We start from the raw sequence: 42,010 nt of genomic DNA, 5'->3' as shown, positions 1-42,010 counted from the left end.
AATAATCTTCTTGTTCATGATTATATCGCAACCTGCTTGCAGCAGATTGCTGAAAAACCGAATAATATTGACGCGTTGCTGCCATGGAATATTAAGCATAGCTAGGTGTCGTTGCCCAGACGCTTACACTCTATCCAGAGATCAGAGTACTTCAATGCAAGAACTTTTCGTATTTAGTCTCTATATGCTTTATGGCTTAATTTTTATTGCTATTGGCTTTACTATCTTTTTCCGTGATTTGCGATTTAGCCATCTCTCTATTGCCTCTGCGCTTCCAACGTTAGCTATCTTTGGTTTTATCCATGGACTTCATGAGTGGTCTGAATTGTATCTGCACGTGTATCAAGAAGAGTTGATGATGCACCAGACAGTAAAGATATTAAAAGTGGTAAAACTTTGGACTTCCTTTATTGCTTTGGGCTATTTTGCTCTACAAATGCTCGCGATGACCAAATGGCGTTTTCGGTCGCAGCTTTTTTTGATTACCCAAGTTGTTACAGCGCTATTTTTTGTTGGTGTCGTTTATCGTTATTTCTCCCAAGACCTCTATATCTTTGTAAGAGAAACTACATTTCAAATACGATGGCTATTTGGTTCTGGTGCGGGAATGTTAGCTGGCGCCGCCCTTATGAATTATTCCAAGAAGCTGAAGCAGGAAGAGCGTAAAGCTGCAGGAGCTGTAGGGTACTTAGGCATTTCTATCATAATTTATGGATTGTTCGCTGGGCTATTTTATATAGAAGATATAATAGTCGGTCCTATGATTCGTACTTTGTTAGCTCTGGTGATGTTGATCTACCTAAGAAAGACACTTGAACTGTTTGATGCTGAAAGACAGCAGCAAATCGAACGTTCACTTCATCAGGTGCTGCATAATGATAAATTGAGAGATATTGGTGAGTTGGCCTCGGGTATTGCTCACGAAATAAAAACGCCGTTAAGTAGCGCTTTGATGCGGTGTGATTTGCTTGAAAAACAAATAGCAAGAAGTGAATACGATCGGGATAACGCGCAAAGGCAGCTTGAACACATTCGTAAAGGCCTGTTGAAAGCGGCTCATATTAGCCAAGAGTTACTTCAATTCTCGCATAAACGTATGCCTGTTAAACAGAGGCTTTCAGTTGCTGAATTGATTAAGGAATCGCTTGAATTAATGGCCCATCGATTAAATGATTTCCAAGTAGAAATTGATATCCCGACAGATTTATATTTTTATGCGGACAAAGAACAACTAGAAGATGTGGTGATCAATATTGTCAATAACGCTATTGATGCCTCGATTGATAAGAAAGTTATTTTTATTCATGCTGAACAGAGAGGATTACGGATTAAGTTATCCATTACTGACTTTGGAACTGGGATTGATGAAAGTATTAAGGATAAAGTGTTATTACCTTTCTTTACTACGAAAGATAAAAGCACTGGCACGGGGCTTGGGTTAACACTTAGTCAAAAAGTTTTAGAACAGAATCAAGGTAAGCTAAGCCTTAACAATACAAAAAGTGGATTGTGTGTGGAAATTGAACTAGCAATGGAGAGCTAATGAGCCTTAAATTACTGCTGGCTGAAGATGACTTAGATTTACGAGAAGTTATCACTGAAGCTTTAACACTTGATGGCTTTGAAGTCACCGCATGTGAGAGTGCAGAGCAAGCCATTAGCTGTGCTATGCGACACAGTTACGATATTGCATTATTGGATTTTGTGATGGGCGGGATAAGTGGCATTGATGCTATCGCAGTACTAAAACAAACCGATCCTAATATTGGAATCGTGATCGTGACGGCTTTTGGGACGATTGACACTGCGGTAGACGCGATGAAAAAAGGGGCAGATGAATTTTTAACTAAGCCTTTTAACTTACAAACGCTCTCTGTTACGTTGAAAAAAGTACATGCAGAAAAATCATTAAAGTCTCCCCCAGTCGATAAAGACAGCGACTTAGTCTTTAGTGCATTATCAAACCCGATTCGACGTAATGTTATATATCAATTGAATATCCATCAAAGACTCAAGTTTATGGATTTGTGTCGTTTAGTGGGTATTAAGGATCATACCAAGTTTAATTTTCATCTACGTCAGTTAATAAAAAGTGGTTTAGTTTCTAAAAATGATGAAAAAACCTACTTCTTAACTAAGGTGGGAATAGACATTGAATCACGTATTTTAATGTAGCAACTCAATATAAATATCGAACAGAGAAGTGGGTGATAACACCCACTTATTTATTGTCGTTATCTAGCCCCATTGATAAGCGGATGCACAAACTTCGGTGAGTCTGAATAGAGGTTTAGATAACGTTCTAATTGCATTGAATAGAAACCCTCTAACTCCTCGTCTTCCTCTTCATGGCAGTCGGTACACATCTCTTTCGGATCAGACTCTTCGTGAGGCAAATGACACTCGACACATTCCATCTGCTCACTATCCTGATGTTTGATATTATGCTGGCGACCGTCTAGGTTGGCCAATGTATCGTGACACTCAACACAGCTCCGATACTCAAACTCCAGATCCTCTGATGGCTCTTCACCTTCGTGACATTGACCTGCACAAGTTTCATCCAGCAAGTGGAAGTTAGCTATGTTTTCTTCGTCTGGGTTAGGTAAGTCTTCAGCCCAACTTATTGAACAACTGAAAGTGAGCAAGCCAAACAGCATATATTTAATGATGTTCATAAACGTGTTTCCTTAATCATTCTATTGTGTGGCTGAATTGGGAAATTAAGCCACCACCATTTGACCAGCGTATAAAATAAACATTCGAAGCGACATGACACCCACAAGGGTAAATACTGGCAAAATCACCACGAATGCTTTTGTCTGTCGGGTATTATCAGAGCAAACTGTTTTGAGTAAGAGTGGCAATACGATACCGATACCGATAACGCCAATCCAAAAAACATAGGCCCAGAAACTGCCAAATACCGCCAGATTAATGGCTTCTTGTTCAGCAAGCACACCGAAACTCATCCCGATGATCAACATCATTAATAAGATCACTTCTGCGATAATCACCGGTTTCTCAATACGATGGCTCAAGGAGAATCCAAATGTTTTTGTATTCGCAGAAAAGAGGGTATAAGCCATCAAAATAGATGCAGCAATACCGGATGAAATGCCTGATGCTAAGAACAATAACGGCAGTATTGGCTGGTTTAACATAGGGTAAGAAACCAGAGCAGAAAGTAGGAAACCGGTATAGACACCTAGCAGTATTGACAAGATAACTAAAACGATATCAAGATATTTGTCTAACCTCTCCAGTTGAGCAAATATGGATAGCACAGCTCTGTTGTTTGCTATACGAGGTGTAAGTTTATTTAAAAGGCTGAGAATTTCCGTTTTAAATATCACCATGATCCATGCAAATACTGCCATTTGGTAGAGAATAAAGAGCGTAACCCCACGGCCCATTACCGAAAGTGGATTAGAGAATTGATAAACAATGACTTTCCAAAAATCGAGGGGCTTGGTTAAGTCCACAATCAGAATTAGCAACCCTAAAATCACCATTGATGCAGCCAAAATAACCGAGCTGATCACCAAAGGATTTTTTGAGAGTGCTGATTTATCTTGCTCAAAATGTTTGATAGCTAACGCTAGGCACATCGCACCCGATGAAATCCCAAGAACAAAGAGGTAGATTGCGATAGGCCAGTGCCATACTAGCGTGTCGAAGTGAAAGGCATTATTCAATGATTCCATCATGATAGGACCTCGTTGAATTTATCGGGAATACGGAGCATTTTAGGTTTCGTACCTAAATACTTTTTATAGCGGTAGACGGCTTTATTTTTCAGCACGATGTTAATGTCACTTTTTGGATCATTGAGATCACCAAAAATGAGTGCTTGTTTTGGACAAGCTTGAACGCAACTCGGAAGTTCACCTTCTGCGAATTTTGATTTTCGGCAGAAATCGCATTTATCTGCAGATTTTGTTACAGGATCAATGTAGCGTACTTTATAAGGACAAGCAGCAATACAGTATTGACAGCCAACACATCGTTCTGGATTGACGTCTACAATTCCCGTTTTCTTATCGATGTACGAAGCGCCAGTCGGGCAGACATTGACACATGACGGGTTTTCGCAATGCTGACAAGACTTTCTAAAGAAGCTATAACGAATATCGGGAAATTCACCAATAGGTTCACTTCTAACAATTTCAAGACGGGTAACGCCATCAGGTACATTGTTTGTTTCTTTGCAGGCTTTGACGCAAGCCTCACAGCCGATACATAACGATTCATCGTGAATCATGGCATATCGTTTACCATCAATTTCAATTGTTTGAATAATAGATGTGCCCGCAACGCCTGTCGTTGCAATCATAGCACCAGCACCTAAGCCGATAATGAGTTTGCGTCTAGAGTGATCCATTATTGATATCCTTCTAGTGCTTGGTCTTCTGTGTGGCAATCTACACACAGTTGTATTCTAAATTTATTATCAATGCCTTTAATTGGGTCAACCTCAGTATGGAGAGCATGACAAGACGCGCAGTTGATCTGTTTAAAGTGCACATCATGCGTCCATTCCGCTTGTCTGAGATCTTTTGGGGAGTGGCAAGAGATACATTGCTCGTTCTGAGATTGAGCACTTATATTTGAATGCTCTGCAAAGCTAATAATACTAGTTTCGTCTTTTGGATGAGCGCCCTTGTTTTCGTGGCAAGCCGTACAATTGTTATAAAATTTGCGACTCGAGTGGGCGCCAACACTTTTGATTGGCTTTATGTCTTTTAGTAAACGTTGCTTTTTATGACAGCGAATACAACGCTTATTTTCTTTGATCAGAATAGTCATTTCGTCATCATTATTAATCTGTGAGCTGAAGATCTGATCGGCTTCTTCTCTATTTAATGCTGCTTTACTATTTATGGCTTCTTGTGCGTAGGAAGCAGAAGATGAACAAAGAACGAATAGGCTTAAAATAATAAAACTGGAAAAACGGCGTAATTTAACCATAGTAATTCTCGTTCTTATCTTTATTCTGCCATTTAGCAGGTTTTAATAAGGCCAACATAGCGCTGGCCTAAATATTAACGTCTCAAATACTGTTTAATTTATTTAAATTCTAAATTCATTACTCCACGGTGGAAGACGTGGTTGATTTGAGAGTTGTCGAATACCGCCACACCAAATGGGTAAGCTTTATTCATATCGTTAAACTGAACGTCTTGAGTTTCAGCGTTGCTACCGGTAGTAACAAGCTTACGTTTCATTTCTAACGTCCAAACACCATCTTTCCATACAGCACCAACATCTACATCACCACGAGAACCCGTGAATGGTGCTCCGGTTAAGCCTGGAATACGGTCTGATGCATTGAAGTCGGCAGTAAATGGTTGTTTTTCGGCTTCGTGGATAAGAAGCGTATTTGCTGTTAATTCTGGTGTCACGAATGCAGGTTGACCATCTTTAATATTATTAACATAACCGCCACCAGTCTTATCATCACCTTTACGTCCCCAACCTTTGTTTGCTTTAGGGTCAGTATTGCTGTCTACGTATTGGTCATCTAGCTGACCATGCGCGCCGGTACGGACACCTTTCCAGTGCCACATATCAAGGTATTGGCCTTCCTTGGTGAATTTACGTGCAGGGTTTTTGTCATCTCTGCCGGCAATTTTGCCGTCTTTAGAGCGGTGACATGCGGCGTTACAGCCTTTTTCAGCAAAGCCGTCTGCATTGATATCCCAAAATACTGCGAATTTATCTTCGTAATAGGTATTATCGTGACCAGTACTGTCTTTGTTGACCATTTGCTTCCAACTATTATCGTCCTGTTTTATCCAGGGGAAGCGGTCAATGCTTTTCGTTGGATCTTTATAGCTGATTAAGAAGTAAACAAATTCTTTATCATAGAGTGACTTAATTTCTACTGTTGTTTTTTTCATACCTTCATAGCCATTGCTTGGCTTGTAGGGCAGTTTACCTAACTTGATTTTGGCTGCTTTTATATCATTCCAAACAGCGTCGACTTGACCATCGATAGTAATTTCTGACGAAGTCTTAGTACTTTCTAATGTAGTGTTTTTTGCCTGAGCAAAACTTACGGGTACTGCCGCTAAAGCAATAGTGGTACTAATAGCAAGGATAGAAGGTCTCATATTAAGCTCCTGATGGTCTATTAATTTTATTTTCATAATCATAATAAGAACGAAAGGAACTTTTTCATTTGATCAATGTCACTAAATAAAAATCAGGTTAGTTTGGTTAGATGGCTTTGTGATCATGCAGCTAAAACATGTTAGGCATAGTTATACCTAATAGATAATATTGATAAATAAATTTATCATCGTTTGGTGTTATTTAAATACTATAGATGGTCGGTTATTCTAATATGATCATGTGGTGTGGTAGCGATAGAGTATAATATTAATACCTCCTTATTCTGACGACTGAATTATAAAGTATTAGCCGCTAAGCTTTAGCAAACTTGTAGGTACGATAACCACCAATTAAGTTGCACGCTTTAAAGCCATTGATGTCGAGCAATATCAACGCAGGCGCCAAAGAATGATTTCAGGGGAAAAGTGTTTCCATTTGAATTCACAGTTAGTCATTACGTTGTTAGATTGGTGAGGTGAGAAGGAATTATAGCAATAAACATCAGATACAAAAAAACCTGCTAAAAGCTGGCTTGATGTATCTCTAAGAGAATTTGGTGCTCGCTACTGGACTCGAACCAGTGACACCTTGCATGTCATGCAAGTACTCTAACCAACTGAGCTAAGCGAGCAAATTGTACTGCGTGATAACAAACTATTTCGTGCTATCTAAAACTGGTGCTCGCTACTGGACTCGAACCAGTGACACCTTGCATGTCATGCAAGTACTCTAACCAACTGAGCTAAGCGAGCAAATTGTACTGTGTAATAACAAGCTATTGCGTGCTATCTAAAATTTGGTGCTCGCTACTGGACTCGAACCAGTGACACCTTGCATGTCATGCAAGTACTCTAACCAACTGAGCTAAGCGAGCAAATTGTTTTTGTTCCGTTTTTGGGAACGAGAGAATAGTAGCGATTCGATGAATTTCGCGCAAGTGTTTGAGATCGCTTTTTTATTAATTTGCATTCATTTGCTCGCAGAGTGACCAGTTTGATGGCTGTATGAGCGTGAAAAGACGAATTAATTGAGTGAAAGTTGTTTAGATTTATCATGGTGATAGAGATTGACGATAACTTTATTGATGTTCAATCTACAATGTTAGTGCCGTGATGTTGATGACGACTGACAGTGTTTTTAGTAATCCACCAGTTGTCATCAATGATTATTTGACGGTAATGCTATGTTTCGACTTCAGCTAGCACGGGCGCACTTTTTTCAAGTGTCATGAATAACTGCTCAAAACTTTTCGTGAGCTTATGTGTCGGCAGTAAATGGATAAGAGGCTTTTGATAGTAATGCGATTCTTTCATTTTTATCGACTGAGGCAGATAAGGTTCAAGAATCGGTAATCCGAGATCCTTCAAGTCAGCAATGATTTTCTTTGGGAAGTTAGCCTGAGCATTAAACATATTGACGATAACCCCCTCAACCTCAAGTGTTGGATTATGGTCTTCACGTAATTCAGATACATTATTGAGTAACGTTAAGAGTGCTTGTTGTGAAAAGCTATCGCAGTCGAAGGGGATAAGTAAGCGCTGAGCGGCAATTAAGGCGGCTTTACTGAAAAAGTTTAGGTTAGGTGGGGTATCGATATAAATACGCTCATACCGCTTGTCTAATTCATCTAGCGCATCGCGAAGCTTATAGATCTTATAGCGGCGTTCTAATTCCGATTCGATTTTTTCTAATCGTGGGCTAGATGGAATAATATCAAGGTTAGTAAACGACGTGGGTTGGGGGAACTCAATCACAGGGGTAGAAACACTAAACCAGCCAACGGTTTGGTTTAATAGGTCTGCTATGGTTTGTTTACTCTCAGAGTTAACGTCGTAGCCTAAATAGTGGCTACTGTTACCTTGAACATCCAGATCAATCAATAATGTTTTATATCCTTTAGCCGCGCTTAAGGCTGCCAAATTAGCTGCAATGCTGGATTTACCAACCCCACCTTTTTGATTAAATACGACACGACGCATTATGACCATCCTTGATATTATCTGAGTAATGATAATAAGTTACATGCCTGTAAACAAGGTGGCAATATTTGTTTGTTGTAATTGCAACGAAGGCAAAGAATTAGGTAACGTGTTGTTATAAAAAGCGAGATACAAAAAATCAGCAACCAGTGTAAAAACCTGTTTGCTGATTTTTGTGCGCTAAATGATATAGCGGATAATACCGGTTAGTCTTACGGTAATTATTGTAGTAATTCGTGATCAGGAGGTAGTAGACGAGTGATCCAAAGCACCAACTTATGCTTCATATTCACGCCATTTTCTTGATCAACGGCAAGAGGGGTAATTTGTTTACTTTGGATAAGTAAACGATAAATACATTCAACACGTTCTGTGGATGAAACGGTTTTCTCTAAGTCTCCATATCCTTGCTTTTTAGCGAATGAAAAACCTAGTTCCATGGCTTTCTTCAGTAATTTTGCGTCATTGTTGTTCTTGTTTTTATTCTTTTTCATTGTTCATCTCTACCTATGAATGCGTAAAAGTTGTGTCCAAATAATGACAATGGATGTGTGCTGTATCTCATTTCTACACTAAGACTAGATTACAACAAACGTAACAAATGAGGTATGAAATTTATGGCTTTCATTGTGTACCGTTTGTTCGTTATTGACCAAAACCTTCCGTGATGAGTGCTATATCACGAAATATCACCTCAAAAAAAAGGGGATGACAACGTCATCCCCTTTGATATTTCGCTATTTGTCAGTCACGCAATTTAGCATGAATGCAAAGTGCTACTGAATAAAGCTTAAATAGCCTTGTAAAACTATCAAGTTCGCTATGTCGATAAAGAAAGCACCAACAATAGGAACAACCATGAAAGCTTGAGGTGATGGTCCATTACGTGACACTAACGACCCCATGTTCATCACTGCCGTTGGCGTGGCACCCATACCAAAACCACAGTGACCACCAGCAATAACCGCAGCATCATACGTTTTACCCATAACACGGAAGGTAACAAAATACGCAAACGCAGCAAGTACGACCGTTTGTACTGTTAGGATCATCAGCATTGGTAAAGCCAATTCAAGCAATTCCCACAACTTAAGACTCATTAAGGCCATTGCCAAAAAGAGCGATAATGAAATGGTACCTAACGCATCAACCGTTTCACTGTTGATCTTATAAACCTTTGTTGTTTCACAAATGTTGGTGATAAAAACACCAATAAACAATGCATAAACAAAGTCAGGGATACGAAGCCAAGAAATACCAAAGCTATCAACAAGTTCTTTCACATGTGCAGCACCTGCAACACAGATCAACAAGATGAACAGTACTTCAATGGTGTTCTTTGACGTAATACGATCTTCTTCTTTATCGCTATAAGTAATCAGATCAGGATGTTCAATATGGTGATGCTCACCATCACCAAACGATGACTTCAATTTGTGTTTATTGATCAGACGCTGTGCAACAGGTCCACCAATAATTCCGCCCATCACTAAGCCAAATGTTGCAGAGGCCATAGACAGTTCAAGAACGTGTAGATTGTAATCTGCTGCAAAGCTTTGTGCCCAAGCAGCACCTGTACCATGCCCGCCAGACAATGTTATTGAGCCCACTATTAAGCCAATAATAGGGTCTAAGCCAAGTAAGGTACTTAGTGTTACACCAACAGCATTTTGGATGATGATGAAAACCGTTGCTAACCCTAAAAATAAAAATACGCGTGAACCACCTTGTGCCAGTAGCTTGTAGCTTGCAGCTAGGCCGACGGTAGCAAAAAACATCTGCATTAAAGTGTCTTTAATACTGAGTTTGAAAGTAATGTCGATGCCTTGCTGATGTATTAAAGCAATTATAACCGCGACTATTAGGCCTCCTACAATAGGTTCTGGAATATTATACTTCCGAAGAACCGTTACTTTTGTATTAATGAAGTAGCCAAGAAAAAGCACAATAATCGCAATGAGCAAAGATTCTAGCTCGTTTATTTGAATTGTAGTATTCATGATTTAGTCTTTTCATACTTTTCTTAATGGCCAATATTAACCGCTAAAATCTCTTGTGCCTATATTGTACAATGCGCACTAATAGTGTAGACCTTGCCGAGCTGGAATGTTTTAACTGTTAATTAATTGTTGCTCTCTTTTCTTGGCTTTGCATTAAATGCTTTTTATTGTGATGGATGTGTAGATATTAAGATTAGCCTGATGTGTGGGTTTATATGGATAGATATGTAAAATAAACGCTGTTTTATTACTGATACATGAATGCTTAATATAAAAAGCTATACTAATCATGTGGATGGGTGTTGTTTAGCATTGTGAAATATGCTTTATATCGCCATTGTTGTGTAAAGCGTCAGTTAAACTTGTACTGATGCCGTATACAAAATAAACAGTGAAATAAGCAGAGAGTATTTATGCTTCCTTTTAGGTGAGGTTCAATAATATTTATTAAATTAAATTTCATCTTTTAATCTGTAAGAAATCTAATCGCTGTAAATAGTTCATTTTTCGCTCTAATTGGAGCATTTGAATGTATAAGACCAAATTTGGAAGGATGTTTTATCGATAATGTTTGTTATATAAGTAGGGTAAGGGTTATCAATAATAAAGACAATGTGAGTTATTTTGTCAGTTTAACGTTAATTATGCATAGAGTGTCGTTATTCTAGTATTAGAAAGCTGGTGATAAACCAGCTGAATGCGCTAAACCTATAAGCTTTGGTGTTAATTTTTTAAATTATAAAAGACGTTGATTTAAGATTCCGAGTTTTTCTTCAGCTTTAAGTCTTTCTTTAATTGTTGAATATAGTCTAAACGTGATTGACTAACAGGTATCGCTTCTACTTTTTGTTGGTCTAGTGCATATAATTCTTGAGCTGTCATACAGCGACCATGAATGCGAGTATGAGGTTGCTTTGTTTCTTCTGTCGCGCGCTCAGAGGCTACTTCTTGTTCCCGCGCCATTGCTTCACGTGCTTTGCTCTGATTTGTTGCATCTTGCACTGATGGTGCAGGTTGGCGTCTGAATGGTTGACGAGAGGCTGTTGATTGAGGGCGTTGATCGCGTTGCTTGATAAAATCATCTAAATAATCACTAAAGCTCATAATGCTGCCCCTTTATTATATCTTGAATATATTAAGTCAGCCTCTTGCTGAATAGAAGCTTTAATAGCTTAAGTATGGACGTTTTTTTTATTTTAGACGCTTATTGTAAATAAAAGGCTAGGTTTCATCCAGAATACTTTCAGTGTTTCTACTATCAGTGATAAATTTCAGTTCGAACTCATCGATTGGTATAGGTTTTCCGAAGTAGTAGCCTTGAAATTCTTCAACGCCAATACCAGTTAAGAATTTAATTTGATCTTCATTTTCTACGCCTTCAGCGACAACGAGCATGCCTAAGTTATGTGCAAGTTCAATAATAGATCGCGTAATTGTAACGCTATCTTTATTCATTGGCAGGTCTTGGACAAACTCTCTATCTACCTTCAGTATATGTATCGGGAATCGGCTAAGGTAGGCGAGTGAAGAATATCCAGTCCCGAAATCATCGATAGCAATTTTTACACCGAGAGCTTCTAATTTTATGAGCTTATCGAAGGCTAATTTCACATCGGCCATGACAACACTTTCTGTTATTTCTAACTCTAGATAGTGGGGGTTACAGCCTGACATAGTAACGGCTTTATACACTGTATCTACTATGTCTGAATGCAATAATTGGCGAGCAGATATATTTAACGCGAAGTGCAAATCTAACCCATTACTTTGCCAAGCTGATAACTGTTCGCAGGCGTGATTAATTAGAGTTTCACCAACATTGATAATAAGCCCTGAATTTTCGAGAATCGGAATGATCTCTAGTGGAGATTGGATTTGCCCAGCTTCGTTCTTCCAGCGTAATAACGCTTCAATACCACATACTTTATGGGTTTTTGCATTCACTTTGGGCTGATAAAAAAATGTGTACTGATCGGTATCTAGACTTTTACGTAGGTCAGATTCAAGTTGAAGACGTTGTACACTTTCTACACCCATTTGGGGCGTGAAAAAACAATATCGATTACGTCCCTGATCTTTAGCGTGATAAAGTGCAATATCAGAATTCTTTAATAAGGCATCACTATCTAAAGAATTTTCAGGGTAAACGGCAATACCCATGCTTGCTGTAATCGATAATGATTTTTCTTCTATAGATAGAGAGGCACAAATATTATTGATAATGCGTTCAGCCAGTGTCGCAATGCTTTGCGATGAAGTATCAGACTGAATTAAAATGGCAAACTCATCGCCCCCTAAGCGAGCAAGAACGTCTTCATCTCGAAGTGAACGTGTAATACGTTTGGCAATGGTGATTAATACTTTATCACCCACATCATGACCAAGAGAATCATTTATCTTTTTAAAAAAATCGAGATCTATATTGAATACGACAACAGATGTTTTCATCTCTTCTGCGTTAGTGATAGCTTGTTCAATGTACTGCAGGAGAAGTAGACGATTAGGTAGTTCAGTTAAAAGGTCATAATGAGCGAGTTTATGAAGTTTACTTTCAAACAGTACTCGCTCAGTGATATCTTTTCCTGTTGAAATATAGTGACTTATTTTTCCGTTATCGTTACGTATTGGTGAAATAGTTTCGTCTTCATAGCAAATCGTATTATCATTTTTTTTCCGTGTAATAACCCGATTAATTGTTCTTCCTTCTTTTAATTGTTGTTGGATATGTTTTATTTCACCGTTTTTTTCATTGGCACTCTTCATTAAAGTGATCGAATTTCGTCCTAAGGCCTCTGCAGCAGTGATACCAGTAAATACCTCAAAAGAACGGTTTACGTACTCAATAATGCCGTTGTTATCTGTAATAAGAACGGTATCGTCACTTTGCTCTACTGCACGTGATAGGCTTTTTAATTTTAACTCTCTTTCTATCCAATCAGTGACATCACTAATATGAAGTAAAATTTCACTGGTTGAGCTAAAAACGGTTTCACTCGCAATAAGAGCAACATACTTTATACCTGTATTATCAGGTAGTTGGATATTTGCTTTGATCGGTGTATTGTTACCATCAGCCATGGCAAGCTGAACTTGATAAATAAGTTGATTCAGAATGTTTTTTGCTTTTTTATCATGGACTATGTCATAAATATTTTTTCCTATGGCTTCGGCGGTATCAGTAATATTAAAAACTCGTTCAGCTGAATGATTTAAGGCCGTTATGTCTAACTTATTATTTAGCGTCATTAAACCATCAGGTGCATTTTTTAATACTGAAGCGTAACGTTGAGCATTGTCCTCAATTTCTTGTTTTAATTTTTTTTCATGTATTAATTGTTGGAATAGGTGCCAAGCAAGTACGATACAGCCGACTATTAATGCCATTACAAGAATGCCAAAGGTAGCAAATTTAATGATACGTTGTTGAGAAAAAGAGAGTTCAGTTACTAAACTTGCCATGTTGACTCTTGAAATGACCGTCCAAGGTAAATCTGCCCCCTCAAAAGGAAGTACAAATAACTTGGTACTGCTTAATTCTTTCCCAGAAAAGAAGCGAGAATAGGTATAAAGGTAATCACCAGTGCGTATTTGACCGTGTTTCTTTTTACCTATTTCGTCCCAAATATTAGGATACTGCTGGAAGAAGTCTTTGGCGCCGATGTTTTTAGTTAAGTTAAATTGCCAAGCACTGTCTTGATTTGGACCTAAAAGCCATTGCCCATTGTTATTGACAAGCCAGTTTCCACCACCTTGCCCCCAGTTATATTCTTGTTGTATTTGGCTTAAAAAATCATTACCTAGATAATTTAATGTGATTAACCAAGATTCGCCATTTGAGTTGAAATGACTAACAAAGCGCAGCATGGGTTTAATGGGAGTTTCAATCTTACCGTTTTCAACATTTAGATCGAATTGCGAAGTATAAAAACTGCCTACAGGCACCTGAAGGCCTCTTTGAATATAAGGTCTCTTGCTTTTATCTTGAAGTTTATCATCGGCAACTATAACGATATCGTCATCTTTTTTATTAACCCGCAGAACTTCCATGCCATTTGCATTGATAAGGCGTATTTGATCGTAATGATTTCTTGTTTTCATGATACGAATAAATGTTTCTAGCATCCGATCTTTTTGTTCTTGTGTTAACCCCGGAGTGAAAGCCAGTTCTTGTGATTTTGCCGTTAAATAGCGTAAATCATCAATGATCGGTGTGAAGTGTAAGCGGGTGATATGAAGGACTGACTGATGTTTTGTGAGCTCTTTTTCCTGAATGCGTAGCTCTAGCTGGTTAGCATCTTCATGATATATGTACAGTGTCGCTACTATCGTAATTGATAGCAGAGGTAACAGTAATACAATAAAACGAAGCAAAGCCTTTTTCATATATCATCCATAAAATGGGAGCAGTCCCTATTTGTATACAGTATATACATGTGATGGCATAACGCTTTAAGTTGAAAAGGTTTATTTTAGAGTTGTGATGGCGGATGTTAATTAAGTTATTGATTTAAAGGTCAATTGCAGTGGTTGAATCATTGTCATTCACTGAAAAGCCCTCAATGGCATCACCAATGAGGGCTATTTATTCTGTATGTCGTTAAATTTACAAGCGTTCCATGTCTAACTTTTCATACTGGTTGGCGTATTTACTCCGTAGCGGTGTTAAGTTCTGCTGTATTCGTCATGGCTAACTTTTTTTCATACTGATTGTATTTCCACCATGCATATCCGAGGAATACGACTATCCCGCCAACATTATAAAATATGATGGTGAGAATATTACCGCCAGTTGGGAAGGTTGCAGCAAAGAACCCAACAGTGAAGATAACAATCAGAACAGAGACAATTGCGATGCCAGTTGTACGTGAACCCATTTTAAAATCACGTTCTAAATGATCAAGCTTCCAGCGTAGTACCAAGTAAGCAATCATAATAAACAGTGGGGGCAACATCGACGCTGCCGCTGTCATGTTGATGACGGTACTCATTAGATCTTGTGCTGTGTCTGAACCGATAGTTGGGATCAGCATAAGTGGAATAACAATAAAGAATTGTACCCATGCAGCTCGTGCTGGTACGCCATTTTTATTCAGGGCAACTGTCTTTTCACCAAAGATGCCTTTTGGAATTTCAGAGAAGAAAATTTTGACTGGTGTTGCTGTCCACATTAATAGTGAGCCTAGCATTGCAGTGAAAGAAACCATACCAACAAAACGGTTCATCATTATTTCAGGTAAACCAAAGTGTGTAGCCAAGCCTTCAAAAACCTGTACTGTTCCTCCTGTGAATTTTAATTCTTCACGAACAACGAACACATTGATTAATACTGAGCTTACTGAGTAAAGTGCGCCAATAAATATACCAGCAAGAATAATTACTTTAACGAATGATTTATGACCACCTTTAATGTCGTTAACGTAGACAGCAACAGACTCAGCACCACCTGCTGCCATGAATATCCAGGTAGTAACACCTAAGAAAGCCCAGTTGAAACTTGGTGTCATTGCTTCTATCGTAATAGGATCCGCTGGTTGAATACCTCCCACGACAGCCGCACCCGCTAAAAATATATATGACATTGTAAGTAATAGCATTAACGACGAGGTAACCGAAGTTATCGGCCCAAGCATTTTTGCGCCATTAGTCGACACATAGGTAGCGACAGCAAAAAGTAAAGTACTGAGAACTGCTGTTGTTATAGGTGTGAAGACGTACTCATACCCAAGAAATGCATATGACGCATAAGCAATGACACGTGGTAACAACGAAGTAAAGAAGAAGAGATTTACAAACCAATAGGTATAGGCAGATATAAATGCCCAGCGGCCACCTAGTGAACTTTTAACCCATGAATATACACCAGCTTCAGAGTCTTTATTTAATGCGACAAATTCAGCAATAATTAAACAAAATGGGATGAAATATAAAATAGTGGCAATGAAGAACATAGGGGCTGAAGATAGCCCAATTTCAATATTATTATTAATGACATTATTAAAGCTAAACACAGCCGCAAATGTCATGGACAGCAAGGCAAATTTGCCTATGGTGCCTCGTGCAGTTTTAGACATTATCATCTCCGATGAATCACGTTAATTATATTTTTTTTAACTCTCCACTTCCTAGTAGATATGGACTGGAGAGTGCAGAGGTTGTGATCTTCTTCTCAGAATTTCACACCTTTATTTTTTTCGTTTTGTCATGTTGTTATTCAGAGTTATTTGTTAAGGAAGTAGCCATCTTCAATTGTGACTTTAAGCACTACCTTGCGAACTCGCTTATCACCGATGAATCGGTAAGCGTTGTTATTGTCGAATATGACGACTTGCCCCTGACCAACCGTTTGTAAGGTGCCAGAGCCAGCAAGGTATTCTCGGTCTGTTTCATCCTGATAAGGCATGACGACGTCGAGTTGCTGCTTGTGGTTTACCTCTATGGTTTCCTGACCTTCGAGGTAGTAGTGGACATCAAAGTAACGGCGGTTTCCGATGAAGTGCTCTGCGTTTTTAGCCACGCCATCTTCAATCATGTAAGCCAGTGAATCGCCAATTGAGTGGTAAACGCCATCACGAATATTGCCGATGTTTTTGATAGCTTCGACACAGCGATTCCATTTACGTCCGTCGCGGTATAATGTTTTGAATTGCTCGAGGTTCTCTAAAACAATCATTTATTTATCTCCGCTAATCATGCTTGGTGTATTTTCTTGAATGTTTTTGACTGTTTGCGTTTGGAGTGAAAAATCTTGCCCCGACAAGTAATTTGCACGGCAATTCGCTTGGCTAAATGGCAGTAGCGTTAAGGCGTATTGGAAATCGTTCATGTAAACACGATAAGAATCTAATACTTCAGACCCCCAAGAGTTCGAGCCTAACCCCATCAGCTTGTGGTCAAGGTTTAGCGTGATATAACCGCTTTTCTCTAATTCATTGATATGTTGTGCTTCATGCAAGTGTTCACCGGTGTAATGCCATGCACTTAAATTAATAGGCTGTTGTGGTTTAACAAATAGACCATTACCTTGGCGGTTCACTAGCGATGCCCAGCGCACGTCTTGGCGGTTGCCGTTGTTTTGTGGGAAAGGGTAGTTCTCGAACATTTTTGTTACTGTGGATTGGTACACATCAATGATGTTGCACTGTTTACTGTCGAGATAGTTTTCTTCAGGGCCACGACCATAATATTCAACTTGTTCAAATTGATTATTGATCCCCATATCGAACCCAAGCACAGGAATCACATGTGGGTATTTGCCGTATTTTTTGCCTGTAAGTGAGAGATTTACTTGACCTTCTGGGTGAATTTCATAGGTATAAGCGCAACGCATACCAAAATCTAACACTGGCGGAGCAACAATACTGTTAGCAGTAATGATGACTTTCCCGTCTTTCTGTTCTACATCTAACGTGCGGAAATGCTCTTCCATTATTTGCAGGTGAGCGGGCTCCCATAAACCTTCATACTCTTGTTTATGGTTGTCGATCATTGGCTTGAAGAAATTCATCTTTGGTGAACTGGCGATTATCTCGATACCGTTACTCAACCAAGACGTTAATTGACCGCTAATTTTAGAGAACGTCAGCTCGAAGTTGTAACCTTCTACTATCCACTCTAGGCGTTGCTCTTTAACATTAAGTGCAGTGCTATTTGTGTGTGTGAATGTAGGTAATTGCGCGGTATTTTCTTTTATTTGGAATTGGAATATGCCCAGCTCGCTATTTGCGACACTGTATCGTGTACTTGAATTTTTACGTACTGAAACATTAATGAAGACTTCACGATCATCTAATTGAGGTAGAACAACATGAAGATCGCAGCTTTCACCTACTTTTACATTGGCTACTGAAAGTGGATATTGAGCCAGTGTTTCACCTTCAGCTCGAATATCGACCAGTAAAGTGATGTCATCTAAGGTAGAGAACCAGTATTTGTTCTCTACAGTGATAATGCCATTTGCAGCATCTTTTACACTGACTTTAACAGGACAGATAACTTGTTTGTATTCACGTAAGCCTGGACCTGGAGTTTGATCTGAATACACCAAACCATCCATGCAGAAGTTATAGTTATTCGGGTAATCACCATAATCCCCCCCGTACTTATAAACGTCACGCCCTTTTTCGTCTTGTTCAAGAATACCGTGGTCACACCATTCCCATAAGAAATGCCCTTGAATATGGTCATGTTTGTAGAATACATTTTGATATTCAGTTAACCCGCCAGGACCATTACCCATTGCATGAGCGTACTCACAAATAATGCGAGGCTTGTCCATTGGTAGTTCTCCAAAGTAATTCATCAGCTGTACGCGGGAGTACATGGTACTCACAATATCTACAACTTCAGCATCACGATCTTCTTCATAATGAATAAGGCGGGTATCATCAATGGCTTTCGCGGCTTTACACATTGCGCGAATATTACAGCCGTAGCCAGATTCATTACCTAAAGACCACATGATGATACTAGGGTGATTCTTTTGCGCATGAATTTGACGTTCGATGCGATCAACGAACACATTTTCCCATTCGGCATCATCGGTAATATGGCTTAAGTCACCGACGTTAGCAAAACCATGGGTTTCTACATCGGTTTCAGCCATCACAAACAAACCGTAAATATCACACATTTCATAGAAACGAGGATCGTTAGGGTAGTGTGCGGTACGCACTGAGTTGATGTTGTGCTGCTTCATCAAGATCAAGTCTTTTTCGACACGATCCATACCTACCGCTCGACCATTTAAATGGTCATTGTCGTGGCGGTTAACCCCATGAAGCATGACGTATTGGTTATTGATATAGAACAAACCCTCTTTTACTTTAATGTCACGGAAACCAACACGCTGTGGGATGATCTCTATGGTAGTGCCAGCATGATCTTTAAGCGTGAGGAATAGGTGATATAAGTGCGGATTTTCTGCTGTCCAGTGAACGGGGTTAGTCACATCAATAGCAAAAGCGGCAGTGTGGCGTTCTTCGATGGCTAGATTATCGACTGAGCCATCAGAGATAAGCTGATTACCATCATATAACGCATATTCAAGTTGGAAACCTGAAGCCAGTGCTGTTTGTAAGTTTTCGATGACGACAGAGCCAGAAAGTGTGGCACTTTGGTATTGCTTATCGAAATCGGTGCGTACCGTATAATCGTAAACATGGACGGGTTTTTTACCTATAAGGTAAACATCACGGAAAATTCCAGCTGTCCACCACATGTCTTGATCTTCGATGTAGGTAGAGTCAGCCCATTGCATAACACGAACAGAGAGTAAATTTTTACCCACTTTTACTTGTTCTGAAATATCAAACTCTGCGGTTAGGCGGCTGCCTTTACTGAACCCTACATATTGACCGTTTACATACACTTCAAAATAGGTTTCAACGCCATCGAATTTGATGATTGTTTGTTGTTCATCCCATGCGTCACCCAATGTGAAAGTACGTTGGTATGCACCTGTTGGGTTGTTAGTCGGAACAAAAGGAACATCAATAGGAAAAGGAAAACCTTCATCAGTGTATTGAAGCTTACCATGACCTTCCATTTGCCACATGTTCGGTACTTGAATGCTATCCCACTCTGCCATTTCTTGATTGTAAAACTCATCAGGAACAAGCATTGGATTATTGAAAAAATTAAATGTCCATTGCCCACTGAGCAGCATGAAGTGGCTGCTTAGATTACGTTGAAAACTCTTAGCTTTATTTAATGCGTCGTAAGAGAAGAAGTAAGCGCGTGGCGCTATTCTATTTTCGCTAAGATGGTTAAAGTTTTCCCAGTTATTCACAATGCCTCCCGGACATATTGTTATAATCTGAGAACCATATTAGGTAAAGTTTTAGTAAAATAAATCAGTAAAATTATTTTACTTTAACTTGGTCACATTTTGTTCTTGAGTTTGTGAGCTGACTAACATTCTGTGCGGAAAAATATATGAGCATTTGGCATATAAAAGAGACGGTGAGAGTGAAAAAACCGACTAGTCGATGGTTTAACGTACGCTAGAGGTATGCTTGTAGGCAGTTTTTAAGGGAAATGTTTGTTGAGAGCTATTCAGAGTACTTTTTGGATGTAGCTATACTTTAAGGTGAATATCGGTTAAATTTTAGTAAAATGTGAATGTAATAGATGAGTAAGTCTTCTTTTTTAACTTAGTTAGAGTTTATTCTCTGGTCTGTCTAAGCTGTTTGCGATAGGCATAAAAAATGGCACAAAAGTACCATTCGTATTGAAGCAGAGATAAGCTGTTATTTTTTCGTTGTATCTCTTAATCTAAGCTTGCTGGGTACATAAGAGCGAATAGGGATTGTGCGGCCATCTCGGCTGCGCTCCATCAGCAAATTAACACCTTGGCTGCCCATTAACTCAGAATGAATTCTAAAGGTAGACAATGAAGGGAAGGTGAACTTTGCTGTGGGTATATCATTCACACTAATTAGAGTTATATCTTCTGGTATAGAGAGACCTTGCTCATGAATGGCACGCAAAACCCCAATTGCAATAGAATCTGAAGCAATAAACAATGCTTTAGGATGATCACCAGCGAGCATCTTTTTCGCCAGTTTATAGCCTGATGAACTAGTAAAGTCCCCACGATGGATATCAGCAGAAGAGACTACGCCTTTAAGTTGACCGTATTCGGTAAAAGCAACTTCTCGCACATCAGACTTATTGGCACAGTCTTGCCCACCAATGAATCCAACACGATTGTAATCTTGCGCGATAAAGAAATTAATAACTTCTTGACTGATACGAGCAAGGTCGATATCGACAGAATCGAAGTCTTGATCAAAATCGGTATAGTCTACGTAAGCAATATTTGTAGATAGCGATTTTACTGCTGACAGTTGTTCATTGGGTAAGCGACCTACTAACAATATGCCATCGATATGTTTGAGTTTATTATTAACCTTCGACTCGTACACATTGGTAAGACTAATGCCCAATTTTTCGCATTGAGTTTCAATACCATGACGAATAGATAAATAATAAGGGTCGTTAAACTCAACATCTTGTTTGTAGTTGTATATAGCAAGAACGTTAAGGCGCTGTTTAGTGCTAACTTTACGCGATGATGATGTTTTATATTCAAGTTTTTCTGCAATCTCAAATATTCTACGCTTTGTTTCTTCTTTTACACTGAGGCTAGGATCATCATTCAATACTCTCGAAACCGTGGCGAGCGATACGCCAGCCTCGTTTGCTATTTCCTTTAACGTTGCCATTCTTCCCTCCGGGGAGTTTATGCGTATTTACGGTTATCAGGTAGAGGATGAACATGCTTTAGAAGCGAACTTATATTACCTGTTAAGAATGCGATCGATCCGTAAATGTTCTTCATATTTAAAGCACTGCATTTTAAATATTTTTAGAGATACAGCTGAAAGGTATTTTATGATGTTTTAGTAAAATTATCGACACCCTCAGGCGCTTTTTACCCGTACATTTGGTGATTTCTTTGTATTAAATAAGCATAACTACTCAGTTACCATACAGTTAATCGTTTACATTATCTGTCGAAAGATAATGAATCCTGTTTATTCTCTTTTTACATCCTTCTTTATTATCCCTTTATTTCTATGAACTATCATGTTTTCTCACAGAATTATGACGTTTTTTTATTTCGTGGAAACGTTTACACAAGTGTGGTTTTGATCACGGATCTCAGGGCGCTTTGCTTGGTACACTTTTTAGCAGTTAATCGTTAATCAAGATTTGGAGAGAGATTGTGAAAGTATTAGTTACTGGTGGAATGGGTTATATCGGCAGCCATACATGTGTGCAAATGATTAATGCAGGGCTAGAGCCGATTATTCTCGATAACTTATCAAACAGTAATTCAGCAGTACTTGAAAGAGTGCATGCATTAACTGGTGTAACGCCTCTATTTTATGAAGGCGATGTGCGTAACCAGACAATACTTTCGCAAATCTTTAGCGAGCAAAAAATTGATTCTGTTATTCACTTTGCGGGTTTGAAAGCGGTTGGTGAATCGGTAGAAAAGCCACTTGAATATTATGATAACAACGTTCACGGCACGCTTGTGCTTGTCGATGAAATGACGAAAGCAAATGTGAAAAGCCTTGTCTTTAGTTCTTCGGCAACGGTTTATGGTGATCCGTCTGAAATGCCTATTAACGAATCGACACCTACAGGTGATGTCACTAATCCATATGGTCGTAGTAAATATATGGTTGAGGAATGCTTGCGTGATATCCATTTTGCCGATCCGACATGGAGCATTACGTTACTGCGCTATTTTAATCCAGTTGGTGCACACCCGTCAGGTTCTATGGGCGAAGACCCACAAGGTATTCCAAATAACTTAATGCCATTTATTGCGCAAGTTGCTGTTGGTCGTCGTGAGTACTTATCTGTCTTTGGTGATGATTATCCAACTCCCGATGGTACAGGCGTTCGTGATTATATTCATGTTATGGATTTATCGGATGGTCACGTAGCGGCGCTAAATGTTGTTGGACAACAATCAGGTTTGCATATCTACAACCTAGGCACAGGGCAGGGTAGTAGCGTATTAGAAATGGTAAATGCATTCAGCCTAGCGTGTGGTCATGATATTGCTTATAAAATTTGTCCTCGCCGTTCAGGTGATATCGCAGAGTGTTGGGCGAATACGCAAAAAGCAGAACAAGAATTAGGTTGGAAAGCCCACTACAAGATTACCGATATGGCACATGATACGTGGCGTTGGCAGTCAGAAAACCCTAAGGGTTACTAAATAACCCTTTCCAACGATATATTTAATACACCAAGATATTTAATCCAACAATATATTTAAGCAGCAGGGTTAGATGCGTGAATCGCATTGCATGTATGAATTGAAGCCCTGCTTCGTACCACTTTAATAGGCAATTTTGATTATGTCGAATATGGATTCGAGCACCAATTTGAACGGCGACACTTTTGACGCAACCGATCATCCGCACCGTCGTTATAACCCTTTAACGGGTCAATGGGTTTTGGTTTCGCCACACCGTGCAAAACGTCCTTGGCAGGGGGCTGATGAAACACCAGAACCAGCTGTAGATACACAATATGATAGTGGGTGTTTTTTATGTCCAACCAATACGCGAGTGTCTGGTGATCAAAATCCAGATTATACCGGTACCTACGTGTTTAATAATGATCATGCAGCGTTAACGGTTGATACACCTGACGCACCGCAATCTGATAACCCATTATTTCGTAGCGAGAGTGCTCGAGGGCTTAGCCGGGTTGTGTGTTTTTCCCCCGATCATAGCAAGACATTACCAGAATTGTCTGTACCCGCTATTCGCAGTGTTGTTGATACATGGAACGAACAGATTGAAGAGCTGGGACAAGATTATGTTTGGGTTCAAGCTTTTGAAAACAAAGGCTCAGCAATGGGGTGTTCTCAACCTCACCCGCACGGACAAATTTGGGCGAACAGTTTTTTACCGAATGAAATTGCCCGTAAAGACGACAATTTAAGAGCGTACTATCAAGAAAACGGCACTAACTTACTGGTTGATTACGTTAACAGTGAAATGAAAGACGGCTCTCGTACCGTGGTTGAAACTGAACATTGGATTGCTGTTGTACCTTATTGGGCTGCGTGGCCATTTGAAACAATGTTAATGCCCAAAACACATGTACGCCGTATGAATGATTTAACGGATGAGCAGCGTGATGATCTTGCGTTAGCCATGAAAAAACTGACTAGCCGTTACGACAATCTGTTTAAGTGCTCGTTCCCGTATTCGATGGGTTGGCATTACGCACCCTTCTTTAAAGAAGGTGAGAGTGACGACACAAGCATCGAGCATTGGCAGCTGCACGCATTGTTTTATCCACCTCTTTTACGCTCTGCGACAGTACGTAAATTCATGGTTGGTTATGAAATGTTGGCAGAAAGCCAACGTGATTTAACCGCAGAGCAAGCCGCTGACAAACTACGTGCGCTTAGTGATATTCATTTTCGTGAACAATAGCAGTGAATCGCAACGTTAACCCATATTCAACAGATTATTAGGTAGTAAGAACATGACAATTAACAATAAATCTCAAGCCTTAATTCATAGCGTAACGTCTGTATTCACTGATGTATTGGGGTATGCGCCAAGAAAAATCATTCAAGCGCCTGGTCGGGTGAACCTTATCGGTGAACACACTGATTATAATGATGGCTTTGTATTACCGTGTGCGATTGATTACCAAACTATTGTGGCAGCTTCATGCCGTGAAGACAGTATCGTACGTGTTGTTGCCGTTGATTACAGCAATGAAGTGAAAGAGTTTGATATCACTCAACCGATTACCTTTGATCAAGACTGCATGTGGATTAACTATGTGAAAGGTGTAGTGAAATGCTTATTAGATCGTGGTTATGAATTTAATGGTGCAGACATTACTGTAAGCGGTAATGTTCCTCAAGGTGCTGGGTTAAGTTCATCTGCCGCGCTTGAAGTTGTGATTGGTCAAACATTCAAAACGCTTTATAGCTTAACGATTACTCAGCAAGATATTGCTTTAAATGGTCAACAAGCTGAAAACCAATTTGTAGGCTGTAATTGCGGCATTATGGATCAATTAATCTCTGCAGAAGGTAAAGCAAACCATGCACTATTAATTGATTGTCGAACGCTCGATACGACACCTGTATCTATGCCTGAAGACATGGCTGTTGTTATTATTAACTCGAATAAAAAGCGCGGCTTAGTAGACAGTGAATACAATACACGTCGTGAGCAGTGTGAAGAAGCAGCGCGTGTTTTTGGCGTAAAAGCGCTACGTGATGTCACCATCGATCAGTTTAATGAACGTGTGAATGAGCTTGATGAAATGGTGGCGAAGCGTGCACGTCACGTTATTACCGAAAACGATCGTACTGAACAAGCTGCGCTTGCATTGAGTGCTGATGATATCAAACTGATGGGCCGTTTAATGGCTGCATCTCATACATCTATGCGTGATGATTTTGAAATTACGGTACGTGAAGTAGATGTATTGGTTGATATGGTTAAAGAATGCATTGGTGAAGACGGTGGCGTTCGTATGACTGGCGGTGGTTTTGGTGGTTGTATTGTCGCGATTATGCCACCAGCCATGGTGGATAGTGTTAAAGCGGTTGTAGAAGCAAAATATGAAGCTGAAACAGGGCTAAAAGAATCTATTTACGTGTGTAAAGCCATGCCTGGTGCTGGTGAAATCGTCGGTATAACTGCACTTGAATCAGTAACGGCTTAATAAGGACTGATGATGAGTAATAAATTGCATCAATCAATGGCACAAGATATTGCCTTTGATGGTAGCCCCGCGAAGATTTTTACGTTAACAAACAGTAATGGTATGTCGGTATCGTTTATGGATATCGGCGCGACATGGTTAAGTTGTTGTGTGGATCTTGGTGATACGACCCGCGAAGTATTACTGGGTGTTGCAACAATGAAGCAGCATCAACAGCAACAAGCCTATTTAGGGGCAACTGTTGGCCGTTATGCGAACCGTATTGAATCTGGCAGGTTTGTGATCAATGGTGAAATACACCAAGTATTGACGAATCAAGCGGGTAATTGTTTACACGGAGGGCCAGATAGTTTTACTCATCGTCGCTGGTTGGTTGAAGGGGTAGTTGAGGAAAGCCGTGAGCAAACAATCGTCTTTACACTTGAATCACCCGATGGTGACCAAGGTTTTCCTGGTAAGGTTAATGCGTCTGTTAGTTATACCCTGACAAACAAAAATGAAGTGATTATTGCTTATAGTGCAACTATAGATAAAGCATGCCCGATCAATCTGACGAATCATGCTTACTTCAATTTATTAGGGGCAGATTCACAGTCAGATTGCCTTGATCATTCGCTTACGATGAATGCATCACAGTATTTACCTTCAGATGCAAGTGGCATTCCTGTTGGTGAACTGAAAGAAGTACAGGGTACAAGTTTTGACTTCATGCAGTTAAAAAAATTGAAGCAAGATTTTATGGCAGACCACGATCAGCAATTAGCTGCGGGTTATGATCATTCTTTTTTATTGGAAACAGAATGTCATCTAGGTCATGCAACGGCAGCAAGCGTGACTTCGCCAGATGGGAAATTACGATTAGAACTACAGACCACAAAGCCAGCTATACAGCTTTATACGGGTAATTATTTAGCGGGTTGTCCGAATCGAGAAGGTGGTGAATACGTAAACCATGCAGGTTTTGCGTTAGAAACCCAATTTTTGCCTGATTCACCTAATCATCCCGAGTGGCAGCAACCTTCTTGTATTGTACAACCTGAACAAACGTATAAGCATCAAACAACGTATCGATTTTTGGTTGTGTAGCTATACGTAGTTACAGGACACCCAATAAAAAAGAGCCTCGACAATGGATGTTAAGGCTCTTTTTTTATCAATTCGCTAAACTAGCTTTTTACTTTATCGACTGATAAGCGGCGCACTAATGTTGGCATGAACATATGTGTATCTGTATCTACTTTCTCTGGCTCAATTGGTTGATTCTTATTGGCTAATTTCAGCGATAATTGAGCAGCATGCTCAGCCATCATTTGAATGGGGTAGCGAATGGTTGTTAATTTTGGATGTAAGTATTTTGCGATTAATCCATCATCGAAACCAATTAGCGACATGTTTTCAGGTGCTTGAATACCATTTTCTTCTAAAATAGACAGCGAGCCTGCAGCCATATAGTCGTTGTAAGCGGCGATAGCCGTAATCGGTAGGTTTTTAGCAAGTAAATTAGTCATTGCTTGCTCGCCGCCTTGCTCATCTGGGCTGCCATATTCAATATAGCTCTCAGGCTGATGTAAGCCATGTGCTTTAAGGGCTTCCTGATAGCCTGCTTTACGTTGTTCCGCATCTTCAATTTGGTGGTTTGAACAGACATAGCCAATATGCTGGTGGCCATGACGTATTAAATATTCAGTCGCAAGATAAGAACCTTTATGATTATCTAACGCGATACACTTTTCGGCAATTTCAGGTATATATCGGTTAATCAATACTAGCCCTGGTACTTCTTTTGCGTAGGCAATCAGTTCTTCATTCGATAAGCCTTTACTGTGAATAACTAATGACTCACAACGGCTGTTTATCAACAACTCTATTGCATCACGTTCTGTATCTGCATCGTGATAGCCATTACCTATAAGAATATGCTTACCGTTATTACGCGCCACACCATCGATGGATTTAACCATTGAACCAAAGAAAGGGTCGGATACATCACCAACCAATACCCCTAGTGTATTCGTCGATTGACTAACCAGTGCTCGTGCATTGGCATTAGGACGATAACCCAGTTTGCGCATGGCAATACTAACAGCATCAATAGCAGATTTACTTGCCTTGGGTGACTTGTTAATAACACGTGAAACCGTAGCGACAGAAACACCTGCCTCCTTTGCTACATCTTTAATAGTTGCCATACATTATCCCAATAAATATCAGTATTCTTTTGCCTATACCATTTAACAACGGTTGTGAAAATAACGCAAATAGAGATCATGAAATTGATAGGCTGGTTGTATAGTATTCCTTGTAAATCAGTGCTAAAAGGTAATGTAATCGTTGCCAGTAAAGCCTAGTGTAGTAATGAGAGAGAGAGAAAAAATAAGTAGCCTAAAGTGACTACTTATTGTTTGCTATTTTATACCAGTAACGTTGAACGTTAGGATAGCTTGAAGCGACTCACTAATGTATTAAGTTGGTTATTGGCTTCAGATAACGAGTGGCTGGATGTTGTTGTTTGCTGAGCGCTTTCTGTTAGCATTTGAATCATATTTTGAATCTGACTCATGTTGTGGTTTATTTCTTCAGTAACAGAGCTCTGCTCTTCTGCTGCTGTTGCTATATGCGAGTTTAAGTTGTTGATTTCATGTATAGAGGTCATCATTTCATCTAGCCCCACATTGACGTGTTCTGTATCATCAACAACGACCTCACAACGTGTTTTTGTATTATTCATGGCTGTTACAACGGTTGTAACCCCAGCTTGAAGGTGGGTTAACATCTCATTGATTTCAGCAGTGCTATTTTGTGTACGAGCAGCAAGTGCACGTACTTCATCAGCAACAACCGCAAACCCTCTACCTTGATCGCCGGCTCGTGCGGCTTCAATGGCAGCGTTAAGCGCCAATAGATTGGTTTGTTCTGCGATATCACGAATCACGTTAAGTACCGTGCTTATTTTCTGAGTTTCATTGCTCATCTCGGTCACATTTTCTGACGCGGTTTCAATTTGCGTCATTAACAAAGCAACGCTGTCTGTTGCTTTGTTAACTGCTGCTTTTGATTGATCGGCAGCAACTGTGGCGCTATGGGTATTGGTAACGGTATTGGTGGTATTACGTGCAACTTCTTCTGCCGTAGAAGCCATTTCATTAATGGCAGTAATAACCTGCATTGTTTCATTGGCGTGGCGATCAACAATATCGTGGTTAATTTGGCTTTGATTTTTGACTTCGTCGATAATGTTTGAAATTTGATTACTTGAATTGGATACAGACCCCATCATCTCTCGTAGATAGATAATGAAATGATTGACGGATACTGCAATACCTCCAACTTCGTCATTTTTATTAATTTTAATTTCAGCGGTTAAATCGGCGTCGCCCGATGATAGAGCTTCAATATTATTCCTTAATGCTTCGAGACGTCGGGCTAGTTGTGAGAATGCAATAAAGCAAAAGAGAATAATAGCAGCAGCAATAGGAAGTTGAATTGAAGCCAGAGTGACTAGAATTGAGTGAGTCGTTGATTCGAGTAGGGTCGTTTGAGTGCTAAATGCGACGGTCCATGGTGTTCCTGAAATTCGATGCATGAATAACGTATAATTAACGCCATTATTATCATAACGAACCTGCAGCGGTTTATTGTCCGTTACCTGAGAAAGGTTACGGCTAATATTCGCAGCAAAAGGTGACTCTTGGGCAATAGACGAAAGATTATCAAGTATGAGTGAGCGGTTAATACTACGTGTATTGTTGAGTATTTTACCGTCAGATTCGATGATGAGAATATCACCATTTAATGCCTGTTCTTTTTGTTCGACAAGGTCATTGAAGAAACCTAATGTTAGATCAATCGTTGCAATGCCGTATTGTTTACCTTCTTTCAAAATAGACATAGCGCAATTTGTTCTTGCCTCTGCACTGGCCGAGTCTTTATAAGCGGGTGCCCAAGCACATTGTCCTTGTGGGGCGTTTAAGCCATTTTTATACCAGCCTTGATCGTAGTAATTAAGCGAATCAGCAGAATTCCAATAAGTATTTTCAATTAGCTTATTGCTAGCGTCACGGTGATAAAAGGTACTGTATTTATCAATGCCTTGTTGGCGTTGTTCTGGTAACGGCCAAATACCGCCACCAAATACTTGAGTTTTTCCGTATTGATCAACTAATCCCGGTAAAATTTGATCGATTTGTTCACTTGAAACTAATGCAATGGTTTGGGTGATAGTACGTTGCTGTGCTTGAACCTGTTCGAGCTCTGTGAAAATGTCACTATTAAGGTCTTGGAGTGTGTTTTTTATAATCGTTTCTTCATTGGTGACTAATTTCGGTGAAACCCAATAGTTGATGCCCAATGTGGTGACTAACCCGATAAATAGCATAAATACTGTAAAATAAAGTGGGTATATATATCGAATAGACCTCATGTTCCTTGTCCTCATTTTTATTCCTATCTGCAGTCAACCTGATAATTATCGTTGTATTAAGATGGTCGTTTAAGTCTCATATGAAGGTAAAATAGACTCACCAATCACCTTTGCTTTCGAAATGCCCCGTAATTACTTCAAATTCGAACGTGTCATGCTAGATGATAAATATAGCAATGTATGTGATTCAAGCTTATGTTTTGTAATGTTTGAGGGATGAAGACGCAGGGTAACAATGTTCAGGTGGAATAATCTAGACTCATACAGTGTTCTGTACCATTTAATGGCAGTATCGAAAATAACAGAAATAGAGATCGCATAATTGACAGGGAAGTAACCCAATATCTCTTGCAAAAAAGCGTTCAAATGATAATGTAAACGTTACCACTGAATCCTGTTGGAGTAATGAAATGGACACTATCACTTATCCAGATTTTGCAAAGTTAGATATACGCGTGGGCAAAATTATTGAAGTCGCTCGCCACCAAAATGCAGATAAATTGTATATCGTACAAATCGATGTAGGTGAGAAAACCCTGCAAACAGTGACTAGCCTTGTGCCTTATTACACTGAAGAAGAATTGATGGGTAAGCAGGTTGTGGTACTGACAAACTTAGCGAAAGCAAAAATGCGCGGTGAAACATCTGAATGTATGCTGCTGTGTGCGGAAACGGATGATGAATCGGAGAGTGTACTCTTAACGCCTGAGCGTCTTATGCCTGCTGGTGTAAAAATCGTGTAATACGCGAAAGGTAGCTTGATTATATACATTAAGCACTGCATGAAAAAAGCCCCTACATTTTTGTTCTGAGGGGCTTTTTTAGTATCAAGTTTGTAAGGGTGTACTTCGATTAATGAGCAACTTCAAATGCTAAGGCTTTCTTTTCAACTTGGCGGAAAATCAGCGTTAAAATGCCATTCACAGCAAGGTAGAATGCGCCTGCAACACTGAATACGACCAAAGTGTCATAGGTCTGGGCATTAATACGCTGGGCGTAACCCATCAGATCCATAATCGTGATAGTGCTGGCTAGCGACGTTCCTTTAAACACCAAGATAACTTCATTCGAATAAGCTGGTATTGCACGACGAATGGCAAAGGGTAATAAAACACGTAGTGTCGCGACTTTATCCATACCCAGTGCGCGACATGCTTGCCATTGACCAGAAGGAATGGCGTTGAATGCACCTTTAAATAACTGTGTGCTGTATGCTGCCGTGTTTAATGCCAAGGCTAACATCGCACAGAACCAAGGTTGGCTTAACCAATTCCAAAGAAAGCTTTCGCGTATCGCTTCAAATTGCCCAGGACCGTAATAAATCAAGAATATTTGAACCAGTAGCGGTGTACCTGTGAACAACGTAATAATGCCACGGCTGATCCAATGTAAACCCGTTGTTCGCATAATCAGTGTTAATGTCATTAACAATGCAAGCGTACAACCTACTAATAGAGAAACTGCTGTCAGTTCAAGACTTGTTGCCAAACCACCTAGCATTTGCCAAACATGCTGTTCATTCATGCGGTTGCTCCTTGTGGCGCGCTAAGACCTTGAACCGTAAATTTCTTATCAATCACTTTAACTGCACGTTGTGTGATCAGTGTAATCACCAAATAAATAGCAGCAGCAGTGGCATACCAAGTAAAGGCTTCATGCGTTGCAGCAGAAGTGAGCTGTGCTTGTTTAAGTAAATCGGTTACGCCAATTAATGACACTAAAGCCGTATCTTTCAGCAGTACTAACCACTGGTTAGTCAAACCGGGTAGGGCATGCCTAACCGCTTGTGGCAAAATAATGCGAAAGAAGCTATGTGCTTTGCTTATACCAAGAGCACTTGCCGCTTCACGTTGACCATTATTCACTGCTTTTAATGCGCCACGTATCGTTTGGGCGGCATAAGAAGCAAAGATGAGTGATAAGGCTATAACTCCAGAGACAAATGGGCTGATATCGACATAGTCACCTGTGATCATAAAGAGCACCTGACCTGAGCCGAAAAAGATAAACAGCACCACTAATATTTCAGGTAAACCACGAAGAATTGTAACGAATGCAGTTGTCGGCCAAGCGACAATACGGCTACGAGACATCTCACCGCTTGCAAAAATTACCGCTAGAACTAAACCGACTAATAAACTGGCAAAAGCCAGCTGGATGGTCATCCAGCTTGCCTCTACGAGTGACATTGAGTAACCCGAAAAAACCATATTACTTACCAAAGTACTTATCGAAAATTTCTTGGTACTGGCCGTTTGCTTTCACCGTTTTAAGTGCAGCGTTTAATTGGTTAACCAGCTCTTCATTCTTTTTGTTTACGGCAATGCCAAAACCATTACCAAAGTATTCTTGGTTAGTGACTTGATCGCCAATGTAAGTCAGTGTGTCGTTCTTTTTGAACCATTCGGCTACCACTGCAGTATCACCAAATACAGAATCGATACGACCATTTTGCATATCAATAAATGCATCTTGGTAGCTTGCGTATGGAACTGCTGTTACGCCAGCCATTTGGTCGATTAAATAACTCTGGTGTGTTGAACCGTTTTGTACACCTACACGCTTACCGTTTAGTGCTGCTTGGTTTGCGACTTTTCCTTCAACGGCAACGAATGCTGCTGAGTTATCGTAATAAGGATTGGTAAAGCTGACTTGCTTTTGACGTGCTTCAGTAATATCAATACCAGAGATAGCCGCATCGTAACGCTTAAATTTAAGGGCCGGAATTAAACTGTCGAATGCTTGATTGTGAAAGCTACATTTAGCGTCCATTTCTTTACAAAGCGCATTGGCTAAATCAACGTCAAAACCTTGAATTTGATTATTTTCGTCTACGTATTCAAACGGAGCATAAGTCGCTTCCATCGCGAATTTAATTTCTTCCTGTGCAGCTGCATTTGCTGAAGCAAGACCAATAAGAGAAGCCAGTAAAATCTTTTTCATCGCGATACTCCGTGTATTCGTTTTTTAGGCATAGAAGAGCTTTCTGCCAAAATAAAAGGGTAATTAAAAAGGGTAATTAGTGGGCTAGGTATTCTGCAAACTCAGATGTAGCCGGAGTAATGAATGCCTCTTTTGTGCCATGTTCCACGATGTATCCTTTTTCAAGATACAGAACATGACTTGCAATTTTTTTCGCAAAATCGACTTCATGGGTCACAACAACTTGTGTGATGCCAGTTTCGCTTAATTCGTTAATGATCTTGACGATCTGATTGGTGATTTCAGGGTCAAGTGCCGCCGTTGGTTCATCAAATAACAACACGTCAGGTTTCATCATCAGTGCGCGAGCAATGGCGACACGTTGTTGCTGGCCACCAGATAATTGCATTGGCCATGCATCTGCTTTATCTGCCAATTGCAATGTTGCCAGAATTTTCATTGCTTCTTTTATTGCTTGTGCTTTATTTAGCCCTGCAACGTTAACGGGCGCTTCAATAAGGTTTTCTATGACTGTCATGTGTGGCCATAGGTTGTATTGCTGAAAAACCATACCGACTTTACGACGTAATTTAAGCCCGTCTTTTTCTTGTACTTCAGTGGCGAAGTTAAAAAACGCATCAGCGATATTCAATTCGCCGCTGTTTGCTGTTTCTAACAGGTTCAATACACGTAGTAGAGAGCTTTTACCTGCACCGCTTGGACCTAACAACACAAGGGTTTCACCTGTATTACACGTGAAGTTCACATCATGAAGAACTTGTGTGTTGCCGTAGAACTTATTGATACCGCTTACTTGAATACTCATGCTGACTTACTGCATTAATCGTCACTGGGGTCTTATACTACCCATGGTGGGTTGTTATGCAAGAAAAATGTATAAAAAATCCATTTTGTTAAATTATTGTTTCTGTGTTGTTCGATTTCTTGGTGTTATCTACTGGTTTGATCTGCTGTTTGGGCGTTATTTATACTTTATATTGTTAATGGAAGATGAGGTAGTGATTTACAGTAAGAAAAAACATGCATTTAATAAGCCTTTTTTAGAAAAGGAGTACGGATTATCAATATTTATAACTAGCAGAATAATAACAATAAAGTTTTGATGCATGGTTTGTGTTAATTATTGAAAAGTGAATATTTATTTACTATGAACTGAGTGGTGAGTAAAGAATACGGGGCTGAAGAAGAGAAAAGTAATGAATTTAGTGGTATTCCAGAGGGGGAGACACTACTACATGCTGTTTATTTTAAGCTGCTTTATTGAGTTACGTTGATAAAGTCAGGCATAGTGTTTATATAAAAGTGTTTCTATAAACAAAATGGGTGAGGAGTACATAAATGGATTTAGCTAAATACAAAGGCATTATTTTCGATATGGATGGCACGTTAGTCGATTCAATGCCGGCACACTTAAATGCATGGAAAGAGACATGTGAAGCGTTTGATATTCCATTTGATCGGGAATGGTTTTATACCTTAGGCGGAATGCCAACCATTAAAACAGCGTATGCAATTAATGAGAAATACCAATTAGACTGCGACCCGGTATTATTAGCCGAAAGTAAGCTGCGTATTTTTGATGATATTCCCCACAAAGGAGATGTCATTCCTGCAACGTTTAACGTGCTAAAGCAACAAAAAGCATTATCTAAAAAGATTGCTATTGGTACAGGGTGCCAACGTCGTCATGCTGATGAGTTATTGGAAGTAACGGGTTTAATGCCTTACCTTGATGCCGTGGTTACGTCTAATGATGTTGAAAATCATAAGCCCAATCCAGATACATTTCTAGAAGCCGCTAAGCGTATTGGAATCGAACCCAAAGATTGTATTGTCTTTGAAGATACAGAATTAGGTCGATCTGCCGCTATTTCAGCAGGCATGGATTGCTATTTAGTTACTGGCGGTCAGATTGCTGAGTTTAAATCTGCATAATGCCATTCACAGACAAGTAGCCTAATCGACATAACGAGCTTGTATCCAACAGGTCTCTCGCAACTTTTATCGCTATCCGTTATTCTTACCGCTCAACAACCAGCAATGATGATGCAATGACAAATAAAGATAATAAGCAGGAACCTCGCCACAGTAAGTTATCGTCTGACGACTATAGAAAAGGTAACCGAAAAGATGAACAACATGGTATGTCAGAAGCTCGGTTTTGGACCCAACGTTTAGGTAAAACTGGGATAAGAGCACTACACATTTTAGGAATAGCAGCCTCTAGTGGCGGTATTCTATATGGTGTCGATAAAGCGTTATGGGTTGGCTGGTGGATGCTTGCGATGTCGACAGGGATGATCATGATGTTAATGGAGATTTTACGTTCTCGATTGTGGCTTATTCAACTAAAAGGGGTGCTTACCTTTGTTAAGCTACTTTTGTTAGCGTCTTTTTGGGTAATACCACAACACAAGCCTGAGCTTTTTATTACTATATTGGTGATGTCAGTTTTTATCTCTCATGGTCCTGCTGGTTTGCGCCATTATTCCATTTGGCATCGTCGACGTATTGATGAAAAACGTAAGATGAATGGTTAAGCAAAAAAGTTATAAAAAAGTGAAGCTTAACAGTATTTTTTTGCGAAAGTTTTTTCTGCTATTACACTTATACCTAAGAGACTTGTTCTGTGGGAATTTATTATCCTACATCTTGAAGTAACTTGGGATATTAGATAATTAGGAGAGGGTCTGTGAAATCATTGCTCAGTGTTATTGTTGCGCTATTCGTACTTACAGGTTGTTCCAAGTCGGTTGATCAGCAAGCAGATGATTACGTTGATGTAAGCTATACCTTATGCGGTACAAAGGTTAAGGCATTCTCTCAAGGTGATGATGGTAAAATCCGTGTTATCTGTGAAAACGACAGCTATTTTGTGGTGAAAAATCAAGATACATTAGCTTATATGCATGAATTAAACGGTGCTTATTGTTTAGGGCTAGGTTTTTCTGTGTTCACCGAGCGGAGTAATTATTATACATTTACTTGCTCAAACGATAAAAATTTCAACATACCCAAATAATTAAATGTTATAACAAGCCGCTTTTATTAGCGGCTTTTTTATTTATATTGGTTGTTCTTTTGCTGATTAACTGACGTTATTTAGGCGGTATACCCTGGAGCTAATGTTGCGCTATTGACTTGGTATAAGGCTTGATGATTTCCCAATGCCAGCTGGTATCCTACGGTTTTATGCAAACTTCTATCTTTACTGCAATCTACTTCCCATTTACGAAGTAAATAACCCGCTAAAGCTGCGCGAGTTTCAATGACTCTTTTTCCATCAACCATTTCATAATCTAGCTCGATAGCTTCAGGATTTTGCTGCTCAGGGTGGGGGGTTAATTCTAGGTCAATAAATTTTTGCCACTGGCGATCTTCAGTAATAAGCTCGTGGTTGTGTGGTGCATCAATAAGTATGTTTGCACTGACAACACGATTACATACCACGTCCATAAAGCGATCATTTTTGCGATCAAACGAACGCACATGCCAGCGGTTTCCTGAATCAACAAGACTGTGTGGCGCGATAATACGGCGCGATTTACCACTGGAAGTTGAAATATATTCTACTTCAATTAATTTGTTTCTATAAATCCCTTCACATAACACAGCCATAATTGGTGTTTTGGGTAGGGTGAGTAATTGAGGTGATTCACAACGGATTGGAAATGCTTGATGGCCAGAAAATCCATCACCATAACCTAGAGACACTGTTGCTAGCGTTTTTTCTAGATCGAGTGTAAACATTGGCGAGAAGGCATCTTGTTTATAGTATTTCTTCGATCGCATATCTAATTTTAAATTATCTGGCAAAATTTCTTTATATAAGGCTAAATCACGCGTTGTTGCTGCGTGGCCCACTGCAAATCGGTCTATCAAATCTTTACGTGTGACTTCACCAAGAAAATACAGTGCAAAATCAATAAACGCCAAACGTTCTCGTTGAGCTGAACCAATGGTGTTTAGCTTCTGAATAATGTCTTGCGGCTGTTCGTGAAGTTGAAAAGTCATGGTTATTTATCCAGTAGTTTTGTTAATCGACACTATATACCTAAAATCAGTAGATGCAATACTGGAAAAGTAAAATTACGATGACATTCAAAAAAGATACGAGTGTTGTTCTCTTCTTTAGGGAGCAACATCTGACTTTGTTATTATTCATTGCCAATAGTCTGATTTTTGTTTTAAGGGTAATCAATATTCAAGTGAAATATTAAACGCATTGATCTTTATATGCAGTTGAATGTATTTATATTTCGTTTTACATAAATTGGAATTAATGTGAAAATTGTTAATTTATAAATGGTTGCTGAAGGGTTGAAAATATTGCATTTAGTATGATATAAGAATGCCAGTATACCTAAGCTTTATAGGGCTATTAGCTAGCTTATATTAAGAATATGATATAATTAACAAATTCAAAACTGTCAATATATCGACTTGAAAGGTCAACTTAGAAAGTGTTACTTTACTCTGGTGAATGGTTATTCCATTGGAAGAAATAGCGCATGACTTATTCAAGGATAGGCATAACAAAATAGGAACAAGTGTGGAAATATCTCGCAACCAATTGAAGCAGACGTTAGATGTATTGAGCCAAGGCTATGTATGTTTAGATGAAAATCTAAGACAGGGTGTATTGGTTTATATTGAAAGTCAGTTGATAGAGCAAACGGTTGAAAGAGATCAATACTTGTCTTTAGAATGTTTTCATTGTGATTATCCATATGCCCGCATGGGCTCTGCAACAGATATTGATTTCTTCAATGGTCAGGAAATGACGAAAGAGGATAAGCCGTTTATTGGCGATCGTTTCAAAACAATCGATATACGTATTTGTTCTGTTGTTGGAACTCACAGGTCAAAACCTGTTTACCGCTGGAAAACCATCGGACGTTTTCAAGAACATGAGATATTAGAGGCAATCAATGCTTTAATAGTATCGTTAGGTTCTGATGAATATTTTAGTTACTGCGCAAGCTGCCTTGAAGTTAGGCCAACAGGTTATTTAAATAACAATGCTTGTGACTGTGGTATAGAAACAGTGCAAAACATATCTGAGTTTAAAGCCAATCATTTAAGCGCTGCATATTAACTTGCTGCGTACCCCCTTATATATCTAAAAGAAAAGCTCTCTGCTATTTTGTCTAAATGATCGAGCAGAGATCTTTTTCTTTTCTGATAATGATATCCAAGCTACTTTAAGAAAATCAGTAATTAGCAAGACGTTCTGCTAATAAGTCGACAAAACCTTGACGATTTACATCAAACAGCACCGTTGTATTGATTGGGTTATCGGTTAACTGATAGCGATCGACGACTGTCATACCTAATGTATGGCTTCCTTGTGTTTCAATACCTACCCAGCAATTGATAGATGCAAACAGTTCTGGTTCCAATAACCAAGCAATGGTACAAGGATCGTGCAAAGGCGCCCCTTCAAATCCCCATTTTGGATCGCGATGATAAATCATAAAGAAATCAAGTAATTCAGCAGTCACTTGAGCAACCGGATTGTCTATTTTACGAATTTTCTCAATATCTTCATCCATGATTTGTGCTCTGTGAGTAACATCTAAACCGCACATAGTGATAGGAATGCCCGATTTAAATACGATATCAGCCGCTTCGGGATCAACGTAAATATTAAATTCAGCAGCAGGAGTCCAATTACCAACTTCCGCAGAACCACCCATTAATACAATACTATCAATCTTACTGTGCAGTTCACGGTGGGTCGCCAGTAATAAGGCAATATTAGTCAGTGGGCCTGTCGGTACAAGCGTGACGGGTTCTGTCGCTTCTGTCAGTATTTTTGCCATTAGCTCAACGGCGTGACAAGGCTGTGGATCAAATGCAGGTTCGGGCAGTACAGGCCCATCTAATCCTGTTTCACCGTGTACGTTATCTGCAATAATTAAATCACGAGAAAGGGGCTGTAGAGCACCACCTGCGACTGGAATATCGGTTCTGCCAACTAACGTGAGAATGCGTAATGCATTATGCAGGGTTTTTTCGGGGGTTTGATTACCAGCACTGGTAGTAACCGCTTTTATATCGAGCTCTGGGCTAGCACAAGCAAGAATAAGTGCGATCGCATCGTCATGACCAGGATCACAATCGATAATGATAGGGCGAGACATGTTATTTTCCTTTTTAAAGCGAAATCACAAATAAATTCTCACATCACTATATCGAGAATAATTAAATCTACTGTGATCCCATTGGCAATAACACATCTTTTAAATCATGGGGTTAGAGTGATAGTTCCGATTCTGTGTATTGTAATGCATTTCATATAAACTGATAAATAACGCAATAGTCAGCGATTAGCGTTACAGAAAGACACTGGCTATTTTAATCTAGCCCCATCATTTTTCTATATTCCATCTCCGTTGCAACATCGAGTTTGTCTGCTCGATCAAGGAAGACAATACCATCTAAATGATCGAGTTCGTGCTGGAGTATTCTCGCAATAAAGCCAGTAAATTCTGTTTCAACGACATCACCTAAGATATTTAGATAACGTACTTGTATGTGTGTATAGCGATTTACCTTTGCTCTAATACCCGGAATACTTAAACAACCTTCCCAGTCTTTTTCCATCTCTTCACTTTGCCACAATAGCACAGGGTTTATCATGATGGTTGGCTCCATCAATGGCGCATGTGGGTAACGATCATTCGGGCGAGAAGCGACAATAAAAGCACGAAGTGGCTCACCAACTTGCGGTGCAGCAATACCGACGCCTTGGTGTGAAAGCATAATCTGTTCAAGTGATTTAAGTAGAGGTAATGCAACGTCAATTTGTGTGGTTGATAAGGCTTCGGATGGAACGCGTAAAAGTGGATTGCCGAGTTGAATGATTTCGAGAGATGCCTGCATGCTCTTATCCTATTTATAAATGAATCTATAAAGATAAGTTACCGTGTATATTCTAGTGATAGCAAGCAAAGAAAGGGGAATACAGTAGGAGTAACAGCGGTAATCTGTGTCTTCTTATATGTAAAGAAGACTATATAACTACCGCTGTACTTGGCTTTTGTGGCACTTTATTAGCGTAATCTAATATCAGTACCGTTAAGCTGATTGAAGTAATATCTGACCAAGGTGGTTTACAACAAAGGCTGCATCTTGTGCTGCGGCATTGACTTTGGCGATGATCTTTTGAGCGCGCTCATCATCACCTTGAAGGCTTGCGACTACTTTTTGATTCATGGCTTCAGCCATATCAGATTTTTTCTTACAGTCGTTAAATAGCGCAGAAACAAATGACACTTCTACTTCGCCACCTTTAGTAAACAGCTCACCTGCAATGTTGTAAACAGTATGAAATTTCTTCGCCATATCTTTTTTATCTGATTGAACATCTTTAGCCCAGTCAGCCGCCCAGCCTTTGAAAATTACTGCAATTTGTGAGTTAGGTGCAATGTTGATTTGTTTCATCGAGTGTTTGTCCTTGGGGTTTCAGAGTAGGGCATAATAAAGTAGCGGTGAGGCTGTTTAAAGCAATAATATATTCAGGCTATTTATGTGGTCGAAAAACAAGCAGCATAATTTCAAATCAGGGACTTGAGACAATTTAATCTACCAGTACTTATCGATTAAACATCAATGTTGGTAACCAGCTTTTTAAGTAGACCAAGCATTTGTTCTTGCTCTTCACTATCAAGTGAAGACAACATCGATTCATTTATATCAACGGGTATATGGATTAGTGTGCTTTGTAACGCTCGGCCTTCATCTGTTAGATAAATACGAAATGAACGGCGGCTCTGCGGATCATCACGGCGTTCGACGAGATTAAGTCGCTCAAGCTTGTCGATAGTGCGTGTTGTTGTCGAACTTTCAACTTTAGATTTGATAGCGATTTCTCGCTGAGTTACGCCTTCTTCTTCCCATAAACACATAAGAGTAGGCCAGAGTGCTATGGTTAAACCATGCTTTTTGAGTTCAGTATCAAAATCATTTTTTAGTTTATTGGCAACGACATTAATAAGCCAACCAAGGCTTGATTGACGATCGAATGATGTACTCATTATTATGTTCTATCTTCTGAGTTATAGGTGAAATCACTACCTGTACTATAAGGAATAAGTGGATGATAAGCCATATTAAATGCTATGTGTTACTACACGATCCCCGTCATTTTTAACAACGAATACACTATGCTTATACAGATTAAAAAGCAGCAGAATGCTAGCCTATTTTGTTTAAATACAACCCCATTTGAACTTGTTACTTGGGCTGAATTTGTTGTCTTGCTAAGATCTGGTCTGGTTGATTGCTTTCCTGTAAACATGGCTTTGACTAAAGGGACATGTTTTAGCTTATAAGAAATTATTGCTAATAAATGTAAGCCTATTAGAGCAATCAGTAAACGAGCCGATAATGCATGAACAAACCCTATCAAGTCACTATCCGCTAATAAAGACGATTCACTTATCCATATATCGAAGACACCTATCAAAATAAAACCCGTTAGGCTTTGAATTAATAGGCAGCTTAGTAGGGTGATAACCATCCAGCCGCCAGCAGGGTTGTGACCAATTGTATGTTTGATTTTGCCTGTTAAGTAATACCATACAGTAAGTGGTGAGCGTAAGAAGTGCCGGAATCGGCTCGTGTCACTGCCGATAATTCCCCAGCAGAAACGCCACAAGACTAAAACAAGCAACGCTATACCGATGATTTCATGTGGACCATTTCCACTAAAACCTGATGCTAATAACCCCAAGCATAATAGCGCTTGAAGCCAATGGTATAAGCGTGTTGGTAAATCCCATACTTTCATAAAAGTGTTCCGTTAACGAATTTTCAGTTAATTTACACCGCAACTGTTGCGTATGCAACGGTTGCGGTGTAAATTAATAGCAAGTAGAGGAATTAACCAATCGTTCCTAATACATGTACTGATTATTTACGAAAAGAGGATAGAAAAATGTTTACTCAAAAAATAGTGAAGTATCTGCCGAAAATTATCAAATTTGGATTCGCTATGGTGCTGGGAGGTGTCAGTGTGGCTGCAATAGCGAATAGTGAAGAAAGTAATAAGCAAGTAATCGAAGCTCGTCAGCAGAATTTTAAAACGATAGAGCAAAATATGAAGCCGTTGAATAGCACTTTAAATGCCGACCTTATTGATTGGAGCCAAGTAAACATATTAGCTGCTACGAGCCATCAAGCTGCAATCGTGCGTATTAACATGATGCCGATCGCTCTATAACATCGATGGCGATCACAATCTCATTCGATTGTAGACCTTCGTAAAATCTAACTGACGTGATCGGCTTGCGTCAATTTATTTAATCTTTTTCGCA

Annotated in this window: 38 protein-coding genes and 3 tRNA genes; 12 read left to right on the top strand and 29 right to left on the bottom strand. The window is 39.5% G+C overall.

Annotated elements, in window-relative coordinates:
• The first annotated feature begins 154 nt into the window (after positions 1 to 154).
• Both C9J12_RS26270 and C9J12_RS26265 read left to right on the top strand, forming a co-directional pair.
• Complete coding sequence (locus C9J12_RS26270; RefSeq protein WP_107245585.1) at positions 155 to 1,543, top strand: sensor histidine kinase; 1,389 nt, start codon at positions 155 to 157, stop codon at positions 1,541 to 1,543.
• Complete coding sequence (locus C9J12_RS26265; protein ID WP_107245583.1) at positions 1,543 to 2,175, top strand: response regulator; 633 nt, start codon at positions 1,543 to 1,545, stop codon at positions 2,173 to 2,175. Before C9J12_RS26270 ends, C9J12_RS26265 begins: the two co-directional genes overlap by 1 nt.
• 59 nt (positions 2,176 to 2,234) lie before the next feature.
• On the opposite strand, the gene C9J12_RS26260 is transcribed toward C9J12_RS26265, so the two are convergent.
• The 17 genes from C9J12_RS26260 to ebgR all read right to left on the bottom strand — a co-directional run bounded on the left by C9J12_RS26260 (position 2,235) and on the right by ebgR (position 21,321).
• Positions 2,235 to 2,678, bottom strand: coding sequence for a cytochrome c3 family protein (locus tag C9J12_RS26260; RefSeq protein WP_107245580.1), 444 nt, complete (start codon positions 2,676 to 2,678; stop codon positions 2,235 to 2,237).
• Between the two features lie 45 nt (positions 2,679 to 2,723).
• A complete protein-coding gene (gene nrfD, locus C9J12_RS26255; RefSeq protein WP_227876471.1) occupies positions 2,724 to 3,710 on the bottom strand; it encodes an NrfD/PsrC family molybdoenzyme membrane anchor subunit in 987 nt (328 codons plus the stop codon).
• Complete coding sequence (locus C9J12_RS26250; RefSeq protein WP_107245578.1) at positions 3,707 to 4,384, bottom strand: 4Fe-4S dicluster domain-containing protein; 678 nt, start codon at positions 4,382 to 4,384, stop codon at positions 3,707 to 3,709. Before C9J12_RS26250 ends, nrfD begins: the two co-directional genes overlap by 4 nt.
• Positions 4,384 to 4,971 carry a cytochrome c3 family protein gene (locus tag C9J12_RS26245; RefSeq protein WP_107245575.1) on the bottom strand — a complete coding sequence of 196 codons (588 nt, stop codon included), beginning with the start codon at positions 4,969 to 4,971 and terminating at the stop codon, positions 4,384 to 4,386. The genes C9J12_RS26250 and C9J12_RS26245 overlap by 1 nt, the downstream gene beginning before the upstream one ends.
• A 98-nt stretch (positions 4,972 to 5,069) precedes the next feature.
• The gene (locus C9J12_RS26240) at positions 5,070 to 6,116 is read right to left on the bottom strand and encodes an ethylbenzene dehydrogenase-related protein (protein WP_107245573.1); all 1,047 of its coding nucleotides are present in this window, start codon (positions 6,114 to 6,116) and stop codon (positions 5,070 to 5,072) included.
• A 555-nt stretch (positions 6,117 to 6,671) separates the two neighbouring features.
• Positions 6,672 to 6,748, bottom strand: a tRNA-Val gene (locus C9J12_RS26235).
• 44 nt (positions 6,749 to 6,792) lie between these two features.
• Positions 6,793 to 6,869, bottom strand: a tRNA-Val gene (locus tag C9J12_RS26230).
• A 45-nt stretch (positions 6,870 to 6,914) separates the two neighbouring features.
• A tRNA-Val gene (locus C9J12_RS26225) sits at positions 6,915 to 6,991 on the bottom strand.
• Positions 6,992 to 7,298: 307 nt separating this feature from the next.
• Positions 7,299 to 8,096, bottom strand: a complete 798-nt coding sequence (locus C9J12_RS26220; RefSeq protein ID WP_011218788.1) for a ParA family protein — start codon at positions 8,094 to 8,096, stop codon at positions 7,299 to 7,301.
• A 221-nt stretch (positions 8,097 to 8,317) separates the two neighbouring features.
• Positions 8,318 to 8,590: a DUF5062 family protein gene (locus C9J12_RS26215; RefSeq protein ID WP_011218787.1), complete on the bottom strand. Its 273-nt coding sequence runs from the start codon at positions 8,588 to 8,590 to the stop codon at positions 8,318 to 8,320.
• A gap of 282 nt (positions 8,591 to 8,872) precedes the next feature.
• Positions 8,873 to 10,096, bottom strand: coding sequence for a sodium/glutamate symporter (gene gltS, locus C9J12_RS26210; protein WP_107245570.1), 1,224 nt, complete (start codon positions 10,094 to 10,096; stop codon positions 8,873 to 8,875).
• Positions 10,097 to 10,849: 753 nt separating this feature from the next.
• Entirely contained in the window at positions 10,850 to 11,200 is a 351-nt protein-coding gene (locus C9J12_RS26205) for a hypothetical protein (RefSeq protein WP_107245567.1), read from the bottom strand.
• 117 nt (positions 11,201 to 11,317) lie between these two features.
• On the bottom strand, positions 11,318 to 14,479 hold the full coding sequence (locus C9J12_RS26200; RefSeq protein WP_107245564.1) for a sensor domain-containing protein: 3,162 nt from the start codon (positions 14,477 to 14,479) through the stop codon (positions 11,318 to 11,320).
• 263 nt (positions 14,480 to 14,742) lie between these two features.
• Entirely contained in the window at positions 14,743 to 16,167 is a 1,425-nt protein-coding gene (locus C9J12_RS26195; RefSeq protein ID WP_107245561.1) for an amino acid permease, read from the bottom strand.
• Positions 16,168 to 16,313: 146 nt separating this feature from the next.
• Entirely contained in the window at positions 16,314 to 16,766 is a 453-nt protein-coding gene (locus C9J12_RS26190; RefSeq protein ID WP_107245559.1) for a beta-galactosidase subunit beta, read from the bottom strand.
• Positions 16,767 to 19,883: a beta-galactosidase subunit alpha gene (gene ebgA / locus C9J12_RS26185; RefSeq protein WP_107245557.1), complete on the bottom strand. Its 3,117-nt coding sequence runs from the start codon at positions 19,881 to 19,883 to the stop codon at positions 16,767 to 16,769.
• Positions 19,884 to 20,343: 460 nt separating this feature from the next.
• Complete coding sequence (ebgR, locus tag C9J12_RS26180; protein ID WP_107245554.1) at positions 20,344 to 21,321, bottom strand: transcriptional regulator EbgR; 978 nt, start codon at positions 21,319 to 21,321, stop codon at positions 20,344 to 20,346.
• 503 nt (positions 21,322 to 21,824) lie between these two features.
• Here ebgR and galE point away from each other — a divergent pair.
• The 4 genes from galE (at position 21,825) to galM (ending at position 26,410) form a co-directional block, all read left to right on the top strand.
• Entirely contained in the window at positions 21,825 to 22,835 is a 1,011-nt protein-coding gene (gene galE / locus C9J12_RS26175) for a UDP-glucose 4-epimerase GalE (RefSeq protein ID WP_107245552.1), read from the top strand.
• Positions 22,836 to 22,977: 142 nt separating this feature from the next.
• Entirely contained in the window at positions 22,978 to 24,069 is a 1,092-nt protein-coding gene (locus C9J12_RS26170) for a UDP-glucose--hexose-1-phosphate uridylyltransferase (RefSeq protein ID WP_407675705.1), read from the top strand.
• Between the two features lie 52 nt (positions 24,070 to 24,121).
• The gene (gene galK, locus C9J12_RS26165) at positions 24,122 to 25,324 is read left to right on the top strand and encodes a galactokinase (RefSeq protein ID WP_107245549.1); all 1,203 of its coding nucleotides are present in this window, start codon (positions 24,122 to 24,124) and stop codon (positions 25,322 to 25,324) included.
• 6 nt (positions 25,325 to 25,330) lie between these two features.
• Positions 25,331 to 26,410: a galactose-1-epimerase gene (gene galM, locus C9J12_RS26160; RefSeq protein WP_407675706.1), complete on the top strand. Its 1,080-nt coding sequence runs from the start codon at positions 25,331 to 25,333 to the stop codon at positions 26,408 to 26,410.
• An 80-nt stretch (positions 26,411 to 26,490) separates the two neighbouring features.
• On the opposite strand, the gene C9J12_RS26155 is transcribed toward galM, so the two are convergent.
• Positions 26,491 to 27,513, bottom strand: a complete 1,023-nt coding sequence (locus tag C9J12_RS26155; protein WP_107245544.1) for a substrate-binding domain-containing protein — start codon at positions 27,511 to 27,513, stop codon at positions 26,491 to 26,493.
• A gap of 242 nt (positions 27,514 to 27,755) precedes the next feature.
• Positions 27,756 to 29,744, bottom strand: a complete 1,989-nt coding sequence (locus C9J12_RS26150; protein ID WP_170111891.1) for a methyl-accepting chemotaxis protein — start codon at positions 29,742 to 29,744, stop codon at positions 27,756 to 27,758.
• A gap of 410 nt (positions 29,745 to 30,154) precedes the next feature.
• Here C9J12_RS26150 and C9J12_RS26145 point away from each other — a divergent pair, with 410 nt between their 5' ends.
• Positions 30,155 to 30,487 carry a tRNA-binding protein gene (locus C9J12_RS26145; RefSeq protein ID WP_107245537.1) on the top strand — a complete coding sequence of 111 codons (333 nt, stop codon included), beginning with the start codon at positions 30,155 to 30,157 and terminating at the stop codon, positions 30,485 to 30,487.
• Positions 30,488 to 30,596: 109 nt separating this feature from the next.
• On the opposite strand, the gene artM is transcribed toward C9J12_RS26145, so the two are convergent.
• From artM to artP, 4 genes are all read right to left on the bottom strand, one after another.
• Positions 30,597 to 31,268, bottom strand: a complete 672-nt coding sequence (gene artM / locus C9J12_RS26140; RefSeq protein WP_107245534.1) for an arginine ABC transporter permease ArtM — start codon at positions 31,266 to 31,268, stop codon at positions 30,597 to 30,599.
• Positions 31,265 to 31,954 (bottom strand): arginine ABC transporter permease ArtQ, encoded by a 690-nt coding sequence (artQ, locus tag C9J12_RS26135; RefSeq protein WP_107245532.1) that lies wholly within the window; start codon positions 31,952 to 31,954, stop codon positions 31,265 to 31,267. Before artQ ends, artM begins: the two co-directional genes overlap by 4 nt.
• A gap of 1 nt (position 31,955) precedes the next feature.
• Positions 31,956 to 32,687 (bottom strand): arginine ABC transporter substrate-binding protein, encoded by a 732-nt coding sequence (locus C9J12_RS26130; RefSeq protein WP_107245529.1) that lies wholly within the window; start codon positions 32,685 to 32,687, stop codon positions 31,956 to 31,958.
• 76 nt (positions 32,688 to 32,763) lie between these two features.
• Positions 32,764 to 33,492: an arginine ABC transporter ATP-binding protein ArtP gene (gene artP / locus C9J12_RS26125; RefSeq protein WP_107245526.1), complete on the bottom strand. Its 729-nt coding sequence runs from the start codon at positions 33,490 to 33,492 to the stop codon at positions 32,764 to 32,766.
• Between the two features lie 533 nt (positions 33,493 to 34,025).
• Between artP and C9J12_RS26115 the strand changes: the two genes are divergently transcribed.
• The 3 genes from C9J12_RS26115 (at position 34,026) to C9J12_RS26105 (ending at position 35,709) form a co-directional block, all read left to right on the top strand.
• The gene (locus C9J12_RS26115) at positions 34,026 to 34,622 is read left to right on the top strand and encodes an HAD family hydrolase (protein WP_107245520.1); all 597 of its coding nucleotides are present in this window, start codon (positions 34,026 to 34,028) and stop codon (positions 34,620 to 34,622) included.
• 116 nt (positions 34,623 to 34,738) lie between these two features.
• Positions 34,739 to 35,227 (top strand): hypothetical protein, encoded by a 489-nt coding sequence (locus tag C9J12_RS26110; RefSeq protein WP_227876470.1) that lies wholly within the window; start codon positions 34,739 to 34,741, stop codon positions 35,225 to 35,227.
• Positions 35,228 to 35,379: 152 nt separating this feature from the next.
• On the top strand, positions 35,380 to 35,709 hold the full coding sequence (locus C9J12_RS26105) for a membrane lipoprotein lipid attachment site-containing protein (RefSeq protein ID WP_107245517.1): 330 nt from the start codon (positions 35,380 to 35,382) through the stop codon (positions 35,707 to 35,709).
• An 80-nt stretch (positions 35,710 to 35,789) separates the two neighbouring features.
• On the opposite strand, the gene C9J12_RS26100 is transcribed toward C9J12_RS26105, so the two are convergent.
• The gene (locus C9J12_RS26100) at positions 35,790 to 36,701 is read right to left on the bottom strand and encodes a WYL domain-containing protein (protein WP_107245515.1); all 912 of its coding nucleotides are present in this window, start codon (positions 36,699 to 36,701) and stop codon (positions 35,790 to 35,792) included.
• Positions 36,702 to 37,239: 538 nt separating this feature from the next.
• Here C9J12_RS26100 and C9J12_RS26095 point away from each other — a divergent pair.
• A complete protein-coding gene (locus tag C9J12_RS26095; protein ID WP_107245512.1) occupies positions 37,240 to 37,785 on the top strand; it encodes a hypothetical protein in 546 nt (181 codons plus the stop codon).
• Positions 37,786 to 37,900: 115 nt separating this feature from the next.
• Here C9J12_RS26095 and rihA read toward each other — a convergent pair whose 3' ends face one another.
• From rihA to C9J12_RS26070, 5 genes are all read right to left on the bottom strand, one after another.
• On the bottom strand, positions 37,901 to 38,833 hold the full coding sequence (gene rihA, locus C9J12_RS26090) for a pyrimidine-specific ribonucleoside hydrolase RihA (protein WP_107245510.1): 933 nt from the start codon (positions 38,831 to 38,833) through the stop codon (positions 37,901 to 37,903).
• 214 nt (positions 38,834 to 39,047) lie between these two features.
• Positions 39,048 to 39,575: a peptide deformylase gene (gene def, locus C9J12_RS26085; protein WP_107245508.1), complete on the bottom strand. Its 528-nt coding sequence runs from the start codon at positions 39,573 to 39,575 to the stop codon at positions 39,048 to 39,050.
• A gap of 195 nt (positions 39,576 to 39,770) precedes the next feature.
• A complete protein-coding gene (locus tag C9J12_RS26080; protein ID WP_011218757.1) occupies positions 39,771 to 40,136 on the bottom strand; it encodes a hypothetical protein in 366 nt (121 codons plus the stop codon).
• A gap of 158 nt (positions 40,137 to 40,294) precedes the next feature.
• On the bottom strand, positions 40,295 to 40,729 hold the full coding sequence (locus C9J12_RS26075; protein ID WP_107245505.1) for a MarR family winged helix-turn-helix transcriptional regulator: 435 nt from the start codon (positions 40,727 to 40,729) through the stop codon (positions 40,295 to 40,297).
• Between the two features lie 92 nt (positions 40,730 to 40,821).
• Positions 40,822 to 41,484 (bottom strand): cytochrome b/b6 domain-containing protein, encoded by a 663-nt coding sequence (locus C9J12_RS26070; RefSeq protein WP_107245503.1) that lies wholly within the window; start codon positions 41,482 to 41,484, stop codon positions 40,822 to 40,824.
• Between the two features lie 147 nt (positions 41,485 to 41,631).
• Here C9J12_RS26070 and C9J12_RS26065 point away from each other — a divergent pair, with 147 nt between their 5' ends.
• A complete protein-coding gene (locus C9J12_RS26065; RefSeq protein WP_227876469.1) occupies positions 41,632 to 41,916 on the top strand; it encodes a hypothetical protein in 285 nt (94 codons plus the stop codon).
• Positions 41,917 to 42,010: the final 94 nt, after the last annotated feature.

The organism is Photobacterium frigidiphilum (assembly GCF_003025615.1).
GTDB classification, from domain to species: domain Bacteria; phylum Pseudomonadota; class Gammaproteobacteria; order Enterobacterales; family Vibrionaceae; genus Photobacterium; species Photobacterium frigidiphilum.
The sequence above is the reverse complement of the archived record's forward strand: the minus strand, read 5'-3'. Positions and strand labels throughout refer to the sequence as shown.

Coding starts and splice junctions, on each gene's coding strand:
- C9J12_RS26270 (WP_107245585.1), top strand. CDS start 155: ATGCAAGAACTTTTCGTATTTAGTCTCTATATGCTTTATGGCTTAATT.
- C9J12_RS26265 (WP_107245583.1), top strand. CDS start 1,543: ATGAGCCTTAAATTACTGCTGGCTGAAGATGACTTAGATTTACGAGAA.
- C9J12_RS26260 (WP_107245580.1), bottom strand. CDS start 2,678: ATGAACATCATTAAATATATGCTGTTTGGCTTGCTCACTTTCAGTTGT.
- nrfD (WP_227876471.1), bottom strand. CDS start 3,710: ATGATGGAATCATTGAATAATGCCTTTCACTTCGACACGCTAGTATGG.
- C9J12_RS26250 (WP_107245578.1), bottom strand. CDS start 4,384: ATGGATCACTCTAGACGCAAACTCATTATCGGCTTAGGTGCTGGTGCT.
- C9J12_RS26245 (WP_107245575.1), bottom strand. CDS start 4,971: ATGGTTAAATTACGCCGTTTTTCCAGTTTTATTATTTTAAGCCTATTC.
- C9J12_RS26240 (WP_107245573.1), bottom strand. CDS start 6,116: ATGAGACCTTCTATCCTTGCTATTAGTACCACTATTGCTTTAGCGGCA.
- C9J12_RS26220 (WP_011218788.1), bottom strand. CDS start 8,096: ATGCGTCGTGTCGTATTTAATCAAAAAGGTGGGGTTGGTAAATCCAGC.
- C9J12_RS26215 (WP_011218787.1), bottom strand. CDS start 8,590: ATGAAAAAGAATAAAAACAAGAACAACAATGACGCAAAATTACTGAAG.
- gltS (WP_107245570.1), bottom strand. CDS start 10,096: ATGAATACTACAATTCAAATAAACGAGCTAGAATCTTTGCTCATTGCG.
- C9J12_RS26205 (WP_107245567.1), bottom strand. CDS start 11,200: ATGAGCTTTAGTGATTATTTAGATGATTTTATCAAGCAACGCGATCAA.
- C9J12_RS26200 (WP_107245564.1), bottom strand. CDS start 14,479: ATGAAAAAGGCTTTGCTTCGTTTTATTGTATTACTGTTACCTCTGCTA.
- C9J12_RS26195 (WP_107245561.1), bottom strand. CDS start 16,167: ATGTCTAAAACTGCACGAGGCACCATAGGCAAATTTGCCTTGCTGTCC.
- C9J12_RS26190 (WP_107245559.1), bottom strand. CDS start 16,766: ATGATTGTTTTAGAGAACCTCGAGCAATTCAAAACATTATACCGCGAC.
- ebgR (WP_107245554.1), bottom strand. CDS start 21,321: ATGGCAACGTTAAAGGAAATAGCAAACGAGGCTGGCGTATCGCTCGCC.
- C9J12_RS26170 (WP_407675705.1), top strand. CDS start 22,978: ATGTCGAATATGGATTCGAGCACCAATTTGAACGGCGACACTTTTGAC.
- galK (WP_107245549.1), top strand. CDS start 24,122: ATGACAATTAACAATAAATCTCAAGCCTTAATTCATAGCGTAACGTCT.
- C9J12_RS26155 (WP_107245544.1), bottom strand. CDS start 27,513: ATGGCAACTATTAAAGATGTAGCAAAGGAGGCAGGTGTTTCTGTCGCT.
- C9J12_RS26150 (WP_170111891.1), bottom strand. CDS start 29,744: ATGAGGTCTATTCGATATATATACCCACTTTATTTTACAGTATTTATG.
- C9J12_RS26145 (WP_107245537.1), top strand. CDS start 30,155: ATGGACACTATCACTTATCCAGATTTTGCAAAGTTAGATATACGCGTG.
- artM (WP_107245534.1), bottom strand. CDS start 31,268: ATGAATGAACAGCATGTTTGGCAAATGCTAGGTGGTTTGGCAACAAGT.
- artQ (WP_107245532.1), bottom strand. CDS start 31,954: ATGGTTTTTTCGGGTTACTCAATGTCACTCGTAGAGGCAAGCTGGATG.
- C9J12_RS26130 (WP_107245529.1), bottom strand. CDS start 32,687: ATGAAAAAGATTTTACTGGCTTCTCTTATTGGTCTTGCTTCAGCAAAT.
- artP (WP_107245526.1), bottom strand. CDS start 33,492: ATGAGTATTCAAGTAAGCGGTATCAATAAGTTCTACGGCAACACACAA.
- C9J12_RS26115 (WP_107245520.1), top strand. CDS start 34,026: ATGGATTTAGCTAAATACAAAGGCATTATTTTCGATATGGATGGCACG.
- C9J12_RS26110 (WP_227876470.1), top strand. CDS start 34,739: ATGACAAATAAAGATAATAAGCAGGAACCTCGCCACAGTAAGTTATCG.
- C9J12_RS26100 (WP_107245515.1), bottom strand. CDS start 36,701: ATGACTTTTCAACTTCACGAACAGCCGCAAGACATTATTCAGAAGCTA.
- rihA (WP_107245510.1), bottom strand. CDS start 38,833: ATGTCTCGCCCTATCATTATCGATTGTGATCCTGGTCATGACGATGCG.
- def (WP_107245508.1), bottom strand. CDS start 39,575: ATGCAGGCATCTCTCGAAATCATTCAACTCGGCAATCCACTTTTACGC.
- C9J12_RS26080 (WP_011218757.1), bottom strand. CDS start 40,136: ATGAAACAAATCAACATTGCACCTAACTCACAAATTGCAGTAATTTTC.
- C9J12_RS26075 (WP_107245505.1), bottom strand. CDS start 40,729: ATGAGTACATCATTCGATCGTCAATCAAGCCTTGGTTGGCTTATTAAT.
- C9J12_RS26070 (WP_107245503.1), bottom strand. CDS start 41,484: ATGAAAGTATGGGATTTACCAACACGCTTATACCATTGGCTTCAAGCG.
- C9J12_RS26065 (WP_227876469.1), top strand. CDS start 41,632: ATGTTTACTCAAAAAATAGTGAAGTATCTGCCGAAAATTATCAAATTT.